Source organism: Bacillus cereus group sp. N24 (assembly GCF_016483345.1).
Classification (GTDB): Bacteria; Bacillota; Bacilli; order Bacillales; family Bacillaceae_G; genus Bacillus_A; species Bacillus_A toyonensis.
In genome coordinates this window covers 1-44,497 of the sequence record NZ_JAEHCA010000034.1, presented here as the reverse complement: position 1 = coordinate 44,497, position 44,497 = coordinate 1, and the positions used below count along the sequence as shown (strand labels likewise).

Genomic DNA, 44,497 nt, shown 5'->3' with positions numbered 1-44,497 from the left:
TTTGTTCATGTCCTTCAGGTGGTACAGCTGGATCTTGAGTTTCTTTTTGTACTGGATGTACAGGTGCAACTGGATCAACAGGAGTAACAGGGCCAACGGGAGTAACGGGAGTAACAGGTCCTACTGGGGGGATTGGCCCTATAACAACAACCAATTTGTTATATTACACTTTTTCAGATGGAGAGAAACTTATATATACAAATGCAGATGGGATAGCTCAATATGGTACAACGAATATATTATCACCTAGTGAGGTTTCATATATTAATTTGTTTATTAATGGAATTCTGCAACCACAACCATTTTATGAAGTTAGTACTGGTAAACTAACTTTATTGGATAATCAACCACCATCGCAAGGGTCTTCAATTATTTTGCAATTTATCATTATTAATTAAAAAAGACAGATTCTTATTTTAAAAGGAATCTGTCTTTTTTGTTTTAAATTACATTCGTTAACATTAAGTGACGATAAATTCGATTGTGATTGGAATTCCGCCGTCTAATGCATCTCCACCAGGAATTGTAATAGCGCCAGTAGGGCCAATAGTAACACTGGAGTTCACGCTTGGCTGAAGGATACCGTTTACATATAGGTTGTAATACGTGAAAGTCGGAAAAGCAGTTGCAGTAGTACCCGCATCGTTTAAGCAAGCTGTGGCAGCAACCGCAAAGGCTGCGCCTGTGCCAGTCCCGGCTCCTAGTGTAGATGTGAATCTTCTAGATGCCATAAATGGTTGAATGATAGGCAATTAAGTCTCACTCCTATTCATATTTTATTGGAACGAAGTATTGAATAACTTGTCCACTATATTGTATGAGAGTTTTCTATAATAGAAACGGCTTTAGGATTAGAAGAGTGGCATAATTTTATTAAAGGTATAATTTTTACTACAATTAAAAAGCGATGTTGATATTTGTGGAAGATATGCTAAGGGTTAATTTGAATTTTTGTATTCAAATTAATATGTATTCTTTGGTTTAAGAGATAAACGTGGAAAAATAAAATAAACTCTTAAGTTTAGGTGTTTAATCTAAGCACTCAATTATTAAAAACATATAATTAATATGTGAGTCATGAACATAATTAAATAACGTTTTCAAGTTTGATTATCATTCATGTTTCCTATTTTAAGAGAAACATATAACTCAACTACTTTTTTCAATCGCATCTTTTATAGTACTTAGAATAGGAAAACACTCAAATATAAGAAAAGTAAGGAGGAAATAAATGAAACATAATGATTGTTTTGATCATAATAACTGCAATCCGATTGTTTTTTCAGCAGATTGTTGTAAAAACCCACAGTCAGTTCCTATTACTAGGGAACAATTAAGTCAATTAATTACTTTACTAAACTCATTAGTATCAGCTATTTCAGCATTTTTTGCAAATCCAAGTAATGCAAACAGATTAGTGTTACTCGATTTATTTAATCAATTTTTAATTTTCTTAAATTCCTTATTACCTTCCCCAGAAGTTAATTTTTTGAAACAATTAACTCAAAGTATAATAGTTTTATTACAATCTCCAGCACCTAATTTAGGACAATTGTCAACATTATTGCAACAATTTTATAGCGCCCTTGCACAATTCTTCTTCGCTTTAGATCTTATCCCTATATCCTGCAACTCAAATGTTGATTCTGCAACTTTACAACTTCTTTTTAATTTATTAATTCAATTAATCAATGCTACTCCAGGGGCGACAGGTCCAACAGGTCCAACAGGTCCAACAGGCCCAACCGGAACAGGAGCAACAGGGGCAACAGGTCCAACAGGAGCAACAGGTCCAACAGGCCCAACAGGCCCAACCGGAACAGGAGCAACAGGAGCTGGAGCGGTTATTCCGTTTGCATCAGGTGGACCAGTAGCATTAGCAACTGTTTTAGGTGGATTAGCAAACACAGGAGCACTTCTTGGATTTGGAAGTTCATTCTTCCCTGTAATTGTCCCACCTGGTGGCCCAATTACTATAGGTCCTGTACCTCCAGTATTTGATTTCGCATTTGTAGCTCCTCGCGCAGGTACAATTACTTCGTTAGCAGGATTCTTTAGTGTAACTGTAGCGGTTGCTTTAGCATTAGGAAGCATACAAATTCAAATGCAGTTGTACAGCGCACCAGCAGCAAGTAATACTTTCACGCCAGTAGGTACACCGTTACTATTAACACCAGCATTTAGTGGTCTTATTGCTATCGGTGCCACTTCAAGTGGTATTATCGGAGAAGCAATTGCGGTCGCTCCACAAGATAAGATATTACTTGTTGTTTCATCAACTACACCAGGTTTTGATATAGCTACTGCTATTACAGGATTCGCAAGTGCAGGGATAACATTCGTCTAAGCATCGCGTCTTAAATGGTGAGCATTGAAAAAAGGAATACTCTTTTTAAGAGTATTCCTTTTTGTATAGCTAAAAAAGATCTTATTTATTTTTATTGCAGTTACATCCTTTTTTCTTTACATAGCCTTGCTCGGCTAAATCTCTTTGTGATTGAGAATTGGAAGATTGAGAGGATGTTGATGAACTACTATTTTTATTATTAGAGTAATTTTTTCGATAATTATAATTACTCATAGTACTATCACCTCCAATTTAATATATAAATATTATATGTATGTACTCTATTAATTGTTACGATAAAAAATCTCCTAGGTATTTTCCAAGGAGATAAATGATTGTTTCTTTATGGTATAAATTAATATCCCCAGTAAAGAGGGAAATAATATGAATCTTGGTAATATAAATTTTGTTTTTGATTAGGGTGTGGAGTCGGTGGATTTATCATTCCTCGGTTTTGATTACAGTTTGCTGGGGGACCAATTACTGTAGTAGATTGAATGGGGGATACTGCTTGTTTCCATTGTTGTTCATTGAGGCAATAAGTATGAGCCATCATATCGGCTGGAGTTAATCTTAAAATATCAGAACTAAAAATAACTTCTGGGGTTGGGGCATCGAAAATAGCTAATAAATGAGTATTATCCGCTGAAGCGATTTCGTAATGCCACCATGCTTGTGGAATGTTGGCAACTTGCCCTGGTTTTATCGGTAAGTTTAATATTTGATTTGTAAATGGATTAAGTAAAGAAACAACAGCAGATCCTGAAATGCAGTAAACAAGTTCAGCTGCATTTTGATGAATATGTGGTTCTACAACATTGCCTGTACTTAAATAAATATCTAGTAGAGAAGTATTTTCTAAAGTATTTAATTGTTTTATGCCAAGTACGTTTATATAGTTTTGGGCATCTTTCTTAAAAAAATTACTTTTACTTACATCATGAGTGAAATTGGTTGAAGGAGAGGTGTAGTCGATATTGGAAGTCAATTGTATTACCTGCCTTTCTATTGGAAAGTGTGGATGCAAATTTAGGATATGTGCCTAGTGTTAGTTATGTGCATTTGTTTGTATCGTAATACATTCACTTATTTTATAAAGAATATAGCCTGTACTTCTTATTTCTCATAATGTTAATACGGATAAAAATTAGAGTGAACGAATGAAAGGCGGAATTCGTGATGTTAGGAGTAAAAATATTAAAGTATATTTTAATGGTTACGTTATATGAAAAGACCAATGCCTTTTAGAAAGGAATTGGACTTTTATTTAAGATAGTTTTTGCCGAATAATTAATTGTGCTTTAGCGGTATTGGCGTAATTTAGCCACCCTAATGCCGAGTTTTGTTTTAAAACAAAATGGATTTCTATGACGTCAAAATGAGATACCTTTGTTTTAAGTGGAACAGGTATACCATTTACTTTTACTTGTTTCATGTTATATGCAATTCTTGGAAATGCAGAGAAAGTAAAATCAATAATTGTAGCACCATCTGGTAAATAAATGGGTTATAAATCTGAAGTATAAGCCGTAATGATATTTTCAAATAGTTCATACGATACTAGATTGTGGAAAGCGATTGGATCTGTAGTTAATAAATTGTTATTAAAATGGCTATTTTCAAGTGCTATATTGTCTTCGAAATCGTTTATAGTTGGTTTGTATAATTGATGAATCATTCCAAGGATTTTATAGCAATCTAGCACACTTGTAGTGGTGATACATATTCGTGAAACACTTGATACGTTTTGAGATTCTTGTAGTTGTGAGTAGGCAGTGTAAATGGGGCTGAGTTCATAACTTATTTCAATAGAATAAATCCCGTTTAAAATTGTTTTAAATATGTAAAAAATAAAGGTGTTGAGATTAAACTATATTCGTATTCTCATTCATACTTTTGATTGATGGAAAAAAGTAATGAAAATGTTAATTTTAAATTACATCAATCATTTATAAGGAGTGAATGTTTATGTCATTTAGTGAAATGATTAGAAATGAAGTGCTCAGCTGGACGGGTGTTTCTGAAAAACCGCATCGATTTGGTGGTATTGAAATAAATTATGGTAAGAAGGAACTTGGTCATCTTCATGGTGATAAATTAGTTGATTTACCATTTCCGAAGTTAAAGCGAGATGAATTAGTGAACCAAGGATTAGTGAAAGCACATCACATCTTACCTGAATCAGGATGGATAAGTTATTATATAAAGAGTGAAGAGGATATTCCATTTGCAATTGAGTTATTTCGAATGCAATATGACCGAATAAAAAAATAATGAAAGTCAGTAGATAAATAAAAATATATTTTCATGTCACATCCCTCCTTAATCGTTCGTCTTGTATGTAGAACGATAAGGAGGGATTTTATTATGAAGAAATTTGATGTAGCAATTGTTGGCGGTGGGCTTGCTGGATTAACAGCATCTATATATTTAGCGAAAGCTGGAAAGAAAGTGATTGTATTAGAAAAGTCCAGTCGATTTGGTGGTCGAGGGATGACTATAAATAAAAATGGGATCTGCATGAATCTTGGTGCACATGCCTTATATAGAGGAGGAGCAGCATTTTTAACTTTTAATGAGCTCGGTATGAATCTTCCGGGTGGAATACCGACTACAAAAGCACATGGAATATGGAAAGGGGATATATTCACTATCCCAACAGATTTTCGCTCTATTTTATCAACACCACTACTTTCGTGGTCTGCAAAAGTACAATTCTCACGTCTTATGATTCGTTTAGGGAATTTAGATGTAGGAGAAGTTCCAAAAATGAGCCTAACTGCATGGGCGGAAAATGAAATAAAAGATCCAATGGTTCGCAATATATTTTATGCGCTATGCCGAACAACAACATATACGTTTGCTCCTACAATACAATTAGCTTCTTCAGTATTAAAGCAAATACAACTATCTATGAAAGAAGGCGTACTTTATGTAGATGGTGGTTGGGAGACGATTATAACAAAATTAAGAGATATAGCGAATAATGTCGGGGTGCAATTTTTGGCTAAAAAGCATGTTTTGGAAATAGAGCATTACGAAGATAAACAAAGAATACATTGTTTTGACGATGAGGTATTTGAAGTAGGTAAAGTCATCGTGACGACTCCACCGAAAGAGGCTTGTAAAATAATAAAAGGGACAGAAGGAACAAGTTTGCATAGATGGAGTGAACAATCGGTACCGGTTACCGTTGCTGCATTAGATATTGGTTTGAGACGATTACCCGATCCTACACATCAATTTGCATTAGGGTTAGATCAGCCTATATTTTTCACGAATCAATCAAGAGCAGCTAAATTAAGTAAAGATGGATCCATTGCAGTGAGTCTAATTAAGTACCATAATCCTGCGCTAGAGATGAATCATATTCATGAAGATAAAGAACAGTTAGAAAGTGCGATGGAGTTGTTACATCCAAATTGGAAAAGAGAAGTTGTTGCACAACAATATTTATCGAAAATAACAGTAGTATATGATTTTCCTCATATTGAACGAGTTGAAACTCCAGGTCCTAATATCCCAGAAATGCCAGGTATTTACGTTGCAGGTGATTGGACTGGGCAGGATGAATTATTAGCTGATGCTGCAGTAGCAAGCGGAAAACGTGCGGCGTTACACATTTTAAAGCAATTAGAAAGTGAGGGTGTTCATCATGGAAACGGAGCAATTATATGAAGCATATCAACCATTATTATTTTCGTTAGCGTATAGAATTCTTGGGAGTGTTATGGATGCTGAGGATATCGTTCAGGATGTATTTATCTCGCTGAATAACATAGAGAATATTCAATCTATCGAAAATATGAAAGCATATTTGTGTAAGATGGCAACAAATCGTTCAATTGATAAATTACGTTCGGCAGCGCATAAACGTAACGTGTACGTGGGGATGTGGTTACCAGAGCCACTTGTAGAAGAGAGTGATGAGCCATCGGAGTCATTTGTAATGAAAGAATCCCTTTCTACAGCATATTTATTACTTTTACAGCAACTGTCTGAAGTAGAAAGGATTGTTTTCATATTAAGAGAGGTTTTCAGTTATGAATACGAAGAAATAGCTTCAATTGTTGATAAGAGTAGTGTGAACTGTAGGAAGATCTTTCAACGGGCACGAAAAAGTATTTTGGATAAACCGAAGCAATCAAAATTAAGTACGAAGAAAATGGCTGCTTATGTTGAAAAGTTTGTATCATCATTACAGTGTGGGGATGCGGAAGGCATGTTAGAAGTATTAAAAACAGATGCGATATTCAAAGCAGATGGTGGCGGTAAAGTGACAACTGCAATTCATCCGATTTATTCTGCAGATAGAATTATACGTTTGTTTTTTGGAATTGCGAAAAAATTACCGGCAGAGTATAATGTTAATTTTAAAATGGTAAATGGTGCACCAGGAGTTATTGTTACTATAAATAATAAAGTGACTTATGTACTTTCATTTGTATTTGAGAATGAGAAAATTTCAAACATTTATATGATGGTTAATCCTGAAAAACTTATGCATTTAAACGTGAAAATATAAAATAAAGACGCATTTCAACTGAAATGCGTCTTTATTTTATTACTTTTCTAACATTTCAAGAGGTACATCTTTTTCACCGGCTACCTCAAATTTAATTTCCCCGTCTTCTTCATAAATACGTGTAATAATCGGTATTGTAATCATTAATTTTTTATGCTGCTTTCGCTTTCTTGCAGCATCTAAGCTAATCACGTTCATTGTAAGCATCCTTTCTTCGAGAAATATATAAACAAAAGAAAATGCGTCCGAAAAGGGCGCTTAATTGAATTTGAAATACCGATTCATTTAAATGGGGTTTATATTATTTAATAACTGCAATTTTAATGTAAAATGATAGGAATGGAATAATTGCACGTAGAAATTAACTTTACCAAAAAACGAAACAATATGCTATAAAAAAATTAAAATCTTTGTCATATAACGAGAAAAAGGGTTTCGTTTCGCATATAATGAAAAGTAGACGGGCAGCAAGAGCTTTTTCATCATATTGCTTGGAAAGGCGATGAAAAGAATGGATACGTTAAATTCATTATTATTTCAACTTGAACAATATGGAGAAGAGCATGATCGGAATAAAAAAACACGGGAAGAAAAATTACGGAATGTTTCTCGTGAAATGGGGCAATTTTTATCAATTTTAGTAAAAGGGTGTAATGCAAAAAAAATTTTAGAAATTGGAACTTCTAATGGTTATTCTACATTGTGGTTAGCGAATGCGGTAGAAGAAACAAATGGAAATGTAACAACGGTAGAGCTTTCTTCAGAACGAGTGGGAGAGGCGCTTGTAAATTTTGAAAAGGCAAACCTATTACAAAGAATCGATGTTCATAATCAAGAAGCAGGGGCATTTTTAGATTCGCAACTCGATTATTCATTTGATTTTATTTTCCTAGATTCAGAGCGTACACAATACATGTGGTGGCTTGAGCATATAAAACGTATTTTACAACCAAAAGGATTTCTTGTTATTGATAATGCAACTTCCCATGCGAGTGAATTAGCTGATTTCATAAAAATGATTGAAGAGGATGATGTGTTTGAAACGGTGTTATTAGCGTTTCAAAAGGGAGCATTTGTAGCGCGCAAAAATAAATAGAAGTGAACGTAATATAATTATCACATTGAAAGCGGGCAAATGTCAAAAGATTGACTACAGCATGACAGAAAGAATGTAAATTATATAGATAACATACGAAGAATCCGCCTTCAGCATGTTCTTCTCTAGGTCTTAAGTCTGAGGAAAATAATGTGGATAACAGGTATACTTATACTAAGAAACAGGGAATGACTGCATAAGCAGATATTTCTTGAAAAATCGATTTCAAACAGACTGATTGTACATGAAATACGATAAATGAAATGAAAAATAGTGCATATAAATTCGCACATATAAATAAAGGAGCGATTTTGTTGACTGAACTCGAGAAAAAAGAACCCGTATCAATTGTGAAAGATAATAATGTAGGAGTAGTAGTTGATACAGTTATAAAAGATGAAGAACTTGATGAATTGAATAAAGAAGCTGATCTTTATGTACAAAAGTTAAATAGCGAGCAAAATACAGATTTATCAAAAGTATTGTCTCAGCTAGGAGATTTAGGGGATAAAGAGCAACAAGCAGCAGGACAAACGTTATCGGCGTTAAAACGTCCTGTAACAGCGATGATGAATGGGAAAAATGAAGAAATTCCAAATACATTGTTAGAGTTACGAAAAGTGGTATCAGAGCTTGATCCGAATTCATTAAAAGCAAGTGGCATGAAGAAAATAATGTTTAAAGTATTCAAAAAAAATCCACTTGAAACATATGTGCATAAATACCAATCTATAGATAAGCAAATCGAGGAGATTATTAGATCCCTTCTAATTGGCCGTGACAATTTGCAAGAAGATACGGTTGGCCTTGAAATGTTAAAAGAGCAATCGCATGATAAAATTCATGCTCTTGATAAACAAGTATACTTAGGGAAAAAACTTGCTGGGATGCTTGAAGCTGAGAAGCAAAACCCAGAGCGTCAAAGAGATATTCCATTAATAAACGATGCATTAGAAAAGATACTTGTACGTACACGTAATATGCAGCAAGCGAAAAGTGTACTATTACAATCGATTGCATCTGTAGATATCATTAAGAAAAATAATGAAAAGTTAACAGAGGCAATTCGTAATGCAATTACGATGACGCAAAACGTTGTAACAGTTTCAGCTGCTATTCAGCTAGCATTAACGAATCAACGTAAAACAATTGATGCTGTTAATGCGACAAATGAAGCAATTGAATCAATGGTATTAAGTAACTCTCAAGCATTGAAACAAAATACAGAAGAAACAACAAAGTTGCTTGAAAATCCTGCTATTAGCATGGATAAATTACGTGAATCATTCCAAAATGTATTCGCTGCGATTGAAGCTTCTGAGAAATCGTCAGAACGTATTATTGAGTCTAGTAAGAAATTTGTCATTGAATTAGACACATTTAATGATGAGATGAAGCAGAAACTCATTCAACGTCCAAGAAAATAACAGATTATTAGAGGAGGTGAAAAAATGAGTTTCATTCAAACAGTATTAGTACTATTAGGTACATTACTTTTAATCGCATTTACTGTCGTTGTTTTAGTAGTATATTTCGGACGTAAACTGTATTTTTCATGGACGAAACCATACAAGAGGGCGCAAGATTCTATAGAAAAATTATCGAATAAATCGACACCGTTTTTACAAGAGTTTACGCAACATCCACTCTTTTATCGATGGATTCGTACAGAAGGAAAGAAAGAACAACATACATTGAATACTCTTTTCTGTACATCAAGTCAACGTACGAGAGAGCAAGTATTTTCAATGTTACCGAAAGAAAAACAGAAAAAAGTGCATGTAATGGCAAAAACAACGAAAAAGCTTACAAATGAAGATATCGATGTGGCCGCGATGAAAGTGAAAGATTTCTTAAGACAAGAAACGCAGCAAACTGTAAAACCGTCAGACCTATCGTTTTATAAATTGTATTTTTATGATCGATATCCAGATGCATTGAATACAATTCAAACGTATAAACGCTCGATAAATCCTTCATTACAAAGAACAGTTGATGATATTACAATTTCAGTATTAAATGCATTGCCGTATTATCAAGAGCAGCGTATGTTTGAACAACAACATAAACTTGAAACGTTCTTAATGAAAGATTTAACTGCGATGTTATCTTTAGTGGTGCAATTACCTCCGTCACAACGACCAGAAAAAGAAGAAGAGTTAAAAGTCTACTTGCAAAATTTCAAAAAAGAAATGGAAGTAGTAGAGCGTGATATTCGGGACTCCATTGATCATGATTTGAATGTGAAGATGAGAGCAGCGACTGAGAAGTTTAAGAATAAATAGAAAAAGCGCCTTAAAAGCTAAGTGTTTCTCAGCTTTAAGGCGTTTTTTTGAGATTTTATTTTGCCTTAACGGTAGTATAACTAGAAGCAACACTTTCGTTATGCAATCGATCAACTGCAGTTACCACATACGTATACGTTTCTCCAGAAATAGCCGTTTTATCTACGTAAATTTCTCCAAGTTTTGTTTTTCTTACAGTGGTAAGTAAATGTTTTGGGTTGTGTATATCCACTTCATTTTTTCCATTCACACGGTAAATGGCGTAATAAGCAGAGTCATTATCTCTATTGTCAATTATTCCCACAGCAATACCTTCATCTCTTGGAATGGCACCTTTTAAAGTAGGTTGTTTTGGTGGATCATGATCAAGCCAAGGCATGGGCGGGATTAATGCAGGATGTATATATATGTCTTTGGAGAGTCTATCTTTTATTCCAAGTGGATTGTTATTTATATCTTTTAAACTGAAATGCATACTACCTTTTATTTGTGGATATTGATGGTTTAATGCGATTTGCTTCGGATATTCTTCTGGATTAGACCAAGCAGGGACAGAGTTGTTATTAATTTTATAAGCCGCTTGACCGATGTAAAGGTGAATCGGTTTGTTATTTGTTTCTTTTACCCACCAATCTACTAATATGTCATATGCAGCAGGTGTGAAACCGATATTCCAATATATTTGCGGTGTAATGTAATCAATGTACCCTTTTTGTATCCACTCACGTGTGTCAGCATAAAGATCATCGTAGTTTCTTTGACCTGCGGTTGTATTAGAGCCAGTTGGATCGTCAGCTATATTTCGCCATACGCCGAACGGACTAATGCCAAACTTTACGTATGATTTTTCCTGTTTTATAGCAGTATTTAAACCTTTTACGAGTTCATTTACATTATTGCGACGCCAATCTTCGATAGTTGAAAAATTCCCGTTATTATATAATTCAAATGTTTTTTGATCAGGAAATTCTTCGCCAACTACTTTATAAGGATAAAAATAATCGTCCATATGAATTGCATCAACATCATAATTTTTTACGATTTCTAAAGCGCCTTCTGTTATAAAGTTTTTCACTTCTGGAATACCAGGGTTGTAATATAGCTTCCCGCCGTAAGGTACAACCCAATCGGGATGTTGTCTTACAGGGTGATTTTCTGATAGTCGATTTATATCAGTGTGATTCATCGTTATTCGGTATGGATTAATCCATGCGTGGAATTCTATATTTCTTTTATGTGCTTCTTCAATCATAAATGCGAGCGGGTCGTATCCAGGGTCTTTTCCTTGTGTACCTGTAATGTATTCAGACCAAGGACCGTAATTTGAAGGATAAAAAGCATCAGCGGTTGGTTTTATTTGTACAACGACTGCGTTCATACCAGTGTTTTTTACATCGTCTAATAATTTTATAAATTCTTGTTTCTGCTTTTCGATAGGTAAGCCAGTTTTTGAGGGCCAATCAATATTAAGAACAGATGCTAGCCATACAGCGCGTAATTCATGCTTTTTGTAAGTAGTATTTACTTCAGCATAGGTAGAGTGAGGGGAAATGAAAGAGAAAGGAGTAAACAAGATGATGATACAACACATCATTAATAAACGTTTCATAATCATTTATACGCCTCCCTATTATACGATTATTTAAAATAATATATGATATGAGGTTGGCCTTGCAATTGAGAAAAATAAATATTGAAACATTAATTTAATAGGAAAAATATTTTTAGTGAAATTTACTTTCAGTATAACTAAATCGTTTCATGTCTTCATATGCTTGTTAGTAAAGTGAAACTTTCTTTCATTTGAAGGAAATAATTTATAAGTATAGGAGGCTTCAATAATGAAAGTTTTATTCGTTTGTTCTGGAGGAATGTCCAGCGCAATTGTTGTAAACGCTTTAAAAAAAGAAGCGGAGAAAAAAGGTGTGTACATGGAAGTGCATGCAATTGGAACGAATGAGGTAGAGGAAGAAGTAAAGAATGGTTGGGATGTTGTAATGGTTGCACCTCAAATAAGACACCGATTTGAATCTGTAAAAAAATTTGCAGAAGAGGAATCCATTCCGTGCGGTATTATTCCACCGCAAGCATACACACCGCTTGGTGGACCGACTTTGTTGAAAACTGTAAATGAATTAATTAGTTAGGGGGAAGCGTTATGAATAAGTTTGTCACGTTTCTTGATAAAAACTTATCTGGACCGATGGCAAGGCTTTCTGAACAGAGGCATTTACAAGCAATCCGTGATGGAGTTATTTCGGCGTTACCATTTATTATCGTAGGGAGTTTTTTTTTAATAGTAGCATTTCCACCATTACCGAAAGATAGTTTCATATCAGTATGGGCATTGAAAAATCAAACAAGTATATTAATACCATATCGGTTAACGATGTTTATTATGTCTTTATATATAGCATTTGGAATAGGATATAATTTAGCGAAAAGTTATAAGCTAGATGCTTTATCAGGAGCACAGCTTGCGGTATGTTCACTGCTATTAACGTTAACCCCTGAATTAATTGATAAAAAAGGATTTATGCTTCCGATGACAAATCTCGGAGGTCATGGATTATTTGTGACGATGATTGTTTCTATTTTATCCGTAGAGATATTAAGGTTTTGTAAGACGAAAAATGTAATGATTAAAATGCCAGAACAAGTACCGCCATCTGTATCACGTTCATTTGAAGCACTTATACCTGCTGCATTCGTTATTATTATAATGAGTCTAGTAACTGTCGTTTTTAGCATTGATTTACACCATGTTGTTGATAAATTAGCAGCACCATTAGTAAAAGCTGGTGATAGTTACTTCGGTGTAATCATTCCAGTGTTTTTAATTACATTTTTTTGGTCATTCGGAATCCATGGTGTGTCGGTTGTTGGAACTGTTGCTCGGCCATTATGGGAAGTTTACTTAGGGAAAAATGGTGAAGCAATTGCTAGTGGAGCAGATCAGTTGCCATTCATATCACCAGAACCGTTATATCAATGGTTTATATGGATTGGCGGTTCTGGTGCGACGTTAGGGCTTGTATTAGCTATGATTGTATTTGGTCGATCAAAATATTCGAAAGCATTATCAAGAACTTGTATTGTTCCTGGTATTTTTAATATTAATGAACCTGTTATTTTCGGATTACCGATTGTACTAAATCCAATTTTAATTATCCCGTTTATCATTACACCACTCGTAACAGCAACAGTTGCATATTCAGCAACTGCGATGGGATTTGTAACGCCAACACATATTATGCCGCCGTGGACATTACCAGCTCCAATTGGCGCGTATTTAGCCACAGGTGGGGATTGGCGTGCAGTGGTATTAGTTTTTATAAATATAGCAATATCATTTCTTATTTACCTACCATTCTTTAAAATGTATGACAAAAATATGATTGAAATTGAAAAGAATGGTGACGGGGAATCTGTTAGTCCTTAAGCTTTATACGGTTATTTTGAGTGATAGACTTTTTGTCTATCACTTCTTTCATATTAAACTGAGAGAAGGTATAAAGGAATGAATATAAAATTTAGTTATAAAGGTGTATTTATATTATTGTTTGGAGTAATATGTGCAAATTTACTTTTAGTACCTTTATTAAGAATACTAAATCTATCACAAATGCATAGTATATGGCTCGTTACAAGTATTGCGGCAAGTGTTTTGCTTACAATCGTTGTTTCTTTTATTGATGGCACATTTGTATCGAAAGTCCAGTTGTTTATTAGATTTGTATTGTTTTCTGTAGGTTGTACGTTGTTTACTTACATAATTGTTTTTTAGTGAATAGGGGGCATGCATAGTATGTATATTGCAGGGATAATGTCCGGTACATCGTTAGACGGAATAGATGTAGCGCTCGTTCATATTGAAGGAAACGGTGTAGATTCTAAAGTTGAACTCATTCATTTTACTACTGTTCCACTTTGTAAGGATATAAAAAATGAGATACAGCAGGCTTTATCAATTGATACATCTAATGTTCAATTGATATGCAGTTTGAACTTTAAGCTTGGTTTATGTTTTGCTAATGCTGTAAAGGAAGTTTGTAAAAAGGCTAATTTGTCATTGGAACGATTAGATTTAATAGGTTCTCACGGACAAACGATTTATCATCAGCCAAAGCAAGAAGGCAATTTTATTTCTTCGACATTACAAATTGGAGAACCAGCAGTTATAGCATATGAAACGGAAACAACAGTAATCTCTAATTTTCGAACGATGGATATGGCAGCAGGGGGACAAGGCGCACCACTTGTACCATATTCAGAGATTATTTTATACCAGCATCAAACTAAAAATAGGCTACTGCAAAATATTGGCGGGATTGGTAATGTTACAGTCATTCCAAGTAAACGAAGTAATAAAAGTGTTATTGCTTTTGATACTGGTCCAGGAAATATGGTAATTGATGAAGTGTGTCAAAGGTTATTCCATTTACCATATGATCAAAATGGTGAAATTGCAAAACAGGGAGTAGTTGTAGATGAAATATTAACATACTGTATGAACCATCCATTCTTAAAAATGAAACCACCCAAATCAACAGGTAGAGAACAATTTGGAAAAGAGTTTGTGAGTGAATTATTAAAGCGATTTGAAAAGTATAGTAAAGAAAGTATATTGACGACTGTCACGATGTTTACAGCAAGTTCAATTGTTCATCATTATAAGGAGATTATTTTTCCATTGTATGAAATTGATGAGGTAGTTCTAGGTGGAGGCGGAAGCTATAATGACACACTTGTCGAAATGATACAGAATAAATTAAGAGAAGAAAGATGCAGAATATGTATTCAAGAAGATATTGGGTATTCTTCAGCGGCGAAAGAAGCAATCGCATTTGCAGTTTTAGCAAACGAAACGTACCATCGTAATCCGAGTAATGTGCCGAGTGCTACAGGTGCTAAGGAACCGGTTGTTTTAGGGAATATAACTTTCCATACGACTAGAAGATGAAAGTAGGGCAAGTAAATGAAGTATATGATTGGAGTAGATGGTGGGGGGACGAAGACAGAAGCAATTGCATTTGATCAAGACGGAAATGAGCTTGCGAGAGGTACGAGTGGATTTGGAAATATAGTAATAAATTATGAGAATGCACTCACACATATTATAGATGCGATTAATCAATGTTGGGAACGTTTAATAAATGAGCATTGCGTTTGTATTTGTTTAGGATTAGCAGGTATAAGTGGAGCAAATACAAATGAATTAACAATACGTCTAAAAAAGAAGTACGGAACACAAATTGAAGTTTTTAATGACGCAATGATTGCACATGCAGCTGCTTTAAAAGGGAAGGAAGGAATTTTAACAATTGGCGGTACAGGTGCGATTTGCCTAGGAAAGAAAGGGACAGTATACGAGTATAGCGGTGGATGGGGACATATTTTAGGGGATGAAGGAAGCGGATATTGGATTGCATTACAAGCTTTAAAGAAAATGGCATTACAATTCGATCAAGGAGTTAGCCTTTGTCCATTAAGCTTGAATATTCAAAGGCAGTTTCAACTTTTGACACCGTCTCATATAAAAAGCCTAGTATATACTTCTTCAAAAGATAAAGTTGCAGCAATCGCACCATTAGTTATTCAGGAAGCGAGAAATGGGAATGAGGGTGCACATGAAATTATGATGCAAGCTGGTAAGGAATTAGCGAGAATTACAGTAGATGTTTATAATAAGATGCAATGTAAGTTTTCAACTCCAATTGCAGTAAGTGGTAGCATACTACGTTTAGTTCCTGAAATATATGATGTATTTAAGAAGTGCTGTGAGGAAAGGATTGAAGAACTTACATTTGTATCACAATCAGAAATGGCAGTGAAAGGAACATATTATTTAATGAAGGATTTATATTTTAAAGTGTAAATAGATAAATGAGAATTTTTATATGATTTGTAAAAATATGATGTTAAAATGTGCAAAGGGATGTAGATTGAAAAATGTACAATATACGTAGTAATTGAATAGTGTATATGTATTCCCATGTAGAAAGTGAATGATTACATGATTAATAGTATGCAGTTTTTGTATTTGGTGGCTTCTTATTTATTTGGTAACATCTTGACCGCTTATATAGTAACAAAGTTGAGACATAACGTTGATATTAGGGATGAAGGAAGTGGAAATCCTGGCGCAAGAAATATGGGGCGTGTATATGGAAAATGGTATTTCGTCGTTACATTTTTAGGTGATGCGATTAAAGGTGCAATTGTAGTTTGTATAGCAAAATATCTTTTTGAAGATGCTACATTCGTAATGTTAACATTATTGACCGTTATTATTGGACATATTTACCCAATGTTGTTTAAAGGTAGGGGCGGAAAGGGCATTTCGACATTTATCGGAGGACTCATCGCATTTGATTATTTGATAGCGCTTACCCTCATAGGTATTTTTATTGTTTTTTATTTAATATTTAAAGGATTTACAAAGCCAGGGTTAATTACAATCGCTTGTTTGCCATTTTGTATGGTTTTTTATTCTTACTCTATTGGTACGACTATATTAAGTGTACTTATTATTGTTCTTATTTTATATGTAAATCGAGAATAAAGTGAACCTTTTATCCCGCATTAAAGGGCAATAAGACCCCCACCTCAAAATTCAGCGGAAGCAAAGAAGTTAGGTGGGGGTCGGGCTGCCCGTAAAAGCCCGATTGGTGAAGGCTAATAATCAGTGGGGGTATCTCCACTTATAATTTTTATGAATTAAACAACGAGCAATAAGTAGAGAGAAAGGGGATAGGACATGGGGATAATTTATAAAATTGCTGATCAAGCTTGGGAATTTGAAAGTATACATAAATTGAACTATAAAACATTTGTAGAAGAAATTCCGCAACATGAAGAAACGGAGGAACGTTTGCGTATAGATCGATTTCATGAAGAAAATACATATTTAATTTGTTTAGATGGTGAGAAGTTAGTAGGTATGGTCGCGGTAAGAGGAAAACGCCCATTCTCATTACACAATAAAATCTCAAATTTAGATGTATATTTAAACAAACATGGTGAAAACATATATGAAATTCGTTTGCTTTCAGTAGAACGTGAATATCGAAATGGTAGAGCGTTGTTAGGATTAATTCGCTTTTTACATCGTTATTTGCTTCTAAATGGATATGAATTGGCACTCATTTCAGCTACAACACGTGAGCTGCCTTTATATAAGCAAATGGGGTTCAAATCTTTCCATACGTTAGTTGGAACAGAAGAAGCAGCTTTTCAGCCAATGTATGTTACACCTACTATGTTCGAAGAATCGAGTGTTGGAGGTATTATGACGAAAGAATTTACGTTTTTACCTGGCCCAGTAGACATGGAAGAGAATGTTCAAAAGGCGTTTTCTACTAAGCCTATTTCGCATCGTTCTAAGTCATTTCAAGTGACAATGGACAATGTAAAGAAACGATTACTTCAAATGACAAAAGCAAAACATGTACAAATTATGTTAGGAACAGGGACGTTAGCGAATGATGCGATTGCTTTACAGATACGTTCTTTAAAAGGTAAAGGGTTAGTTTTAGCGAATGGAGAGTTTGGTAATAGATTAATTGAGCAGGCAAAACGAGCACATTTAAATTTTGATACGTATAAAAAACAAATGGGAGAGCCGTTTAAACAAATCGAATTAGAAAAAATAATTGTAAGTGGAAATTATGAATGGCTTTGGTTTGTTCATCATGAAACATCAACTGGAATGTTAAATAATTTGGACGAGCTAAATGTTTTTTGTAAAAAATATCATATGAAACTATGTGTAGATTGTATTAGTTCAATTGGAGCGATACCGATAGATTTGAAGGATGTATATTTTGCAAGTGGCGTTAGCGGGAAAGCGATTAAATCATTTACAGGACTATCTTTCGTTTTTCATAATCACAATATAGAGAAAAATGAAGCAATACCTGCGTATATGGACATTGGTATGTATGAAATGAATGACAGTATTCCATATTCTCATTCATGGAATTTAATTTACGCACTGCAAGAAGCATTGAAGAAATTTGAGGATGAAACGGCGTTTGTAAAAATAAAAGAGACATATGCTTATATGGAAGAAGCTATTACTAATATGGGTTTAAAGCTTGTTTCACCTAAAGAGCACACCGCGCAAATTATACTCACCATTCAGTTAAATGAAGGGTATTCTTCTAAAACAGTAGGCGATGCATTAGCATTGCAAGGATACATTGTTCATTATGAGTCATCTTATTTGCAAAAAAATAATTGGATCCAAATTGCATGTTTAAATCATTATAAAGAACGTGATAGGAAGAGGATGTTGAATTGTTTGCAGGTGTGTGTTACAGAAAGTCCTTTTAGCGTAAATAATTATATATAAATTTTATAAAGTTATAATTTACACTTGCTAAGCGAATAGAAGTACATGTATTGACAACAGTTTAAAAGAGAGCGAAAGCCCTCTTTTAAACTTACTTAAATGGACTACTCACAGATTGGAATACCGAGAACTCTCAAAGCTAGTGCTACTTGAAGAGTAATTTCCAATCTAGCAATTTCGATGCCAGCAACTGTGAGTACTAAAAAAGGTTGGCCGTTAACGAACACAATACAACTTTCCATATATACGCCTCCTTTCTAGTAATCTACTACAGTATATGAATAAAACTATAATACGTTATAGTCGAATTTATGAATTTTATGAAAAATAATAGATTTAACCTATGTTCACGAAATAAATGGGCTCATAGTGTCAATCATATAATAAAAAGCATCTAAAATAAGATGCTTTTTATTATATGTACGTTTTCAGCGTGACAATAAATAAAGCGAATCAATGATCAATAGAGAGGGAAATATATTGATAAATATTTGTATGAGGTAAACTAAGAAGGTTTTAGAAAAACAAAAAGGAATTTTTATACTTGTAACATAAAAATTCTAGGGGGATGTTAATATGGAAAAAACTATGATGGTAGAAACAACAAACATGATGATGTCTATGGAAAAAATGATGTGTGAAATGAAGTGTATGAAAATGATGATGAATAACATGATGCAAATGGATGTAGAAATGGATAAGGCAATGATGGTAAAAATGAACGAATGTGATGAAATGATGAAGACAACTATGTCTATGATGAAAGCGATGAAAGAGAAATGTTGTTGAAGTAACAAAGTATAGCGTAAAATGATGCGGATTTTGCAAATTTGAATTAGAAAAGAGCCTGTATTAGTTGGTACATTAAAATAGGCTCTTTTTAAAGATTGTTCAAAAATAAATTGATTTGTTAGAAAAGAACTAAAAGATTATTTTAGTTCTTTTTTCTGTTTTAACACTGTTCAAATCATTGGATTAAAAGCTATAGATGATGGATAAGTAGTGAACAAAGACAAGCGAGAGCCTATCTTTATTCGTTAAATGTGTGCTGAAGTAAAAAATGACTCCATTTTAATTTTACTCTTTTCACGAATTTCAGCGTCTGCATGCCTCATAACGTATTTATGCGCTACAGCAATTGCTAAAACATCATCTAATAAGCCAACCCCGATAATAGCAGCTATATCTGGAATGAAATCGATTGTTAATACGTAATAGGACAAAGCAGCTAATATTATGAGTTTTGCTTTAGTAGGTAACGTTTTCTTTTTCATTGTGTAAAATAAAATAATACTTTCATATACGCTGGATTTTCCAAGGTTTGCGGAGCTTTTTTTGAATTTTTTCCAAAGCGTCTGTTTCTCCATATAAACACTCCTTTTACAAAAACATATATTTTTTAAAAGGATGGACAAAGAAGTGAGGGAATAATCAATTTTATTTTTGTTTCTTAATTTATAATTCCATAAGAATAGGAAATTACCTGTTCAAAATAATATAATGTTTATGATGCAACGACCTACAGTGTTTCATTACATAGTATGGATAATAAAATTTATGTAGTCAAAAATGGTGAGGTTGCTGATATTGTAAGAAAGGCTATTTTCCATGGGCATGGATTTGATCCGGTTCATTGTTTAGGAGAAGAGAACGGCAATACTTATAGGTTAGCTTTAGAATTGGGTGACATTATGTACTATAATCTCTATCACGGCTCATGAGGTGGAATATACGTTAGATGACATCGCTCAAATGAATATATCTAAATTAGCAATAAGATACCCAGACGGATTTAATCGAGAAGCTTGTCGGAAATCTGTTGATGGGAAGTGAGGCTAAGTTTGAATTTTGTACAGAAACTAAAGAAGCCCATACTTCAATTCGTGATATGTATAGTAAAATGTATGTGGATGATGCAGTTATTATTAAATATTTAATAAACGGTATGGGGGAAGGGAAATGAAGATAATAGAATTGCCAATTGAATTTGAATGTAACGGGCGAAAACAATGGATTTATCCGAGCTTAATTGTATTAAACAATGAATTAACTTTAGTAGATACAGGTTATAAAAATTTTTTACCTTTAATTGAAAATGAAATTTTAAAACATGGATATGAGATGAAAAACTTAAAAAATATAATTATTACTCATTATGATGATGATCATATAGGATCTTTATATGATTTCAAAGTGAAATATCCTCACATTAATATTATTGCTAGTGAAATAGAATCCAACTACATTAATGGTGAAATAAAATCAGAGAGACTAGTTCAAGCTGAAGAAATGTTAGAACATATGCCAATTGAAGAAAAAGAATTTGGTGAATGGTTTATACAACAGTTAAAAAATATAAGACATATTTCTGTCGATGAAAAAGTATATGATGGTCAAATGATTTTGAATGATAAATGTCAAATAGTAGCGACGCCAGGACATACTTCGGGGCATATTTCATTATATTTTCCGGACTTAGACTGTGTAATTACAGGGGATGCGGCCGTTCAAGATAATAATGAATTAGTAATAGCTAATCCAAATTTTTGCTTAGATATAGAAAAAGCGGAAGAATCTTTAAAGAGAATTAAAAACCTTAAAGCAGCAAGTTATTATTGCTATCATGGAGGAAAACTCATTATATAAAATATATAAAAAAACCGATCTTTCTTATATTGAAAAGATCGGTTTTTTAATTCATAGATTCCGCAATTCTTATTAAATCAATAACATTGTATTTTCTTTTTATGTATAGTTTGTTACCAAGGGCGATTTTATATTGAAAACCGTCCTTCTGAAAGATAAGTTCGTATGCTAAATCAAAATGAGGATTATATACTGCCTTTATATTATGTTTTAAAATGTAAAATTTAGTGCCCTTATGTACATATTGATCTAATTTATGTTGAACTGGTGAAACAGTGATTTTAAAAATCCCATTACTATCTTTATTGTAGTATCGTAGTTCTAAGTAATCGTTATAGATGTACCCTTGAAATTCATGAATTTCGAACGGGAATTTTGTAGGAGTAAGTATATGTTCCTTACACTTCATTTCATATTTTTTTACAATAGTAGCTTCTTTCATTAGAGGATTAGTTCCATCATAAATTTGATTAATTTGAGATATTTTATTGTTTTTTGTTATTATTTCTAAAATGTAACCGATAGTAAATTCATCATCAGTGTCTTTGAAATAGGAAATAAGAATTGTAGTATCCTCTTTTGGAGATGGTATTATTTTAATTTCATGAATAGGTTTTTCCTTTTGGAATGTAGGTAGTTCAATCCCTTCTGTTACATATGACCGCATTAATTTTTTATCATTTTGGAGTAAAGCTTGTTTAAATTCACTTATCACATTTGTTTGAGATTTTGCCATAATAATTGAGGTCGATTGAAAATATAGTAAGAACAATATACAAAATATCTTTATGAATGTATTGGTCAATTTTATCACCTTGTAACTATGTTTCCTTAACATTGAAATATATATGTATAGGAGGGGAAAAGATGAGTTTATTGCTTGATGTAATAATGGCTATAATTACATTTTATCCTCGAAATGATATGAAATTAAAACATCATATTGCAAAGTTAAGTGAATTCGAGTGGTTTCGAAAGCTACACGAAGATACAAAGTATACAAGACTAATTTGGAGTAATAGAAAAATTAAAAAGTTCATTTTGTCTACTACTAACATGAAAGCATTAATAAATTCCGAGAAAAAACAAAAAAAATTAGTTCATCTAGTACATGATGAGTATAAAAAAAGAAGATAAGAATTTTTTTATTTTTCATATTTGGCGAAACAAATGGTACAATAAAAGCTAATGTGAAAAATAAGGAAAAGAAGTGGTCTATTTGAAAAACTTTTTAGAATTAGGAATTAGTGAAACTTTTAATCATACATTACGTGAAAATGGAATTACGGAAGCAACACCAATTCAGGAAAAAGCAATTCCTGTTATTATGTCAGGTAAAGATATTATTGGGCAGGCGAAAACAGGAACGGGTAAAACGTTAGCATTCGTGTTACCGATTTTAGAAAAAATCGATACAGAGTCTAGTGATGTTCAGGCTTTAATTGTTGCACCAACAAGGGAACTAGCCCTGCAAATTACAACTGAAATTAAAAAAATGCTTGTTCAAAGAGAAGATATTAATGTACTAGCGATTTATGGTGGGCAAGATGTAGCACAACAATTGAGAAAATTAAAAGGTAATACACATATTGTTGTTGCAACACCAGGACGATTATTAGATCATATACGACGTGAAACAATTGATTTAAGTAATCTTTCAACGATTGTACTAGATGAAGCGGATCAAATGCTTTATTTCGGTTTCTTATATGATATTGAAGATATTTTAGATGAGACACCTGGTAGTAAACAAACGATGTTATTCTCAGCAACGATGCCAAAAGATATTAAAAAATTAGCGAAGCGTTATATGGACGAGCCGCAAATGATTCAAGTACAAAGTGAAGAAGTAACGGTTGATACAATTGAGCAGCGTGTCATTGAGACGACAGACCGTGCAAAGCCAGATGCACTTCGTTTTGTTATGGATCGTGATCAGCCATTTTTAGCTGTTATTTTCTGTCGTACAAAGGTTAGAGCAAGTAAGCTTTATGATAATTTAAAAGGATTAGGTTATAATTGTGCTGAACTTCATGGTGATATACCTCAAGCGAAACGTGAAAGAGTTATGAAGAGTTTCCGCGAAGCTAAAATTCAGTACTTAATCGCAACGGATGTAGCAGCTCGTGGACTTGATGTAGATGGTGTAACGCATGTATTTAACTTTGATATCCCTGAAGATGTAGAAAGTTACATTCACCGCATTGGCCGAACAGGACGTGCAGGTGGATCAGGTCTTGCAATTACGTTCGTTGCAGCGAAAGATGAAAAACATTTAGAAGAAATTGAAAAAACGCTTGGTGCACCAATACAAAGAGAAATAATTGAACAACCGAAGATAAAACGTGTAGATGAAAATGGAAAACCGGTACCAAAGCCGGCTCCGAAGAAATCAGGCCAATATCGTCAAAGAGATAGCCGTGAAGGTTCAAGACGTGATTCGAGAAATAGCTCAAGAAGTGATTCAAGAAATAGCTCGAGAAATGATAACAATCGATCATTTAATAAGCCAAGCAATAAGAAAAGTAGTACAAATCAAGGTCAGAAAAGACGTGGGCGTTAAAATATGAAGTGGTAATTGGGATGAAGAGATATATTGTTTGTTAATAGAGAAATCGATATATAATAAAAAAATCCTGATACAATTATGAATGCAGAAGGAGTCACAAAAATTTGTGGCTCTTTTTGTATTTTAAGATTAGGTTGGTATGCATTTGCTCAATGAGAGTAAAGTTGATAATTTCATTTACCGTATTTAAAATGAATTGAAAAATAAAGAAAGAATAAAATGTGGAGTTTTATTTGTCTGAATGTTCAGGAGGTTATATAATGATTTTCTGACTATTAAAATATGGAGGAGTGCAAATGAAAAATGAAACGTTACACACACAAGAAGACATTTTAAAAATGCTTGATTCATTATTAAGACCTGCAGAACCATTTTGGAATGAATTTTATGCCAATAGAGAAAAGGATGTTCCGTTTTTTGAAAATATTCCAGATGAGAATCTAGTTTCGTATATACAAAAAGAGAGAGTTTCAAAAGGGAAAGTATTAGAACTTGGATGTGGTCCAGGTAGAAATGCCATTTATTTAGCGAATGAAGGATTTGATGTTACAGCAGTGGATTTATCTGCAGAAGGCATTCAGTGGGCAAAAGAGAGGGCGTTGGCAAAAGGGGTACAAATTCACTTCATTTGTGATTCAATTTTCAATTTAGAGGTTCAAAATGAATTTGATTTTATATATGATTCTGGTTGCCTTCATCATATTCCACCACATAGAAGAATGAATTATATAGAGTTAATTGATAGATATTTAAAATCAGGTGGTTATTTCGGATTAACATGTTTTGCAGCAGGTGATTTGGATGAACGAAATGGATCAGAAATAACAGATTGGGACGTATATAGAGGTTGGAGTTTACAAGGTGGTCTTGCATATTCTGAAGAAAAATTGAGAGAGATATTTAAAGAGTTTGAAGTAATTGAAATTAGGAAGATGAAACAAATGAAACAACCGAATGATATGTTTGGGGAATCATTTCTTTGGACAGCATTGTTTAAGAAGAAATGAAAATTAGATAATTGACAAATTCATCGTTTTTATAGACAATACATTTATAAGAATATACGTTCGGTTTTGTTGGCCGATGTATGTTTTGCATAAATACATAACAAGGGGCTGTCTCTATATGAGTAACACAAATCAAAAAATTACTACATTTTTAATGTTTGAAGGAAAAGCTGAAGAAGCGATGAATTTTTACACATCCCTATTTGATCAATCAGAAATTGTAAGTATCTCTCGCTACGATGAAAATGGACCTGGTAAAGAGGGAACTGTAATTCATGCAACTTTTACGCTAAACGGACAAGAGTTCATGTGTATTGATAGTTATGTAAAGCATGATTTTACATTCACTCCAGCTATGTCACTTTATGTAACTTGTGAAACGGAAGAAGAAATTGAAACTGCTTTTAATAAGTTAGCACAAGATGGAGCAATTCTTATGCCTTTAGGTGCCTATCCATTTAGTAAAAAGTTTGGTTGGTTAAATGATAAGTATGGTGTGTCTTGGCAGTTAACGCTTGCTGAATAAAAAAGAAGCATCACTTATTTGTATAATGTGTTCAGTTAAGAGTTTGAAAAATTAAATAACTTTAAAAAGCGTTCCAACTGTCAACAGGTTTGGAACGCCTTTTTTGTTGGTATATCATTTTTGGGGAATTGTTAATTAATATCGTTTATTTTAAATGAATTGAATAGTCGTCTAATTTCATGTTTATTTAGAATATTTTTAAATTTACGGTCGATTATCTGTTAAGATAAATATATACAACTGTGTATTTACTATCTGGTAGGTTAATAGAAAAAGGAATGTATAAATAGTTAATAATCTTACACTTAAATTGCAACTAGATAGTTAGGGGGAAGAATCGTAATGGATACTACACAACAAAACAGTAATGCATGGGATAAGAAGGTTGAAGAAGGTTCTAGATACACGCAGCCTGTAAGTAGCGAGGTTATTGAGAAAAGCAAATCAGGTGAATGGGAGATTACAGTAACTACGGAAAAATCAGTTCCTAGAGAGTGGTTTCCAAAGTCATTAGATGGATTAAAGATACTTTGCTTAGCATCAGGTGGCGGACAACAAGCACCAGTTCTAGCTGCTGCTGGAGCAGATGTAACAGTTACTGATATATCTAAGAAGCAATTGGCACAAGATGAAAAGGTAGCAAAACGGGAGGGTTTGACTTTAAAAACAGTACAAGGAGATATGTCAGACCTTAGTGATTTTGAAGATGGATATTTTGATATTGTCGTAAATCCTGTTTCTAATTTGTTTGTAAAAGATGTTAATCTTGTATGGAATGAAGTTTCAAGGGTTTTAAAGAATAAAGGTATTCTTATTTCTGGATTTACAAATCCTTTACTATGGATTTTTGATGACAACCAAGAACAAAAAGGTATTCTTGATGTTAAACATTCAATACCTTCATCAACATTGGATTATTTACCAGAGGATGAAGTTCAAGATTACATCAATTCAAATCAAACAATAGAATACGCACATACTTTAGAAAACCAAATCCAAGGTCAAATTGAAGCTGGTTTTGTTATAGTGGGTTTTTATGAGGATGATTTTGGTGGAACAAGGATATTAGATAAGCATATTAAAACATTTATTGCTACAAAAGCTATAAAGTTAAAGGTTGATTAAGAATTTTAGCTTGTTACACAGGGTGTTAATCGAAGAAGGGGTTTATAAATAGTAAAAGTTCAATGTATGTCAAAAAGGATGGCACTTACCATCCTTTTCCTTGTGTATTTTGAGTGGCAAAACAAGTTTTACAACTTTTAGCTGAACCTGTTATTACTTATAGCGACGCTTTTTCTTTTTAAGAATTTTGGCTGCCGAATCTTTTTCCAAGTTTAGCTAACAATTCAGGCTGATCCCCTTGACTCATTACAACTTCAATAAAGATAAGTCGATTCATATTAAAACTTATTTTATTTAAGACTTCTGCTAACTCTATTTCATTTTCTACTTTAAATGTGAGACTTTTTTCTTCTGATCCGAATACATTTGGTAGTTTATTATAATCCCACATTTGTATGTCATTATATGGTTGGTCTCGTCCATGAATCGCGCGTTCAACAGTATATCCGTAGTTATTAATTAAAAATATGATTGGTTTTAAATTATGACGTAACATAGTGGATAATTCTTGAACAGTTAACTGGAATGAACCATCACCAATAATTAAAATGTTACGCCGTGTTACATTAGCGAGTTGTGTTCCTAATAGAGCGGGAAGTGTATATCCGATAGATCCCCATAACGGTTGTCCTACAAATGTAGCGTTATTAGGTAAAGGGATAGCGGCACTACCGAAGTATGGTGTTCCTTGCTCTGCAATTAAGACGTCGTTTTCTTGTAAGAAGTGGTACAATTGTTGCCAAAAACGTTGTTGTGTAACGATTTGTGCTTTTGGATTGAACTCTTTAGTAATAGATGATGATTCTGAAATAAACGACTTAATTTCCAGTGTTTCTTCATTACGATGCTCGATCGAATCACTTAAATGTTGTAGTACATCTTTCATTACAACCGGTCCGTATTTTTTATCTATAATTTTCACAGTATAGGGATGGATTTCAATAACTTGTTCTTTCGTAAAACCTTGTGTAAAGCCACCGGTAATAGTATCAGTTAATTTCACACCGATACTAATGATGCAGTCAGATTCATCAACTCTTTTTCGCAAGTATGGAGGACTAACATCGCCAGTATAAACCCCTATAAATTGAGGGTGTTTTTCTGGGAATATTCCTTTTCCCATACTTAATGTCGCGATAGGGAAGCCAGTTTTTTCTACGAGTTGATGTAAATCCTCCTGAGCATGAAATCGATCCACTTCAAAATCAGCTAAAATAACAGGTTTTTTTGCGCTATTTATTTTGGAAGTGGCATGTAGAAGCATTTTATCTAATGCGTCTTTATTACTTACTATGGGATGATTTAAGATTGGTTCCGTAGGTTTATTAATTGGTTTATTATATACATCGATCGGTAAATTAATATGAACTGGACGTTTTTCATTCCAACATGCACGGAGTACACGGTCAATTTCCTCAGCGGCATGCTCAGGGATTAAATTTGTTTGTGCTACCGTAATTTCTCGATACATATTGGAAAAGTGATCGAACTTTCCATCACCTAATGTATGATGAACGAGTTCTCCATTTTCTATTACGGTTGTTGTTGGTGTACCGGTGATTTTTATAACTGGTACGTTTTCGGCATATGAGCCGGCAATGCCGTTTATGGCGCTCAATTCCCCGACACCAAAAGTGGTAATAAGAGTAGCGACGCCTTTTATGCGAGCATATCCATCTGCTGCATATGCCGCATTTAATTCATTACAGTTGCCAATCCACTCTAAATTTTCATGTGCAATCACATCATCTAAAAAGGCAAGATTATAATCACCAGGAACACCAAATATATGCTCAATTCCTAATTCATGTAATCGATCTAATAAATATGTACTTACAGTGTATTGCGTTTTCAAGAGAATCATCTCCTAATTATTTTAGTTCGTGTAGTGAATGCTTCAATGGATTACAGAAGTTCAAGTGCGTTGATTAAAATATTCATTACTGGATTGTGGTATAATTTACATACAGGGGGAAAGTAGATGACACGACATAAAGAAGAACAGATGAATGAGGCATTGGCATTATTTTATTTTGCATATAAAACATTTACTGAAAAGCCAGATGAAATTATAAAAGAGTATGGTATACAACGAGTACATCACCGAATTTTATTTTTTATCGCACGTTTTCCAGGGATAAGTGTAAATGAGTTACTATCGCTATTAGAAATAAGTAAACAAGCTCTTCACGGACCACTGCGTCAACTTGTGGAAAAAGGACTAATTGAAAGTAATGAAGCTACTCATGATCGTCGAGTAAAACAATTATCCTTAACAGAAGAAGGTACAGATTTAGAGAAAAAACTAAGTGATGTTCAAAGAAAGCAAATGGGTGCTATTTTTTCAAAATTTGGTGAATCATGTGAAGAGAATTGGCATCAAGTTATGAACGAAATGGCAAATAGCCGTTCAGGTCATGATGCATGGATATCGAAAAGAGAAATTCCAGTTGATCAAAAATAATGAGAAATAGGCCTTTCTTTATAGTTTGAAAAAGAAAGAATTTTATCCATGCATTTGGCAACTATGTGTAAATCATAGAGTGAATGGATAAAAAATGCATTACTAGATACTTTATACGTGTACGCGATGGAACAATAAAATTCACATTTCCGAGAGGGGAATTATAATGATAAAACTTGTACTTATTCGTCACGGACAAAGTTTATGGAACCTTGAAAATCGCTTTACTGGATGGACGGATGTAGATCTATCAGAGAATGGATTAAGTGAAGCAAGAGAAGCAGGAGCAATATTAAAGGAAAACGGTTATACTTTCGATGTTGCTTACACATCGGTATTAAAACGAGCAATCCGGACTGTATGGATTGTTCTGCATGAAATGGATCTTACTTGGGTGCCTATACATAAATCATGGAAACTAAATGAAAGGCATTATGGAGCGCTACAAGGATTGAATAAAGAAGAAACTGCAAAAAAATACGGTGAAGAACAAGTTCATATTTGGAGAAGAAGTGTCAATGTAAGACCACCGGCTCTTACTGAAGAAGATCCTAGATATGAAGCGAACGATCCGAGATACAAAACGCTCAAAAAAGGTGAATTTCCATTGACGGAATGTTTAGAGGATACGGAGAAGAGAGTGCTGGAGTATTGGCATTCAGAAATTGCACCATCATTAAAAAGTGGTGAGAAAGTAATTATTTCATCACATGGTAATACAATTCGATCGCTAGTGAAATACTTAGACAACCTTTCAAATGATGGTGTGGTTTCATTAAATATTCCAACTAGCATTCCGCTCGTTTATGAATTAGACGAAAATTTACGTCCGATTCGCCATTATTACTTAAGTATGGATGGAGAAGTACCTGAAGGGGAAATGCCGAAACATATTTCTTTTTAACATGAAAATTTGAAATGCATGCTTGTCTACATATACAATGTAGACTCATGATAAAAGACGTGGCCTCCTTCTAATGTATATGCGATGTAGCTAAATTTAGAAGCTTGTCCACGTCTTTTGTCATAAAGAGAACTACTTGCGCATGTAATGATATCGTGAGTAGTTTTTGAATGGAGGGTGATGTAATTGACGATCTCTAACATTCGAATTGGCTTATTTATTTTAGCAATCGTTTTTGTAGTTCTTGTTTTCTTTTATTGGAGAAATGAAGAGTTATATGAAGAGAAAAAGCAGCGAATTCGAAAAACTTGGTATGGATTATTCATAACATCAGTCACAGTTTATTTCATGATTAAAGGAATCGATTTAACCCTCTGGAAAAACTTATTAATGTTCACTGCGATGGTCATTTTTGTTGATATTTCATTTATTTTAACACCTAATATTTCCGAAATATGGGGAGCGAAATTTAGTGATATCGGTAAAACTGTTCAATCCATAAAGCGGTCATTAATCGCTTCAAAAGCAAGAGGAGAAATATATACGAACATTATCCAAAATATTAATCCAGCAGCATTTGGGACGATGGAATGGCATACGGAAGAGGAATATACAAAAAGCTTAAACACATTTTTAGATTCATATGGGGAAAAAATTGGAGCGAAAATTGTTGTATTTGAAGCAGCGAATGAATTAAATACGGGCTTTCGTGGTATTCGTTCTCAATTTAGTATTACTATACCTATAGAGCATATAGAGCAATTGAATGAACAAAAAGCAGTGCAAGTAGAAAACGTGGGAATTATACCAGCAAAAATAATGAATGATGTTTTTATCGTGATTGATGGGAAGAAGAATAGCCTGCAGGATCGAGATTTTGAAAATGTATATAATTTAACGATACATCATAGTTATTTTAGTAAGTAGGACAGAATTGTTTTTCTGTCCTTTTCTTCTATACATAAATTCAAAACAAAATTCAACAAAGTTGAATAAAATGGGACAATCATTCCTACACTAGCACGTAGAGGTGATTGTAGTGATAAAAGATTATGACAATGATTTTTTCAAAGAAGAAAATGAAGATACAACAGATTTCTCTTTAATCAAAGGAGATACGTTGCAGCAAGTAGAAAAGTTAGAAGAAGAATTAAAAAGAAAATGATTCGTGTACACTCTGTCTTTATTTGCTATATAATATAAATAGAAGATTGTATCTTTTTGAAAAGGGGGAGAAGAGATGGCTGAAATAAATGTACAAAAGTCTTCGTTTTTTAAAGAGAAAAAAGAAGAATCAAATACAGATTTCTCTCTTGTGAAAGGTGCATTAACGGAAAATATAAATCGGTTAGAAAAACTTATGAATAATAGCAGTTCAAAATATATACGAATACAAAAAACAAAAGAAAATGCATAGAGCATTTTCTTTTGTTTTTTATTCCGTTATTTGTGGATTAGTTTCAAGTTAGTTAACATTTAATTTTTCTTTTATTTTTCCGGGTAAATCTACTTTCTGAATTTCTTCATAGGACTTCAATTCAATAGATGATATTTCATTTTTATCTGTATCATCTTGATCTACATAAAGACGTAAAAACGCATTATCATTTAATTTATGGTCGTTTTCTTTTTTTGTACTTCTAAATGTAATTTGTTTTTTTCTCCGTCTTCATCAGATGCGGGCAACGTATAGTTCCGTAAGCTTATGCCTTCTACTTTTTCAATAGCGCCTTCACCTTTTATCTGTACGTAATATACATCCTTACCAATTCTATTTAGTGATGCTCTCTCACATCCAATAGTAATGCTTGAAAATAATAAACATAGTGTCATAACAGCAAAAAGCTTTTTCATATTATTTATCTCCTTCAATTTGTTTCTTTAAAAAGTATACAACTATTGTTAAATTAGAAAAATCGATATAGATTACAACATTCTAATAATGATGTAAGAGTATAAGGTATAGAGCGCAGAAGGATTAAATTGAACTGTTCATAATAAATTTTTAATACGTTTAAAGAAAGGTAAAATAATGAATCATGGTATAATGATAAAAGACTTACATACTATTTTTTCATTTTGAGAGGAGCTTGAAAAATGTATTCTACTTTAGAACAATTAACAAAGCACCCTGTATTTTATCATTTTGCAGAAATTTCAAAGATTCCTAGAGGATCAGGTAATGAAAAGGAAATTAGTGATTATTTAGTGGGCTTTGCAAAAGAGCGTAACTTAGAAGTCATTCAAGATGAAGCATTAAATGTCATTATTAAAAAAGAAGCAACAGCTGGTTATGAAAATGTACCAGCTATTATTATTCAAGGTCATATGGATATGGTTTGCGAAAAAAATCAAGCAACAGTACATGATTTTGAAAAAGATCCAATTGAATTACGAATCATTGGGGACATGTTATATGCAAATCAAACAACTTTAGGTGCTGATAATGGTATTGCAGTTGCGTATGCATTAGCTTTATTAGATTCAAAAGAAATTCCGCATCCAGCACTTGAAGTCGTTATCACTACTGAAGAAGAAACGACAATGGGCGGGGCTTTTGCTATTGATCCAAATCATTTTGAAGGAAAGATATTTATAAATATTGATTCTGAAGAAGATCATAAATTACTTGTAAGTAGTGCAGGTGGTGCGAAAGCTGTTGAAACAATTCCCGTAATTTGGGATGAAACGCCAGCGAATATGGATGCATACCGTCTATATGTTGGCGGTCTAAAAGGCGGACATTCTGGTATGGAAATTGATAAACAACGCGGTAATGCGAACAAAGTATTAGGACGAGTATTACGTGATTTATCAGCACATACGGAGTTTAACATAAGTGAAGTTCACGGCGGATTAAAAACGAATGCAATTCCGCGTGAAAGTGTAGCTACAATTTTAATTCGTACAGAAGATGTAGGACAAGTAGAAGAAAAACTAGAATCATGGACACGTGTATTACAAGAAGAAATGCGTGCTGTTGATCCAGATGTTCATGTTACACTTACAAAATTGGATGAAACAGTTGAAAAAGTATTTGCTAAAGAGACACAAAAGCAGCTTATTTCATCATTATTCTTAATTCCGAATGGCATTCAAAGTATGAGCATGGATATTAAAGGTCTTGTAGAAAGCTCAACAAATTTAGGCGTTATTGAAACGTTGCAAGATGAAATTAAATTACGTAACGAAGTGCGAAGTTCTGTAAGTAGTTTAAAACAACATGTTGCAGAAGAAATCAAATATATTGCTGAATTAGTTGGTGCTACATTTGAAATAGAGTCAGAGTATCCAGAATGGCCATACAATCCAAACTCACAAATTCGTAATTTATTTGAAAAAGTGCATCAAGAAAAATACAATAAAGAAATTGAAATCTTCGCTGTGCATGCGGGGATTGAGTGTAGCGCATTCGTTCAAAAAATGCCTGAATTAGATGCAATTTCATTCGGACCAGACATTTTTAACGTCCACACTCCAGATGAACATATCAGTATCTCTTCTGTAGTGAATAACTGGGGATTCTTCATTGATGTAATGAAGGGTACGAAAGAATTAGCTAAGTAATAACGACGAAATAAAAAGGAGCCTATAAAAATTTATAGGCTCCTTTTTTGTATTGGAATTTATCCCGCTATTTGCCGGGCAGCCCGATTGGTTTAACTAATAAACAGTGGGTGATGCATAAAACCCCTACTGATTAAAGTTTCACTTTATGAGAAGTCATTTTTCGTTAGTATGTAATATTAAGCTTGAACAATTAATAAGGATGAATTGTTGATGTTTTTTAGTACTGATGAAGGGGTGGAGAAATGAAGGGAAGAAAGCATTTTATTGTTTGTATGTTTTTATTGTTCTTCACATTTAGTTTTATTGGTGTTCAGAAAATAATAGCAGAAGAAGTTGAATTTTCAGGGACAACAGCTCCATTGAATGTAAATGTTAGAGAGGCGAAAAGTTTGAATGCAAATATTGTAGATGTGATTCCCGGAAATACAAAAGTATCTTTTAAAGGATGGGAGTATGGTGAAGCGGTTAAAGATTACTGGACAGGAAATTTAGATAATCGTTGGTTTTACTATTTTAAAGATGGAAAAAAAGTATATGTAACGTCAGCGTATATTAATGGAAATCCTCCAAATACATCAATAGATCGTAAATTATCTGTACCTAACATATTACAAGAAAGATCAAATTGGTGTTGGGCAGGCACTTCGGTTTCAGTTTTAAATTATTTTGGGAAAACTCCTTCACAAGATCAGTACGTTAGGTATGTTAAGGGTGGATCATATAATAATCCTGCAACTTCACGTGAAATACAATATGGATTATCAGGATATGGTGTTAGCTCAGCTATAAGTTCTGGAGCAAAATCATATGATTGGTTCAAAAGTCAAATTAATAGTAATCAGCCGATGATTGCACTCATTATGTGGCAAAATGGGGCTAACATCGGACACTTTCTAGTACTTGATGGGTTTTATAAAGGGACAAATGGAACAGATTATATAACGTACATGGACCCTTGGTATGGTGATCATTATAATCATAATTTCAGTACGTTCCATAACAATAATAATTTTTGGTGGAGTGAAACTGTTTATAATATCCATGCAAACTAATAATATTAAAAGCGGGGGTTCATAAATGGGAAAACTACTTAAGCTTGTGATACCGTGCATGTGCTTAATGACTGTTATTATTTTCGCTAGTAAAATTAGTTATGCATCAAAAAATAAAAGTGAATCAGTACAATCAATCGCATTAAAAGATTATCAATATAGTAAGGGAAGTTCTTCTGAAAATTTAAGTTTTGAAAAAATAACAACATCTCCATTTTCGTTACCAATCTATGCAACAATTCCAGCACAGCAAATTTTAAATAGCTCTGAATTTAAGAATTTACTATTACCAACAAATGAAAAGCTGTGGTTTATTATGAAGGGTGAGCAGCCAGAAGGACTAATTGTTACGAATGATACTGAACCGATTCGAACGGGCGGAGAAAATAGAAGTAAAGATTTATATGGATTATATAAAGCAATAAAAAATAATACAAATGAAACAAAAGATATTAGTTATTTCGAATTTGAAGGGCAAGGAATATTGGTAGTAAATCAAAATAATGATCAAGTAATATACCTTAGTAAAGGTGCCGCTGCCATATTAAAACTTCCTGCTGGTCAAAAAGTATTGAGCAGTGAAGTAATACAGAAAATGAAAGAGAGAATTGTAACTGCTTTTGAATAGTTAATTATAAACTGAATAAATAAATGCGTATGTATTATAAAATTTCATGTACTGTATTAGTTTTAGAAATGAATAAATTCATAAAAAATACAGTAGAAAGAATAGAAAAGATAATAAGTGAAAAAAGCGCGGGATGTTATAGGGGTCAATGGTGATTATAGTAGGAATTGTTGATTCTTATTTGTTATTTATATGAGGTTGAACATGGAACAGGCAAAAGGATTGATGTTAGAGGTATAAACATAATAGTGCATATAAAAAGGTTAGAGAAGCTAATTCTCCAACCTTTTTATATGAATTCCAAAGTTTTTATAAATGGTGGAGTTAAACATGCTCATCAAGTTAACATCTCATACCACCCCCGGAGTGGATTTTTTGCATTTTGCACAGAAAGATATTGTTCGATTTAAATCGTGCTTCATACGTAATAATTTAATTAAAAAAGCTTGACCTTAACACTATGTAAAGGTTTACAGTGAAACGGAAAAGGAGGTTAAGAAATGCAAAAAATAACGAAATTGTGTATGAGTGCTGTACTAACCACATCTATTATTAGTGGTTATGCTCAAATTAAGGGAATTGAGAAAGTCCAGGCGAAGGAAATTGAAAAACCGCAGAGAGAAGATAGGAAGAAAGTAGAGGCGCAAAAAAAAGTAGGAAAGTATACAATGCCAGATGAAAAAAGCAAACATGAAGGAACATGGCTACAATGGCCTCACGAACTTACATACGGGTCAAAATATCAGCAAGAAGTAGAACCGATTTGGATTCAAATGACAGAATCTTTAAGCAAAGGCGAAAAAGTTCATATTGTTGCATATGATGAAGAAGAGAAAGAAAGAATTATTGAAGTCCTAACGGATCAAGGGGTAAATATTGAGAAAATTGATTTCTTTATCGCACCTACTGACGATGTATGGGCTAGAGATACTGGTCCAATTTTTGTTTACGATAATGACAAAAATTTAAAGATATTAGATCCAGGCTTTAACGGATGGGGAAAGAAAACGCCATATAAGAAAGATGCTCGTCTTCGTGAGAATCTTAGCAATCAGTTAGGCATTGAAAGAATAAATTGGAATAAATTTGTTCTTGAAGGTGGCGCATTTGAATTAGATGGTAATGGAACTGTTTTATTAACTAGAAGTGCTGTGACGAATAAAAATAGGAACGCTAAATTGTCAGAGATGGATATTGAAAAATATTTTAGTGAACTTGGGGTAACAAATTTTATTTGGTTAGATGGAGCACCTAACTTAGATATTACTGATTTTCATATTGATGGATTTGCCAAATTCCACGATAAATCTACTATTATAACGTTAAAAGAAAAAGATTTGGCTGAATGGGGAGCGTCTGGCAAAGATATTAACAAGTTGCTGCAGGCAAAAGATGCTACAGGTAATAAGTACAAGTATGTATATCTACCGCTAAGTAAGAATAATGTTACATTAAAAAATGGGAAGAAGCTTGATTATAAAGGTTCCTATATTAATTATTATATAGCGAATGAAGTCATCTTAGTTCCAAACTATAATGATCCTAATGATAAAATAGCAAATGAGATGATTCAAAAACTTTATCCTGATCGTAAAGTGATGGGGATAGATGTAAGAGAGCTGTATAAAAATGGTGGTATGATTCATTGTATTACTCAACAACAACCAATTAATTTAAAATAATATATTTATAATTCTTTGGGAAGTTGTCTATTTCTTATGAGAATCTGTTGATCCATAGGATAGGTAAAGACGCGATAGCATTTTTACCTATTTTATTGTATTTTTTTATGAGTTTAGTATAACTTTCCTATAAACTGAAGAAACTTACCCTTTTTGAAAAAATCTTAATCAAAATGGATAGGTTTTTTAAATGAAAAGCTATACTTACTGTTGCGGAAGAAACATTGTTTAAAGGTAAGTTTTCACCTTTTAAAAGTTTCTAGTACAATCATTCTTACTAAAATATCTATAAGAATGAGATTTATATGTTTTTTTAGCAATCCATACATGCCCATCAACTTTAGAATGCAGAATTACCCTAAATAATAAAAGTTCAGAGGTTTTTCTGTTTTTATTTGTAACTTAAACGAATTATACTTGGCCAATTATTGTGCAATATTTTCAAATAAATGACTTTCTTTATTTGAAAATAAGGGTGCATCTATAAACCCAAAATGATAAACTAAAATACCTAATTCCACTCTAGAATGAATACGCCATTTTTCTTTAATATGATTAATTATCGTTGAAATTCTTCTAGGGCTAATATATATCTTTTTGGAAATTTCTACATCTGTTAATCCTTTTGCTACATAAATAGCCACTTCTAACTCTCTTTCGGTTAACATTCTTTTCATAAAATAAGCTCCTTCGAAATTATTCATATAAAAATCAAAAGAAACTATTATTTGAAATAAAGCTGAAAAATCATATCCAATACTCTTTATTCCCTTTAATTGTAATAATTTCTCTCATTGTAATACAAGTTTGTAAAAGAAACTATAAATCAATATAATTAGTAATTGTAACTATATTAATTTTACATCACATTAAAAGTTGGAAAATATTCTTATACTCATAAATTGTTACATTTGAGGGGGAGAAATGGAATTCTATAATCTCGGTATTATTATTAAAGAACTTAGAAAGAAAAAAAATATATCACAATCTGAACTATGTCGGGGAATATGTTCACAAAGTCAGATTAGTAAGATAGAAAAAGGTATTATTTATCCATCTAGCATATTGTTGTATCAATTATCTGAAAGACTTGGTGTTGATCCGAATTATATATTTGCGCTAACTCAAAATAAAAAATTAAAATATGTAGAAAACGTAAAATATGTAATAAGAGATTGCATAAAACAAAAACAATATGAAGAACTTTATGAAATAGTGAAAAAAGAGAAAAACGAAAATAATTTCGAGTCAAAAGAAAATAAACAATTTCTACTATGGCATGAAGCAATTGCTATATTTATGGTGAACAGATCAACAAAAACTGCTTTAAATCTTTTAAATCATGCATTAAAACTAACTGTAACCAATGCTGATTTTTTATCAGAAAGAGAAATAGATATTATGCATACAATGGCAGTAATCTATGCGGAAAATGGAGAATATGAAAAAAGTATAGGCATATTAAAGAAATGTTTAAGTAATTTTAATAAGATAGAATTTCCTAGAAATAAAGAAATTAAATTAAGAATTATTTATAACTTAACAAAATGTTTACATCTTACATATGAACATGTAGAAGCAATAAAGTACAGTGATATAGGTATTAAATTAGCCATTAATATAAATAGTTTATACTTATTAGGGGAACTAAATTTCGAAAAAGGTTCAAATTTATTAGAACTTCAGCAATCTAGTGAAGGTGGTTTTAACTATATTAATAAGGCTTTATTTATTTTTGAACTAACAGAAAGAAAACAATATATAAAGATAATTAAGGATAAATATTTTAAAAACCAGAAATAAACAAGAGAAAGCTTTAATATGAGCTATTCCTTATTGGAATTTCCTGTTAAAATAAGTGCTGTAATACGAACTATTCCTTATTGCTGTTTATTGCTAAAATAAGTCCTGTAATAGTAGATAAAAATAAAGGGTGACATTTTATGAAATCAAGAGGGAGTACTCGTAAAGCAGATAGTATGGGGCGTATTGTTATTCCAATGGAAATAAGACGGAGTTTAGGAATTGTAGAAAAAGATGCGCTAGAAATGTTTGTGGAAGAGGATCAGATTATTTTGCGGAAATATCAATCTTCACAAGCTTGTGCAATTACAGGTGATATTTCAGATAAGAATATTTCGTTAGCGAATGGGAAGATTATTGTAAGTCCAGAGGGAACAGAACTGTTAATAAAGAAGTTACAGCAATATCTTTTAAAATAAAAGATAAGTAAGAACTTTAAAATAGAATATACTTGTAAAGAAGGTCCTCTATCATTCAGGGGACTTTTTTATTGCAAAGACAGGTTGTTTAATTGTTATAAATAAAATAGAGGGGAATAGCTGGTCCAATGAAATGCGAATTATCCTAAAAGTAGTCTGATTATTTTTTATAAAAAATTCTAACTATTTACATTTTTTGGTTTCGTGTTATATTTTTACTGTCAGTATGAAGAAAATTCTGATTTCGATTTTCGGAAAGTTTTAGAAAATGAATTAGATTTTTAAATTAAATATGCTAATTCAAGGGGAATTCGTTGGAGAAATGTAACTAAGAGGAAATCTCGTATCATTCACGTTTAGTATCTGTAAATTGGTGGTTCTAATAGTTCTGACGAAAAGCAAAGGAGCAAAAAAAGAAGTGGGTAGTTCATTTAACAGGAGATATGGTGTAGAAAAATAAAATAACGGAGGTTTTATAATGAATAAAGGAATACTTCAGATTACGGAAATTGAAGAAATTACTATTCCTAATGTATTAAAGGATAAAATCAAGAATCTGATAGACAATGAATTAAAAACTCATAATCCTTATACTTGTGATCAAGAAATAGCTGCAAGCTTTTCAAAAGAGTGGCTCATTTTTTTGATTGACTATTCAAAGAAAACTCCGAATTCAGATGTGAAAAAACTACTTCATATGATAAAAGAAGCGAATTGTGGTGGAAACGTACCGCCTATCCTTATTAAAAATATTCCGTGTGATCCTATGGAAACCCTATTACCTGGAGAAAATCGCAAAGGCTTTAATTATGGTGAAAACGAACACGATAGAATGAAAAAATATTTTTATGCTGAATGGGTCACATGGCTTTTTGCCACACTTTTTAATTATGCTGCTTTGATTCATCCGTCCGAACATGCAGGGAAAAATAGATTTCATCTCATTTCCCCTTTAAACAATGATGAAGTTTTGCGAAATGTCGGTGCAAGCACTGGTGGCGGAAACTTTTATCAACATAACGATGCGACAGTGTATACAGATATGAAAGATCAATTACATATTGAAGAAAGATTGAAATCGTTCAATACGAATTTAGACATTGTATCGAATAGACTTAATAAATCTGTGGAACGAATAGTGTCTGAAATTACTTGTGGCAAATTTACTAGAGTTGATGCTCTTTTATTAAAAGGAGTGTTAAATTTAAAAACTCAAACTCATATTGGAACCCCAAAATTACTTCAAAAGCATCTAGAAGAAAATTTCTTCAATAAAGATGACATATTGGCGATAAGTAAAATGCCTATTGCTCATATCGCAGGAATGGCGGATGGTGAAATATCGGGATTCGTAGGGGAAATAAACCAAATTATATTTTTGGATGATAATGGTGATATTATTGCAACTTGTTTGAATGGAGCAGAAAATAGATTGATTTATGTGGGGGGAAGTGAAGAAGAAAAGTTAAAATTCGACATGTTTTTGGAACTGTTACGGACAATGCCTACTTATAAAGTTCCGCTTACATCTGAAGATTTATTGATTATGCCAAATTCATACTATGGTAAGCAAACAAATGTAACCCATGGTAGAGAAAGATTATCGGAGGAAGAATATAAAATTCCGATTGGTGATAATAAGTATGGACGTAGAATTGTTTGCAGGCAATACGTTTCCAGCCGATTACGCGACCAGAAAGAGAGTTACTTTACAGATATCATAAACTAGTTTAAAGAGAGGAGGGAGAATGGGAAGGTTTGGGCTGTAATAGCTCAAACCTTCCCATTTCCTTTATATGGATCTTACTATTGAATTACTCATATTACTATTTTTAGTAGCTATTTTAGCAGGATGGATAGATACAATTGCTGGGGGCGGTGGTATGATAACTATCCCAGTAATGTTATTAGTAGGTATGTCTCCTTCTGTAGCGATAGCAACTAATAAACTACAAGGGAGTAGCGGAACCCTCATGGCAACTGTGATTTTTATTAAGAAGAAAGAAATTAATCTCAAAGAAATGCGTTTGTCCATCTTAATGACCTTTTTTGGATCTATTTTGGGTGGATGGCTTATTTTACAGATACGAGCAGAATATTTAATCATGATATTACCTTTCTTACTTATTATTATTGGTCTTTATTTTCTATTATCTCCAAATATAGCAAACGAAGATCGACCGAGAAAAATAAGTATGTTGTTATTTGCGTTAACAGTGGCTCCGTTCCTTGGATTTTATGATGGTTTCTTCGGCCCAGGAACAGGTAGCTTAATTGCTGTAGCGTTCATTCTTTTATGTGGATATAGTGCTACAAGAGCAACTGCAAATGCTAAGATTTTGAATTTTACTAGTAATTTCGCAGCTTTGTTATATTTTATTATTTTTGGCCAAATTGATTGGACAATTGGGCTGATTATGATGCTTGGTCAAATTATAGGGTCATATATTGGGGCAAAGATGGTGCTTACAAAAGGGACGTCATTAATACGACCAATAGTGGTTATTGTTTGCTTTGTCATGGCAATTAAAATTTTTTTACAAAATATGAACTAAATGTAATCAATATATTATTTGTATCAAAGTCAGAGTATTTTAATGTTCTTATTGCAGTATTACGCTGTTTAAAATGTGTTTAAAATTACACAATTTGACTTGTGTAATGTATTACGTTATGCTTTTTTTAGTATAAAAGAAAGGCTTGAAGATAATGATTCGTCGTTTGAAAAAGTTTAAAAATGTAGCTGTCGTATTAAGCTTCTAAGTAAATTATTAAATCTACCATACTTAGAAGCGAGGAATGTAATTATGAAGCATCCATTATATAATCATTGGTCTGAAACGAAGTATTTAAAAGATATAGTAACAAATCCACTTATTGAAGTAGGAGAGTACTCCTATTATTCAGGATATTATGGCGATCAAAATTTTGAAGATGGTTGTGTTAGATATTTATGGGGCGATGCTAAGTCTCGAGTACTTTTCAATCCAATTGAACAGATGGGTTGGCAACTTGATAAACTCATTATTGGAAATTATGTTTGTATTGCAAGTGGAGTTGTCATTTTAATGGGTGGGAATCATAATCATCACCCTGAATGGATTACAGTTTATCCATTCATTGAGCAAATAGAACAATCATATGAACCGAAGGGTGATACAGTCATTAAAAGCGATGCCTGGATTGGTATGAATGCTATTATAATGCCTGGCGTTACTATTGGTGAAGGTGCAATTATTGCAGCTGGATCTGTCGTATGTAAAGATGTTCCACCTTATACAATAGTAGGTGGAAATCCTGCTAAGGAAATAAAGAAACGGTTCACTGATACAGAAATTAATATGCTAATGGAAATGCGTTGGTTTGATTGGGATAGAGAATTGATTGAGAAGGCAATTCCTCTTTTATCTAGTCCAGCCATTGAACCATTATTTGCTTTTTATAAAAATGAAATGAAAAATAAATAAATCAGCTAGAAAAACTACATTCAATATAGGATGTAGTTTTTTTCTTATTTAGTATGAGTCTAGCAAATAGCTGCATTGAATAAGTAAAAACCTTGATAGCTAATAAACGAATGCTAAGCTACCAGTGTGTCTCGATATTTAATCGGAACACACTTTTTTTTGTAAACATGGAACAAATGTATTACTTACACTGTCTATTAAGTGTAATCCTAAAAAATATGAAAGTACGAATCATTTTGAAAAATACGAAGGTATTAAAAAGAGGGATGTGTGTGGGAATACGAAGTGTCATTGTCCTAAAAGGGTTTGATGAGATGGTCTATATGAAAGTTATCCTAACGTCTTATATGTATATAGAATTTGATAACACTGTCTATTTTTTTGAGGATTATGTTAGAAGAACGTTTTTTGAGTACAAAGATATTGGAGGTAACAGAAGTGAAAGGTATGTTTTGCAAGAGATTTATTGCAATAGTAACAGTGATTACACTATTTTGTAGCATTGTTGTTACATCTGGAAGAGCATCAGCGGAAACAGTTCCTGCTATAGATGTTGAAGCAGGATCAGCAATTTTAATAGAAGCAAATTCCGGGAAAATTTTATATCAAAAAAATGCAGACGAATCATTAGCAATTGCTAGTATGACAAAAATGATGAGTGAATACTTAGTTCATGAAGCGGTGGATAAAGGAAAACTTAAATGGGATCAAAAAGTTAAAATCTCTGAATATGCACATAAGATTTCGCAAGATCGCTCATTATCAAACGTTCCATTAGAAAATGGTGGCTCTTATACGGTTAAAGAGTTATATGAGGCAATGGCAATTTACTCTGCAAACGGTGCAACAATTGCTTTAGTTGAAGAGATTGCTGGTAAAGAAGTCAATTTTGTAAAAATGATGAACGATAAGTCGAAAGAGTTTGGAATGAAACATTATAAATTTGTAAACGCTACAGGCTTAACAAACCAAGATTTAAAAGGCTATCACCTTGAAGGGACAAATTTAGACGAGAAAAATAAAATGTCTGCAAGGGATTGTGCGATTTTAGCACAACGTCTTATTCAAGATTTCCCAAAAATATTAGATACAGCAAAAATCCCCAAAAAAACATTCCAAAAGGGTGGCAAGTATCCGATAGATATGGTGAACTTTAACTGGATGTTAAAAGGCTTAATTAAGCAATACGAAGGTGTAGATGGTTTGAAAACGGGAACTACTCCAGAAGCGGGAGATTGTTTCACTGGTACAGTAGAAAGAAACGGTATGCGCCTAATCTCTGTAGTGATAAAAGCAAACTCTCATACGGCACGTTTTGATGAAACTAAGAAATTATACGATTATGGATTTGCGAATTTTGAAGTGAAGAAAGTCTATGGGAAAGATGCAGTAGTAAAAGGGCATGAAACAGTGCGAGTAGCAAATGCAAAAGACAAAGATGTAGTTGTTCAAACGAAGCAAGCTGTTTCACTTCCAATGCCAAAAGGCAACAAAGACATTTATAAAAAAGAATTTAAAGTACCGAATACGGAACAAGAAGCGCCTATTAAAAAAGGTGTAACAATTAGTAAAATGATTATCTCGCCTAAAGATAATACAGATCCTGGGTTCTTATCAGGTAATTCATTACAAATAGACCTTGTAACAAAATCTGATGTCGAACAAGCAAATTGGTTTACACGTTTTATGCGCCAAATCGGATCTTTCTTTAGCGGTATGTGGGATAGTGCGGTTGGTATAGTAAAAAGCTAACTTTATAGGATAAAACTACATATTAATCTGAAACAAAAAGTTTCAAAGTATTATAGATTCTTATGTGGATAGCTTGGAATGGAAGATTGCATTAATTCTCAAATTGGGTTCTTCGAAACTTTTCGTATTGCTACCAAGGTAAATTAAATTTGTATCTATATAACCAAAAAACGCTATTCTTTTTGTAGAAAAATACAGTGGTCTGGCCCCATTTAGTGAGACAAAGAAAAAACACCTAGATAACATGTTTCCTATAAGCTATAGGTGACATATT

Annotated in this window: 46 protein-coding genes and 4 pseudogenes; 38 read left to right on the top strand and 12 right to left on the bottom strand. The window is 32.9% G+C overall.

All coding sequences use genetic code 11. The annotated features are described in order from the left end of the window. Positions 1-50: 50 nt before the first annotated feature. Positions 51-398: pseudogene (locus JDS95_RS27420) on the top strand (DUF4183 domain-containing protein); the annotation flags it as partial. A 63-nt stretch (positions 399-461) separates the two neighbouring features. Here JDS95_RS27420 and JDS95_RS27415 read toward each other — a convergent pair. Next, the gene (locus tag JDS95_RS27415) at positions 462-752 is read right to left on the bottom strand and encodes a DUF4183 domain-containing protein (protein WP_001121651.1); all 291 of its coding nucleotides are present in this window, start codon (positions 750-752) and stop codon (positions 462-464) included. Positions 753-1,231: 479 nt separating this feature from the next. Between JDS95_RS27415 and JDS95_RS27410 the strand changes: the two genes are divergently transcribed. Beyond that, positions 1,232-2,347: an exosporium glycoprotein BclB-related protein gene (locus tag JDS95_RS27410; RefSeq protein WP_199690889.1), complete on the top strand. Its 1,116-nt coding sequence runs from the start codon at positions 1,232-1,234 to the stop codon at positions 2,345-2,347. A gap of 81 nt (positions 2,348-2,428) precedes the next feature. Here the strand turns inward: JDS95_RS27410 and JDS95_RS27405 are convergent, their stop codons facing one another. The 3 genes and pseudogenes from JDS95_RS27405 to JDS95_RS27395 form a co-directional block, all read right to left on the bottom strand. Beyond that, positions 2,429-2,581, bottom strand: a complete 153-nt coding sequence (locus tag JDS95_RS27405) for a hypothetical protein (RefSeq protein WP_199690888.1) — start codon at positions 2,579-2,581, stop codon at positions 2,429-2,431. A 121-nt stretch (positions 2,582-2,702) separates the two neighbouring features. Further along, on the bottom strand, positions 2,703-3,335 hold the full coding sequence (locus JDS95_RS27400) for a cupin domain-containing protein (RefSeq protein WP_199690887.1): 633 nt from the start codon (positions 3,333-3,335) through the stop codon (positions 2,703-2,705). Between the two features lie 279 nt (positions 3,336-3,614). Next, positions 3,615-4,160, bottom strand: a pseudogene (locus JDS95_RS27395) (HD domain-containing protein); the annotation flags it as partial. 155 nt (positions 4,161-4,315) lie between these two features. Between JDS95_RS27395 and JDS95_RS27390 the strand changes: the two are divergent. The 3 genes from JDS95_RS27390 (at position 4,316) to JDS95_RS27380 (ending at position 6,872) form a co-directional block, all read left to right on the top strand. After that, a complete protein-coding gene (locus JDS95_RS27390) occupies positions 4,316-4,621 on the top strand; it encodes a luciferase domain-containing protein (protein ID WP_000010330.1) in 306 nt (101 codons plus the stop codon). Between the two features lie 93 nt (positions 4,622-4,714). Further along, positions 4,715-6,025, top strand: a complete 1,311-nt coding sequence (locus JDS95_RS27385; RefSeq protein ID WP_000712986.1) for a phytoene desaturase family protein — start codon at positions 4,715-4,717, stop codon at positions 6,023-6,025. Further along, positions 6,003-6,872: a sigma-70 family RNA polymerase sigma factor gene (locus JDS95_RS27380; RefSeq protein WP_000447154.1), complete on the top strand. Its 870-nt coding sequence runs from the start codon at positions 6,003-6,005 to the stop codon at positions 6,870-6,872. Before JDS95_RS27385 ends, JDS95_RS27380 begins: the two co-directional genes overlap by 23 nt. A gap of 39 nt (positions 6,873-6,911) precedes the next feature. On the opposite strand, the gene JDS95_RS27375 is transcribed toward JDS95_RS27380, so the two are convergent. Further along, positions 6,912-7,070, bottom strand: a complete 159-nt coding sequence (locus JDS95_RS27375) for a hypothetical protein (protein WP_001100984.1) — start codon at positions 7,068-7,070, stop codon at positions 6,912-6,914. A 304-nt stretch (positions 7,071-7,374) separates the two neighbouring features. Here JDS95_RS27375 and JDS95_RS27370 point away from each other — a divergent pair, with 304 nt between their 5' ends. The 3 genes from JDS95_RS27370 to JDS95_RS27360 all read left to right on the top strand — a co-directional run bounded on the left by JDS95_RS27370 (position 7,375) and on the right by JDS95_RS27360 (position 10,253). Further along, positions 7,375-7,968 carry an O-methyltransferase gene (locus tag JDS95_RS27370; protein WP_002175719.1) on the top strand — a complete coding sequence of 198 codons (594 nt, stop codon included), beginning with the start codon at positions 7,375-7,377 and terminating at the stop codon, positions 7,966-7,968. A gap of 314 nt (positions 7,969-8,282) precedes the next feature. Then, on the top strand, positions 8,283-9,395 hold the full coding sequence (locus tag JDS95_RS27365) for a toxic anion resistance protein (protein ID WP_000137414.1): 1,113 nt from the start codon (positions 8,283-8,285) through the stop codon (positions 9,393-9,395). A 24-nt stretch (positions 9,396-9,419) separates the two neighbouring features. After that, positions 9,420-10,253, top strand: a complete 834-nt coding sequence (locus JDS95_RS27360) for a DUF3974 domain-containing protein (protein WP_000008388.1) — start codon at positions 9,420-9,422, stop codon at positions 10,251-10,253. A gap of 55 nt (positions 10,254-10,308) precedes the next feature. Here the strand turns inward: JDS95_RS27360 and JDS95_RS27355 are convergent, their stop codons facing one another. After that, on the bottom strand, positions 10,309-11,868 hold the full coding sequence (locus tag JDS95_RS27355) for a glycoside hydrolase family 10-like protein (RefSeq protein ID WP_000605565.1): 1,560 nt from the start codon (positions 11,866-11,868) through the stop codon (positions 10,309-10,311). Positions 11,869-12,094: 226 nt separating this feature from the next. Here JDS95_RS27355 and JDS95_RS27350 point away from each other — a divergent pair, with 226 nt between their 5' ends. The 7 genes from JDS95_RS27350 (at position 12,095) to JDS95_RS27320 (ending at position 18,609) form a co-directional block, all read left to right on the top strand. Continuing rightward, the gene (locus tag JDS95_RS27350) at positions 12,095-12,400 is read left to right on the top strand and encodes a PTS sugar transporter subunit IIB (RefSeq protein ID WP_085450784.1); all 306 of its coding nucleotides are present in this window, start codon (positions 12,095-12,097) and stop codon (positions 12,398-12,400) included. Between the two features lie 11 nt (positions 12,401-12,411). Continuing rightward, entirely contained in the window at positions 12,412-13,695 is a 1,284-nt protein-coding gene (locus JDS95_RS27345; RefSeq protein ID WP_001032297.1) for a PTS sugar transporter subunit IIC, read from the top strand. Between the two features lie 78 nt (positions 13,696-13,773). Further along, positions 13,774-14,040, top strand: a complete 267-nt coding sequence (locus JDS95_RS27340) for a hypothetical protein (protein ID WP_001021947.1) — start codon at positions 13,774-13,776, stop codon at positions 14,038-14,040. 21 nt (positions 14,041-14,061) lie between these two features. Next, positions 14,062-15,216 (top strand): anhydro-N-acetylmuramic acid kinase AnmK, encoded by a 1,155-nt coding sequence (gene anmK / locus JDS95_RS27335; RefSeq protein ID WP_000274951.1) that lies wholly within the window; start codon positions 14,062-14,064, stop codon positions 15,214-15,216. A gap of 15 nt (positions 15,217-15,231) precedes the next feature. Further along, positions 15,232-16,131, top strand: a complete 900-nt coding sequence (locus JDS95_RS27330) for a BadF/BadG/BcrA/BcrD ATPase family protein (protein WP_000876608.1) — start codon at positions 15,232-15,234, stop codon at positions 16,129-16,131. Between the two features lie 138 nt (positions 16,132-16,269). Then, complete coding sequence (gene plsY / locus JDS95_RS27325) at positions 16,270-16,818, top strand: glycerol-3-phosphate 1-O-acyltransferase PlsY (protein WP_000610844.1); 549 nt, start codon at positions 16,270-16,272, stop codon at positions 16,816-16,818. Between the two features lie 195 nt (positions 16,819-17,013). Then, positions 17,014-18,609 (top strand): aminotransferase class V-fold PLP-dependent enzyme, encoded by a 1,596-nt coding sequence (locus JDS95_RS27320; protein ID WP_000511442.1) that lies wholly within the window; start codon positions 17,014-17,016, stop codon positions 18,607-18,609. Positions 18,610-18,713: 104 nt separating this feature from the next. Here JDS95_RS27320 and JDS95_RS27315 read toward each other — a convergent pair whose 3' ends face one another. Further along, positions 18,714-18,851 (bottom strand): DUF3956 domain-containing protein, encoded by a 138-nt coding sequence (locus JDS95_RS27315; RefSeq protein WP_000443202.1) that lies wholly within the window; start codon positions 18,849-18,851, stop codon positions 18,714-18,716. A gap of 334 nt (positions 18,852-19,185) precedes the next feature. Between JDS95_RS27315 and JDS95_RS27310 the strand changes: the two genes are divergently transcribed. Continuing rightward, entirely contained in the window at positions 19,186-19,398 is a 213-nt protein-coding gene (locus JDS95_RS27310; RefSeq protein WP_000416118.1) for a hypothetical protein, read from the top strand. A gap of 248 nt (positions 19,399-19,646) precedes the next feature. Here the strand turns inward: JDS95_RS27310 and JDS95_RS27305 are convergent, their stop codons facing one another. Further along, positions 19,647-19,976 carry a YkvA family protein gene (locus JDS95_RS27305; RefSeq protein ID WP_000415069.1) on the bottom strand — a complete coding sequence of 110 codons (330 nt, stop codon included), beginning with the start codon at positions 19,974-19,976 and terminating at the stop codon, positions 19,647-19,649. Positions 19,977-20,180: 204 nt separating this feature from the next. On the opposite strand from JDS95_RS27305, the pseudogene JDS95_RS31335 reads away from it, so the two are divergent. Then, positions 20,181-20,442: pseudogene (locus tag JDS95_RS31335) on the top strand (MazG nucleotide pyrophosphohydrolase domain-containing protein); the annotation flags it as partial. Positions 20,443-20,568: 126 nt separating this feature from the next. Continuing rightward, complete coding sequence (locus tag JDS95_RS27300) at positions 20,569-21,255, top strand: MBL fold metallo-hydrolase (protein WP_085450782.1); 687 nt, start codon at positions 20,569-20,571, stop codon at positions 21,253-21,255. A 46-nt stretch (positions 21,256-21,301) separates the two neighbouring features. Here JDS95_RS27300 and JDS95_RS27295 read toward each other — a convergent pair whose 3' ends face one another. Continuing rightward, positions 21,302-22,093 carry a hypothetical protein gene (locus JDS95_RS27295; protein ID WP_085450781.1) on the bottom strand — a complete coding sequence of 264 codons (792 nt, stop codon included), beginning with the start codon at positions 22,091-22,093 and terminating at the stop codon, positions 21,302-21,304. 29 nt (positions 22,094-22,122) lie between these two features. On the opposite strand from JDS95_RS27295, the gene JDS95_RS27290 reads away from it, so the two are divergent. From JDS95_RS27290 to JDS95_RS27270, 5 genes are all read left to right on the top strand, one after another. Next, a complete protein-coding gene (locus tag JDS95_RS27290) occupies positions 22,123-22,392 on the top strand; it encodes a hypothetical protein (protein WP_000054888.1) in 270 nt (89 codons plus the stop codon). A 73-nt stretch (positions 22,393-22,465) separates the two neighbouring features. Further along, a complete protein-coding gene (locus tag JDS95_RS27285; protein ID WP_002043419.1) occupies positions 22,466-23,818 on the top strand; it encodes a DEAD/DEAH box helicase in 1,353 nt (450 codons plus the stop codon). A gap of 302 nt (positions 23,819-24,120) precedes the next feature. Beyond that, positions 24,121-24,831 carry a class I SAM-dependent methyltransferase gene (locus JDS95_RS27280; protein ID WP_000787488.1) on the top strand — a complete coding sequence of 237 codons (711 nt, stop codon included), beginning with the start codon at positions 24,121-24,123 and terminating at the stop codon, positions 24,829-24,831. A 118-nt stretch (positions 24,832-24,949) separates the two neighbouring features. Continuing rightward, on the top strand, positions 24,950-25,357 hold the full coding sequence (locus tag JDS95_RS27275; protein ID WP_000072490.1) for a VOC family protein: 408 nt from the start codon (positions 24,950-24,952) through the stop codon (positions 25,355-25,357). A 342-nt stretch (positions 25,358-25,699) separates the two neighbouring features. Beyond that, the gene (locus JDS95_RS27270; RefSeq protein WP_000381789.1) at positions 25,700-26,482 is read left to right on the top strand and encodes a class I SAM-dependent methyltransferase; all 783 of its coding nucleotides are present in this window, start codon (positions 25,700-25,702) and stop codon (positions 26,480-26,482) included. A gap of 178 nt (positions 26,483-26,660) precedes the next feature. On the opposite strand, the gene JDS95_RS27265 is transcribed toward JDS95_RS27270, so the two are convergent. Then, positions 26,661-28,337 (bottom strand): alpha-keto acid decarboxylase family protein, encoded by a 1,677-nt coding sequence (locus JDS95_RS27265; protein WP_000857135.1) that lies wholly within the window; start codon positions 28,335-28,337, stop codon positions 26,661-26,663. Positions 28,338-28,463: 126 nt separating this feature from the next. Here JDS95_RS27265 and JDS95_RS27260 point away from each other — a divergent pair, with 126 nt between their 5' ends. The 5 genes from JDS95_RS27260 to spoIISB all read left to right on the top strand — a co-directional run bounded on the left by JDS95_RS27260 (position 28,464) and on the right by spoIISB (position 31,267). Then, complete coding sequence (locus tag JDS95_RS27260; RefSeq protein ID WP_000196695.1) at positions 28,464-28,946, top strand: MarR family winged helix-turn-helix transcriptional regulator; 483 nt, start codon at positions 28,464-28,466, stop codon at positions 28,944-28,946. A 166-nt stretch (positions 28,947-29,112) separates the two neighbouring features. Continuing rightward, positions 29,113-29,850 (top strand): 2,3-diphosphoglycerate-dependent phosphoglycerate mutase, encoded by a 738-nt coding sequence (gene gpmA, locus JDS95_RS27255; RefSeq protein WP_000594129.1) that lies wholly within the window; start codon positions 29,113-29,115, stop codon positions 29,848-29,850. Between the two features lie 186 nt (positions 29,851-30,036). Beyond that, the gene (locus tag JDS95_RS27250) at positions 30,037-30,777 is read left to right on the top strand and encodes a type II toxin-antitoxin system SpoIISA family toxin (RefSeq protein ID WP_000155917.1); all 741 of its coding nucleotides are present in this window, start codon (positions 30,037-30,039) and stop codon (positions 30,775-30,777) included. Positions 30,778-30,889: 112 nt separating this feature from the next. Next, positions 30,890-31,015 carry a hypothetical protein gene (locus tag JDS95_RS27245; protein WP_000588713.1) on the top strand — a complete coding sequence of 42 codons (126 nt, stop codon included), beginning with the start codon at positions 30,890-30,892 and terminating at the stop codon, positions 31,013-31,015. A gap of 75 nt (positions 31,016-31,090) precedes the next feature. Next, the gene (spoIISB, locus tag JDS95_RS27240; protein WP_085450779.1) at positions 31,091-31,267 is read left to right on the top strand and encodes a stage II sporulation protein SB; all 177 of its coding nucleotides are present in this window, start codon (positions 31,091-31,093) and stop codon (positions 31,265-31,267) included. A gap of 48 nt (positions 31,268-31,315) precedes the next feature. Here the strand turns inward: spoIISB and JDS95_RS27235 are convergent. Then, positions 31,316-31,704: pseudogene (locus JDS95_RS27235) on the bottom strand (YxeA family protein). A gap of 243 nt (positions 31,705-31,947) precedes the next feature. On the opposite strand from JDS95_RS27235, the gene pepD reads away from it, so the two are divergent. From pepD to JDS95_RS27215, 4 genes are all read left to right on the top strand, one after another. Further along, positions 31,948-33,417 carry a beta-Ala-His dipeptidase gene (gene pepD, locus JDS95_RS27230; protein ID WP_000287539.1) on the top strand — a complete coding sequence of 490 codons (1,470 nt, stop codon included), beginning with the start codon at positions 31,948-31,950 and terminating at the stop codon, positions 33,415-33,417. A gap of 245 nt (positions 33,418-33,662) precedes the next feature. After that, entirely contained in the window at positions 33,663-34,472 is an 810-nt protein-coding gene (locus JDS95_RS27225) for a papain-like cysteine protease family protein (RefSeq protein WP_000678367.1), read from the top strand. Positions 34,473-34,497: 25 nt separating this feature from the next. After that, positions 34,498-35,100 carry a hypothetical protein gene (locus tag JDS95_RS27220; protein WP_000517273.1) on the top strand — a complete coding sequence of 201 codons (603 nt, stop codon included), beginning with the start codon at positions 34,498-34,500 and terminating at the stop codon, positions 35,098-35,100. Positions 35,101-35,600: 500 nt separating this feature from the next. Next, on the top strand, positions 35,601-36,782 hold the full coding sequence (locus tag JDS95_RS27215) for an agmatine deiminase family protein (protein ID WP_139823532.1): 1,182 nt from the start codon (positions 35,601-35,603) through the stop codon (positions 36,780-36,782). 425 nt (positions 36,783-37,207) lie between these two features. On the opposite strand, the gene JDS95_RS27210 is transcribed toward JDS95_RS27215, so the two are convergent. Continuing rightward, complete coding sequence (locus JDS95_RS27210; RefSeq protein ID WP_000827557.1) at positions 37,208-37,459, bottom strand: response regulator transcription factor; 252 nt, start codon at positions 37,457-37,459, stop codon at positions 37,208-37,210. Positions 37,460-37,706: 247 nt separating this feature from the next. Between JDS95_RS27210 and JDS95_RS27205 the strand changes: the two genes are divergently transcribed. The 6 genes from JDS95_RS27205 (at position 37,707) to JDS95_RS27180 (ending at position 44,223) form a co-directional block, all read left to right on the top strand. Then, the gene (locus tag JDS95_RS27205) at positions 37,707-38,585 is read left to right on the top strand and encodes a helix-turn-helix domain-containing protein (protein ID WP_199690886.1); all 879 of its coding nucleotides are present in this window, start codon (positions 37,707-37,709) and stop codon (positions 38,583-38,585) included. A 140-nt stretch (positions 38,586-38,725) separates the two neighbouring features. Then, complete coding sequence (locus tag JDS95_RS27200) at positions 38,726-39,004, top strand: AbrB/MazE/SpoVT family DNA-binding domain-containing protein (RefSeq protein ID WP_000842220.1); 279 nt, start codon at positions 38,726-38,728, stop codon at positions 39,002-39,004. A gap of 478 nt (positions 39,005-39,482) precedes the next feature. Continuing rightward, a complete protein-coding gene (locus JDS95_RS27195) occupies positions 39,483-40,733 on the top strand; it encodes a hypothetical protein (protein WP_001032373.1) in 1,251 nt (416 codons plus the stop codon). 67 nt (positions 40,734-40,800) lie between these two features. Beyond that, positions 40,801-41,559 carry a TSUP family transporter gene (locus JDS95_RS27190; protein ID WP_002043431.1) on the top strand — a complete coding sequence of 253 codons (759 nt, stop codon included), beginning with the start codon at positions 40,801-40,803 and terminating at the stop codon, positions 41,557-41,559. Positions 41,560-41,811: 252 nt separating this feature from the next. After that, a complete protein-coding gene (locus JDS95_RS27185) occupies positions 41,812-42,471 on the top strand; it encodes a CatB-related O-acetyltransferase (protein ID WP_000682550.1) in 660 nt (219 codons plus the stop codon). A 438-nt stretch (positions 42,472-42,909) separates the two neighbouring features. Continuing rightward, positions 42,910-44,223 carry a D-alanyl-D-alanine carboxypeptidase family protein gene (locus tag JDS95_RS27180; protein ID WP_000677640.1) on the top strand — a complete coding sequence of 438 codons (1,314 nt, stop codon included), beginning with the start codon at positions 42,910-42,912 and terminating at the stop codon, positions 44,221-44,223. The last annotated feature ends 274 nt before the right edge of the window (positions 44,224-44,497 follow it).

Coding starts and splice junctions, on each gene's coding strand:
- JDS95_RS27410 (WP_199690889.1), top strand. CDS start 1,232: ATGAAACATAATGATTGTTTTGATCATAATAACTGCAATCCGATTGTT.
- JDS95_RS27405 (WP_199690888.1), bottom strand. CDS start 2,581: ATGAGTAATTATAATTATCGAAAAAATTACTCTAATAATAAAAATAGT.
- JDS95_RS27390 (WP_000010330.1), top strand. CDS start 4,316: ATGTCATTTAGTGAAATGATTAGAAATGAAGTGCTCAGCTGGACGGGT.
- JDS95_RS27385 (WP_000712986.1), top strand. CDS start 4,715: ATGAAGAAATTTGATGTAGCAATTGTTGGCGGTGGGCTTGCTGGATTA.
- JDS95_RS27380 (WP_000447154.1), top strand. CDS start 6,003: ATGGAAACGGAGCAATTATATGAAGCATATCAACCATTATTATTTTCG.
- JDS95_RS27375 (WP_001100984.1), bottom strand. CDS start 7,070: ATGAACGTGATTAGCTTAGATGCTGCAAGAAAGCGAAAGCAGCATAAA.
- JDS95_RS27370 (WP_002175719.1), top strand. CDS start 7,375: ATGAAAAGAATGGATACGTTAAATTCATTATTATTTCAACTTGAACAA.
- JDS95_RS27360 (WP_000008388.1), top strand. CDS start 9,420: ATGAGTTTCATTCAAACAGTATTAGTACTATTAGGTACATTACTTTTA.
- JDS95_RS27355 (WP_000605565.1), bottom strand. CDS start 11,868: ATGATTATGAAACGTTTATTAATGATGTGTTGTATCATCATCTTGTTT.
- JDS95_RS27350 (WP_085450784.1), top strand. CDS start 12,095: ATGAAAGTTTTATTCGTTTGTTCTGGAGGAATGTCCAGCGCAATTGTT.
- JDS95_RS27345 (WP_001032297.1), top strand. CDS start 12,412: ATGAATAAGTTTGTCACGTTTCTTGATAAAAACTTATCTGGACCGATG.
- JDS95_RS27340 (WP_001021947.1), top strand. CDS start 13,774: ATGAATATAAAATTTAGTTATAAAGGTGTATTTATATTATTGTTTGGA.
- anmK (WP_000274951.1), top strand. CDS start 14,062: ATGTATATTGCAGGGATAATGTCCGGTACATCGTTAGACGGAATAGAT.
- JDS95_RS27330 (WP_000876608.1), top strand. CDS start 15,232: ATGAAGTATATGATTGGAGTAGATGGTGGGGGGACGAAGACAGAAGCA.
- plsY (WP_000610844.1), top strand. CDS start 16,270: ATGATTAATAGTATGCAGTTTTTGTATTTGGTGGCTTCTTATTTATTT.
- JDS95_RS27320 (WP_000511442.1), top strand. CDS start 17,014: ATGGGGATAATTTATAAAATTGCTGATCAAGCTTGGGAATTTGAAAGT.
- JDS95_RS27315 (WP_000443202.1), bottom strand. CDS start 18,851: ATGGAAAGTTGTATTGTGTTCGTTAACGGCCAACCTTTTTTAGTACTC.
- JDS95_RS27310 (WP_000416118.1), top strand. CDS start 19,186: ATGGAAAAAACTATGATGGTAGAAACAACAAACATGATGATGTCTATG.
- JDS95_RS27305 (WP_000415069.1), bottom strand. CDS start 19,976: ATGGAGAAACAGACGCTTTGGAAAAAATTCAAAAAAAGCTCCGCAAAC.
- JDS95_RS27300 (WP_085450782.1), top strand. CDS start 20,569: ATGAAGATAATAGAATTGCCAATTGAATTTGAATGTAACGGGCGAAAA.
- JDS95_RS27295 (WP_085450781.1), bottom strand. CDS start 22,093: ATGTTAAGGAAACATAGTTACAAGGTGATAAAATTGACCAATACATTC.
- JDS95_RS27290 (WP_000054888.1), top strand. CDS start 22,123: ATGAGTTTATTGCTTGATGTAATAATGGCTATAATTACATTTTATCCT.
- JDS95_RS27280 (WP_000787488.1), top strand. CDS start 24,121: ATGAAAAATGAAACGTTACACACACAAGAAGACATTTTAAAAATGCTT.
- JDS95_RS27275 (WP_000072490.1), top strand. CDS start 24,950: ATGAGTAACACAAATCAAAAAATTACTACATTTTTAATGTTTGAAGGA.
- JDS95_RS27270 (WP_000381789.1), top strand. CDS start 25,700: ATGGATACTACACAACAAAACAGTAATGCATGGGATAAGAAGGTTGAA.
- JDS95_RS27260 (WP_000196695.1), top strand. CDS start 28,464: ATGACACGACATAAAGAAGAACAGATGAATGAGGCATTGGCATTATTT.
- gpmA (WP_000594129.1), top strand. CDS start 29,113: ATGATAAAACTTGTACTTATTCGTCACGGACAAAGTTTATGGAACCTT.
- spoIISB (WP_085450779.1), top strand. CDS start 31,091: ATGGCTGAAATAAATGTACAAAAGTCTTCGTTTTTTAAAGAGAAAAAA.
- pepD (WP_000287539.1), top strand. CDS start 31,948: ATGTATTCTACTTTAGAACAATTAACAAAGCACCCTGTATTTTATCAT.
- JDS95_RS27225 (WP_000678367.1), top strand. CDS start 33,663: ATGAAGGGAAGAAAGCATTTTATTGTTTGTATGTTTTTATTGTTCTTC.
- JDS95_RS27220 (WP_000517273.1), top strand. CDS start 34,498: ATGGGAAAACTACTTAAGCTTGTGATACCGTGCATGTGCTTAATGACT.
- JDS95_RS27215 (WP_139823532.1), top strand. CDS start 35,601: ATGCAAAAAATAACGAAATTGTGTATGAGTGCTGTACTAACCACATCT.
- JDS95_RS27210 (WP_000827557.1), bottom strand. CDS start 37,459: ATGAAAAGAATGTTAACCGAAAGAGAGTTAGAAGTGGCTATTTATGTA.
- JDS95_RS27205 (WP_199690886.1), top strand. CDS start 37,707: ATGGAATTCTATAATCTCGGTATTATTATTAAAGAACTTAGAAAGAAA.
- JDS95_RS27200 (WP_000842220.1), top strand. CDS start 38,726: ATGAAATCAAGAGGGAGTACTCGTAAAGCAGATAGTATGGGGCGTATT.
- JDS95_RS27195 (WP_001032373.1), top strand. CDS start 39,483: ATGAATAAAGGAATACTTCAGATTACGGAAATTGAAGAAATTACTATT.
- JDS95_RS27190 (WP_002043431.1), top strand. CDS start 40,801: ATGGATCTTACTATTGAATTACTCATATTACTATTTTTAGTAGCTATT.
- JDS95_RS27185 (WP_000682550.1), top strand. CDS start 41,812: ATGAAGCATCCATTATATAATCATTGGTCTGAAACGAAGTATTTAAAA.